The sequence below is a fragment of the Streptomyces sp. NBC_00207 genome (assembly GCF_045160965.1).
GTDB lineage: Bacteria > Actinomycetota > Actinomycetes > Streptomycetales > Streptomycetaceae > Streptomyces.
Genome location: NZ_CP130715.1, coordinates 5,872,095 through 5,925,936 on the forward strand (window position 1 = coordinate 5,872,095; position 53,842 = coordinate 5,925,936).

63 protein-coding genes (2 of these 63 only partly in view) are annotated in these 53,842 nt (G+C 71.2%); 37 read left to right on the forward strand and 26 right to left on the reverse strand.

Features of this window, described 5'->3' with window-relative positions:
- Positions 1–325, forward strand: the 3' portion of a protein-coding gene (locus OG472_RS27885; protein ID WP_383565500.1) for a hypothetical protein. It extends 116 nt beyond the left edge of the window; the window shows 325 of its 441 coding nt (coding positions 117–441); its start codon lies off the left edge, out of view; its stop codon occupies positions 323–325.
- A gap of 118 nt (positions 326–443) precedes the next feature.
- Here the strand turns inward: OG472_RS27885 and OG472_RS27890 are convergent, their stop codons facing one another.
- The 3 genes from OG472_RS27890 to OG472_RS27900 all read right to left on the reverse strand — a co-directional run bounded on the left by OG472_RS27890 (position 444) and on the right by OG472_RS27900 (position 3,028).
- A complete protein-coding gene (locus tag OG472_RS27890) occupies positions 444–1,088 on the reverse strand; it encodes an RDD family protein (protein ID WP_405831770.1) in 645 nt (214 codons plus the stop codon).
- Positions 1,089–1,332: 244 nt separating this feature from the next.
- A complete protein-coding gene (locus tag OG472_RS27895; RefSeq protein WP_401607003.1) occupies positions 1,333–1,725 on the reverse strand; it encodes a hypothetical protein in 393 nt (130 codons plus the stop codon).
- 91 nt (positions 1,726–1,816) lie between these two features.
- Positions 1,817–3,028 (reverse strand): pyridoxal phosphate-dependent aminotransferase, encoded by a 1,212-nt coding sequence (locus OG472_RS27900; RefSeq protein ID WP_383565505.1) that lies wholly within the window; start codon positions 3,026–3,028, stop codon positions 1,817–1,819.
- Positions 3,029–3,318: 290 nt separating this feature from the next.
- On the opposite strand from OG472_RS27900, the gene OG472_RS27905 reads away from it, so the two are divergent.
- The 6 genes from OG472_RS27905 to OG472_RS27930 all read left to right on the forward strand — a co-directional run bounded on the left by OG472_RS27905 (position 3,319) and on the right by OG472_RS27930 (position 5,936).
- Positions 3,319–3,468 carry a hypothetical protein gene (locus OG472_RS27905; RefSeq protein WP_401607000.1) on the forward strand — a complete coding sequence of 50 codons (150 nt, stop codon included), beginning with the start codon at positions 3,319–3,321 and terminating at the stop codon, positions 3,466–3,468.
- 12 nt (positions 3,469–3,480) lie between these two features.
- Complete coding sequence (locus tag OG472_RS27910) at positions 3,481–3,714, forward strand: hypothetical protein (protein WP_401606998.1); 234 nt, start codon at positions 3,481–3,483, stop codon at positions 3,712–3,714.
- A gap of 91 nt (positions 3,715–3,805) precedes the next feature.
- The gene (locus OG472_RS27915; protein ID WP_405831772.1) at positions 3,806–4,282 is read left to right on the forward strand and encodes a macro domain-containing protein; all 477 of its coding nucleotides are present in this window, start codon (positions 3,806–3,808) and stop codon (positions 4,280–4,282) included.
- Entirely contained in the window at positions 4,269–4,805 is a 537-nt protein-coding gene (locus OG472_RS27920; protein ID WP_401606995.1) for a MepB family protein, read from the forward strand. Before OG472_RS27915 ends, OG472_RS27920 begins: the two co-directional genes overlap by 14 nt.
- A gap of 105 nt (positions 4,806–4,910) precedes the next feature.
- The gene (locus OG472_RS27925; protein ID WP_401606994.1) at positions 4,911–5,462 is read left to right on the forward strand and encodes a GNAT family N-acetyltransferase; all 552 of its coding nucleotides are present in this window, start codon (positions 4,911–4,913) and stop codon (positions 5,460–5,462) included.
- Positions 5,463–5,582: 120 nt separating this feature from the next.
- Complete coding sequence (locus tag OG472_RS27930) at positions 5,583–5,936, forward strand: hypothetical protein (protein WP_401606992.1); 354 nt, start codon at positions 5,583–5,585, stop codon at positions 5,934–5,936.
- A gap of 59 nt (positions 5,937–5,995) precedes the next feature.
- Here OG472_RS27930 and OG472_RS27935 read toward each other — a convergent pair whose 3' ends face one another.
- On the reverse strand, positions 5,996–6,442 hold the full coding sequence (locus tag OG472_RS27935) for a nitroreductase/quinone reductase family protein (protein WP_401606990.1): 447 nt from the start codon (positions 6,440–6,442) through the stop codon (positions 5,996–5,998).
- A 106-nt stretch (positions 6,443–6,548) separates the two neighbouring features.
- On the opposite strand from OG472_RS27935, the gene OG472_RS27940 reads away from it, so the two are divergent.
- On the forward strand, positions 6,549–7,508 hold the full coding sequence (locus OG472_RS27940; protein WP_401606988.1) for a LysR family transcriptional regulator: 960 nt from the start codon (positions 6,549–6,551) through the stop codon (positions 7,506–7,508).
- 207 nt (positions 7,509–7,715) lie between these two features.
- Here OG472_RS27940 and OG472_RS27945 read toward each other — a convergent pair whose 3' ends face one another.
- Positions 7,716–7,901, reverse strand: coding sequence for a hypothetical protein (locus OG472_RS27945; RefSeq protein ID WP_030714122.1), 186 nt, complete (start codon positions 7,899–7,901; stop codon positions 7,716–7,718).
- A gap of 184 nt (positions 7,902–8,085) precedes the next feature.
- Here OG472_RS27945 and OG472_RS27950 point away from each other — a divergent pair, with 184 nt between their 5' ends.
- A complete protein-coding gene (locus OG472_RS27950; RefSeq protein ID WP_405831775.1) occupies positions 8,086–9,435 on the forward strand; it encodes a carbohydrate-binding protein in 1,350 nt (449 codons plus the stop codon).
- A 122-nt stretch (positions 9,436–9,557) separates the two neighbouring features.
- Here OG472_RS27950 and OG472_RS27955 read toward each other — a convergent pair whose 3' ends face one another.
- From OG472_RS27955 to OG472_RS27965, 3 genes are read right to left on the reverse strand one after another with little or no spacing between them, the layout of a single operon-like run.
- Positions 9,558–10,574: a YdcF family protein gene (locus OG472_RS27955; protein ID WP_401606985.1), complete on the reverse strand. Its 1,017-nt coding sequence runs from the start codon at positions 10,572–10,574 to the stop codon at positions 9,558–9,560.
- Positions 10,575–10,597: 23 nt separating this feature from the next.
- Complete coding sequence (locus tag OG472_RS27960) at positions 10,598–12,178, reverse strand: amidohydrolase family protein (RefSeq protein ID WP_401606983.1); 1,581 nt, start codon at positions 12,176–12,178, stop codon at positions 10,598–10,600.
- Positions 12,179–12,188: 10 nt separating this feature from the next.
- Entirely contained in the window at positions 12,189–13,475 is a 1,287-nt protein-coding gene (locus OG472_RS27965) for an alanine racemase (protein WP_405942179.1), read from the reverse strand.
- A 194-nt stretch (positions 13,476–13,669) separates the two neighbouring features.
- Here OG472_RS27965 and OG472_RS27970 point away from each other — a divergent pair, with 194 nt between their 5' ends.
- Both OG472_RS27970 and OG472_RS27975 read left to right on the forward strand, forming a co-directional pair.
- Positions 13,670–14,422 carry an IclR family transcriptional regulator gene (locus OG472_RS27970; protein WP_401606978.1) on the forward strand — a complete coding sequence of 251 codons (753 nt, stop codon included), beginning with the start codon at positions 13,670–13,672 and terminating at the stop codon, positions 14,420–14,422.
- On the forward strand, positions 14,419–14,856 hold the full coding sequence (locus tag OG472_RS27975) for a RidA family protein (protein ID WP_383565533.1): 438 nt from the start codon (positions 14,419–14,421) through the stop codon (positions 14,854–14,856). Before OG472_RS27970 ends, OG472_RS27975 begins: the two co-directional genes overlap by 4 nt.
- A gap of 91 nt (positions 14,857–14,947) precedes the next feature.
- Here OG472_RS27975 and OG472_RS27980 read toward each other — a convergent pair whose 3' ends face one another.
- Together OG472_RS27980 and OG472_RS27985 are read right to left on the reverse strand one after the other, a co-directional pair.
- Positions 14,948–16,279 carry a M14 family metallopeptidase gene (locus OG472_RS27980; protein WP_401606974.1) on the reverse strand — a complete coding sequence of 444 codons (1,332 nt, stop codon included), beginning with the start codon at positions 16,277–16,279 and terminating at the stop codon, positions 14,948–14,950.
- Between the two features lie 124 nt (positions 16,280–16,403).
- Positions 16,404–18,104 carry a chitinase gene (locus OG472_RS27985; RefSeq protein ID WP_405831783.1) on the reverse strand — a complete coding sequence of 567 codons (1,701 nt, stop codon included), beginning with the start codon at positions 18,102–18,104 and terminating at the stop codon, positions 16,404–16,406.
- A gap of 339 nt (positions 18,105–18,443) precedes the next feature.
- On the opposite strand from OG472_RS27985, the gene OG472_RS27990 reads away from it, so the two are divergent.
- From OG472_RS27990 to OG472_RS28050, 13 genes are all read left to right on the forward strand, one after another.
- Positions 18,444–19,364 (forward strand): hypothetical protein, encoded by a 921-nt coding sequence (locus OG472_RS27990; RefSeq protein ID WP_401606970.1) that lies wholly within the window; start codon positions 18,444–18,446, stop codon positions 19,362–19,364.
- Between the two features lie 48 nt (positions 19,365–19,412).
- Positions 19,413–20,114, forward strand: coding sequence for a Flp pilus assembly protein CpaB (gene cpaB, locus OG472_RS27995; RefSeq protein ID WP_383565541.1), 702 nt, complete (start codon positions 19,413–19,415; stop codon positions 20,112–20,114).
- Between the two features lie 7 nt (positions 20,115–20,121).
- Positions 20,122–21,402 (forward strand): CpaE family protein, encoded by a 1,281-nt coding sequence (locus OG472_RS28000; RefSeq protein ID WP_405831784.1) that lies wholly within the window; start codon positions 20,122–20,124, stop codon positions 21,400–21,402.
- Between the two features lie 3 nt (positions 21,403–21,405).
- Entirely contained in the window at positions 21,406–21,774 is a 369-nt protein-coding gene (locus tag OG472_RS28005; RefSeq protein ID WP_401606965.1) for a TadE/TadG family type IV pilus assembly protein, read from the forward strand.
- 1 nt (position 21,775) lies between these two features.
- Entirely contained in the window at positions 21,776–22,144 is a 369-nt protein-coding gene (locus tag OG472_RS28010; RefSeq protein ID WP_383565547.1) for a TadE/TadG family type IV pilus assembly protein, read from the forward strand.
- A complete protein-coding gene (locus OG472_RS28015; protein WP_383565549.1) occupies positions 22,141–23,490 on the forward strand; it encodes a CpaF family protein in 1,350 nt (449 codons plus the stop codon). Before OG472_RS28010 ends, OG472_RS28015 begins: the two co-directional genes overlap by 4 nt.
- Positions 23,487–24,425, forward strand: a complete 939-nt coding sequence (locus OG472_RS28020; protein WP_405831786.1) for a type II secretion system F family protein — start codon at positions 23,487–23,489, stop codon at positions 24,423–24,425. The genes OG472_RS28015 and OG472_RS28020 overlap by 4 nt, the downstream gene beginning before the upstream one ends.
- A gap of 13 nt (positions 24,426–24,438) precedes the next feature.
- On the forward strand, positions 24,439–25,329 hold the full coding sequence (locus tag OG472_RS28025) for a DUF5936 domain-containing protein (protein ID WP_383565656.1): 891 nt from the start codon (positions 24,439–24,441) through the stop codon (positions 25,327–25,329).
- A 3-nt stretch (positions 25,330–25,332) separates the two neighbouring features.
- Positions 25,333–26,019, forward strand: coding sequence for a response regulator (locus OG472_RS28030; RefSeq protein ID WP_401606960.1), 687 nt, complete (start codon positions 25,333–25,335; stop codon positions 26,017–26,019).
- Between the two features lie 110 nt (positions 26,020–26,129).
- Positions 26,130–26,375 carry a hypothetical protein gene (locus OG472_RS28035; protein ID WP_405831787.1) on the forward strand — a complete coding sequence of 82 codons (246 nt, stop codon included), beginning with the start codon at positions 26,130–26,132 and terminating at the stop codon, positions 26,373–26,375.
- The gene (locus tag OG472_RS28040; RefSeq protein WP_405831789.1) at positions 26,375–27,031 is read left to right on the forward strand and encodes a pilus assembly protein TadG-related protein; all 657 of its coding nucleotides are present in this window, start codon (positions 26,375–26,377) and stop codon (positions 27,029–27,031) included. Before OG472_RS28035 ends, OG472_RS28040 begins: the two co-directional genes overlap by 1 nt.
- Positions 27,032–27,062: 31 nt before the next feature.
- Positions 27,063–27,656 (forward strand): hypothetical protein, encoded by a 594-nt coding sequence (locus OG472_RS28045; protein ID WP_401606956.1) that lies wholly within the window; start codon positions 27,063–27,065, stop codon positions 27,654–27,656.
- Positions 27,657–27,660: 4 nt separating this feature from the next.
- A complete protein-coding gene (locus tag OG472_RS28050) occupies positions 27,661–28,296 on the forward strand; it encodes an OmpA family protein (RefSeq protein WP_383565560.1) in 636 nt (211 codons plus the stop codon).
- Positions 28,297–28,303: 7 nt separating this feature from the next.
- Here OG472_RS28050 and OG472_RS28055 read toward each other — a convergent pair whose 3' ends face one another.
- The 3 genes from OG472_RS28055 to OG472_RS28065 form a co-directional block, all read right to left on the reverse strand.
- A complete protein-coding gene (locus OG472_RS28055) occupies positions 28,304–28,636 on the reverse strand; it encodes an SCO4225 family membrane protein (RefSeq protein ID WP_401606953.1) in 333 nt (110 codons plus the stop codon).
- Positions 28,637–28,794: 158 nt separating this feature from the next.
- A complete protein-coding gene (locus OG472_RS28060; RefSeq protein ID WP_401606952.1) occupies positions 28,795–29,268 on the reverse strand; it encodes a carboxymuconolactone decarboxylase family protein in 474 nt (157 codons plus the stop codon).
- A gap of 94 nt (positions 29,269–29,362) precedes the next feature.
- The gene (locus tag OG472_RS28065) at positions 29,363–29,890 is read right to left on the reverse strand and encodes a TetR/AcrR family transcriptional regulator (protein ID WP_405831791.1); all 528 of its coding nucleotides are present in this window, start codon (positions 29,888–29,890) and stop codon (positions 29,363–29,365) included.
- A gap of 98 nt (positions 29,891–29,988) precedes the next feature.
- On the opposite strand from OG472_RS28065, the gene OG472_RS28070 reads away from it, so the two are divergent.
- A complete protein-coding gene (locus OG472_RS28070) occupies positions 29,989–30,399 on the forward strand; it encodes a DUF1348 family protein (RefSeq protein WP_405942180.1) in 411 nt (136 codons plus the stop codon).
- Positions 30,400–30,404: 5 nt separating this feature from the next.
- Here OG472_RS28070 and OG472_RS28075 read toward each other — a convergent pair whose 3' ends face one another.
- Both OG472_RS28075 and OG472_RS28080 read right to left on the reverse strand, forming a co-directional pair.
- Positions 30,405–31,178, reverse strand: a complete 774-nt coding sequence (locus OG472_RS28075) for a hypothetical protein (protein WP_405942181.1) — start codon at positions 31,176–31,178, stop codon at positions 30,405–30,407.
- A 128-nt stretch (positions 31,179–31,306) separates the two neighbouring features.
- Entirely contained in the window at positions 31,307–31,885 is a 579-nt protein-coding gene (locus OG472_RS28080) for a TetR/AcrR family transcriptional regulator (protein WP_401606946.1), read from the reverse strand.
- A 145-nt stretch (positions 31,886–32,030) separates the two neighbouring features.
- On the opposite strand from OG472_RS28080, the gene OG472_RS28085 reads away from it, so the two are divergent.
- The 4 genes from OG472_RS28085 (at position 32,031) to OG472_RS28100 (ending at position 36,078) form a co-directional block, all read left to right on the forward strand.
- Positions 32,031–33,632 carry an MDR family MFS transporter gene (locus tag OG472_RS28085; protein ID WP_401606944.1) on the forward strand — a complete coding sequence of 534 codons (1,602 nt, stop codon included), beginning with the start codon at positions 32,031–32,033 and terminating at the stop codon, positions 33,630–33,632.
- 440 nt (positions 33,633–34,072) lie between these two features.
- On the forward strand, positions 34,073–34,873 hold the full coding sequence (locus OG472_RS28090) for a polysaccharide deacetylase family protein (protein WP_401606943.1): 801 nt from the start codon (positions 34,073–34,075) through the stop codon (positions 34,871–34,873).
- A gap of 105 nt (positions 34,874–34,978) precedes the next feature.
- The gene (locus OG472_RS28095; protein WP_401606941.1) at positions 34,979–35,305 is read left to right on the forward strand and encodes a nuclear transport factor 2 family protein; all 327 of its coding nucleotides are present in this window, start codon (positions 34,979–34,981) and stop codon (positions 35,303–35,305) included.
- A 149-nt stretch (positions 35,306–35,454) separates the two neighbouring features.
- On the forward strand, positions 35,455–36,078 hold the full coding sequence (locus OG472_RS28100; RefSeq protein WP_405942182.1) for a hypothetical protein: 624 nt from the start codon (positions 35,455–35,457) through the stop codon (positions 36,076–36,078).
- 142 nt (positions 36,079–36,220) lie between these two features.
- On the opposite strand, the gene OG472_RS28105 is transcribed toward OG472_RS28100, so the two are convergent.
- The 3 genes from OG472_RS28105 to OG472_RS28115 form a co-directional block, all read right to left on the reverse strand.
- A complete protein-coding gene (locus OG472_RS28105; RefSeq protein WP_405943215.1) occupies positions 36,221–37,474 on the reverse strand; it encodes an extracellular solute-binding protein in 1,254 nt (417 codons plus the stop codon).
- 318 nt (positions 37,475–37,792) lie between these two features.
- Positions 37,793–38,410: an SMI1/KNR4 family protein gene (locus tag OG472_RS28110; protein WP_401606937.1), complete on the reverse strand. Its 618-nt coding sequence runs from the start codon at positions 38,408–38,410 to the stop codon at positions 37,793–37,795.
- Positions 38,411–38,469: 59 nt separating this feature from the next.
- A complete protein-coding gene (locus OG472_RS28115) occupies positions 38,470–38,838 on the reverse strand; it encodes a DUF192 domain-containing protein (RefSeq protein WP_401606935.1) in 369 nt (122 codons plus the stop codon).
- Between the two features lie 86 nt (positions 38,839–38,924).
- On the opposite strand from OG472_RS28115, the gene OG472_RS28120 reads away from it, so the two are divergent.
- Positions 38,925–39,698 carry a prepilin peptidase gene (locus OG472_RS28120; protein WP_405942183.1) on the forward strand — a complete coding sequence of 258 codons (774 nt, stop codon included), beginning with the start codon at positions 38,925–38,927 and terminating at the stop codon, positions 39,696–39,698.
- 142 nt (positions 39,699–39,840) lie between these two features.
- On the opposite strand, the gene mgrA is transcribed toward OG472_RS28120, so the two are convergent.
- On the reverse strand, positions 39,841–40,878 hold the full coding sequence (gene mgrA, locus OG472_RS28125) for an L-glyceraldehyde 3-phosphate reductase (protein WP_405831800.1): 1,038 nt from the start codon (positions 40,876–40,878) through the stop codon (positions 39,841–39,843).
- A gap of 127 nt (positions 40,879–41,005) precedes the next feature.
- Here mgrA and OG472_RS28130 point away from each other — a divergent pair, with 127 nt between their 5' ends.
- The 6 genes from OG472_RS28130 (at position 41,006) to OG472_RS28155 (ending at position 47,550) form a co-directional block, all read left to right on the forward strand.
- Positions 41,006–41,767, forward strand: a complete 762-nt coding sequence (locus tag OG472_RS28130) for an isoprenyl transferase (RefSeq protein WP_037919372.1) — start codon at positions 41,006–41,008, stop codon at positions 41,765–41,767.
- Between the two features lie 323 nt (positions 41,768–42,090).
- Positions 42,091–43,407 (forward strand): PhoH family protein, encoded by a 1,317-nt coding sequence (locus tag OG472_RS28135; protein WP_327416074.1) that lies wholly within the window; start codon positions 42,091–42,093, stop codon positions 43,405–43,407.
- Positions 43,408–43,844: 437 nt separating this feature from the next.
- Positions 43,845–44,540, forward strand: coding sequence for a transglycosylase SLT domain-containing protein (locus OG472_RS28140; RefSeq protein WP_383565593.1), 696 nt, complete (start codon positions 43,845–43,847; stop codon positions 44,538–44,540).
- Positions 44,541–44,647: 107 nt separating this feature from the next.
- Positions 44,648–46,030: an AI-2E family transporter gene (locus OG472_RS28145; RefSeq protein WP_401606928.1), complete on the forward strand. Its 1,383-nt coding sequence runs from the start codon at positions 44,648–44,650 to the stop codon at positions 46,028–46,030.
- Between the two features lie 116 nt (positions 46,031–46,146).
- Positions 46,147–46,833, forward strand: a complete 687-nt coding sequence (locus OG472_RS28150) for a hypothetical protein (protein ID WP_405942184.1) — start codon at positions 46,147–46,149, stop codon at positions 46,831–46,833.
- Between the two features lie 9 nt (positions 46,834–46,842).
- Complete coding sequence (locus OG472_RS28155) at positions 46,843–47,550, forward strand: hypothetical protein (protein WP_405831803.1); 708 nt, start codon at positions 46,843–46,845, stop codon at positions 47,548–47,550.
- A 59-nt stretch (positions 47,551–47,609) separates the two neighbouring features.
- Here the strand turns inward: OG472_RS28155 and OG472_RS28160 are convergent, their stop codons facing one another.
- Positions 47,610–48,146, reverse strand: a complete 537-nt coding sequence (locus OG472_RS28160; protein WP_383565601.1) for an alkyl hydroperoxide reductase — start codon at positions 48,144–48,146, stop codon at positions 47,610–47,612.
- Between the two features lie 3 nt (positions 48,147–48,149).
- Positions 48,150–48,704 carry a peroxiredoxin gene (locus tag OG472_RS28165; RefSeq protein ID WP_150259008.1) on the reverse strand — a complete coding sequence of 185 codons (555 nt, stop codon included), beginning with the start codon at positions 48,702–48,704 and terminating at the stop codon, positions 48,150–48,152.
- A gap of 136 nt (positions 48,705–48,840) precedes the next feature.
- Between OG472_RS28165 and OG472_RS28170 the strand changes: the two genes are divergently transcribed.
- Positions 48,841–49,788: a hydrogen peroxide-inducible genes activator gene (locus OG472_RS28170; RefSeq protein ID WP_401606919.1), complete on the forward strand. Its 948-nt coding sequence runs from the start codon at positions 48,841–48,843 to the stop codon at positions 49,786–49,788.
- Between the two features lie 86 nt (positions 49,789–49,874).
- Here the strand turns inward: OG472_RS28170 and OG472_RS28175 are convergent, their stop codons facing one another.
- The 5 genes from OG472_RS28175 to OG472_RS28195 all read right to left on the reverse strand — a co-directional run.
- Positions 49,875–52,226 (reverse strand): FtsX-like permease family protein, encoded by a 2,352-nt coding sequence (locus OG472_RS28175; RefSeq protein ID WP_405942185.1) that lies wholly within the window; start codon positions 52,224–52,226, stop codon positions 49,875–49,877.
- A complete protein-coding gene (locus OG472_RS28180) occupies positions 52,223–52,912 on the reverse strand; it encodes an ABC transporter ATP-binding protein (protein ID WP_405831806.1) in 690 nt (229 codons plus the stop codon). The genes OG472_RS28175 and OG472_RS28180 overlap by 4 nt, the downstream gene beginning before the upstream one ends.
- Complete coding sequence (locus OG472_RS28185) at positions 52,909–53,433, reverse strand: PadR family transcriptional regulator (RefSeq protein ID WP_361769738.1); 525 nt, start codon at positions 53,431–53,433, stop codon at positions 52,909–52,911. The genes OG472_RS28180 and OG472_RS28185 overlap by 4 nt, the downstream gene beginning before the upstream one ends.
- A gap of 96 nt (positions 53,434–53,529) precedes the next feature.
- On the reverse strand, positions 53,530–53,766 hold the full coding sequence (locus OG472_RS28190) for a hypothetical protein (protein WP_327416084.1): 237 nt from the start codon (positions 53,764–53,766) through the stop codon (positions 53,530–53,532).
- A protein-coding gene (locus tag OG472_RS28195) for an SPFH domain-containing protein (protein WP_405942186.1) crosses the window boundary here: on the reverse strand, positions 53,763–53,842 show its final stretch. The gene runs 829 nt beyond the window's last position; the window shows 80 of its 909 coding nt (coding positions 830–909); its start codon lies off the right edge, out of view — the gene reads right to left on this strand; it ends in the stop codon at positions 53,763–53,765. The genes OG472_RS28190 and OG472_RS28195 overlap by 4 nt, the downstream gene beginning before the upstream one ends.

The following is a 53,842-nucleotide window of genomic DNA, read 5'->3' on the forward strand; positions in this document are numbered from 1 at the left end:
GCCGCCCCGGGCGGCCCTGGAGGACGTACGGGTCACCGGGTGCCGAATCGATCCGGCGAGCCGGCGGGTGGTGGCCGCGGTGGAGGCGGCGGGGCGGGCCGAGGGCGCCGGCGCGTACGTCGTCACGGTCGAGTTCCGCGACGGCGCCGAACCGGACCCGGCGCGCCGGGCCGCACAGGCGCTGCTGAGGATCCCGGGCGTGGCCCCGGGGGCGACCGAGCACGGGGAGGCGGTCGGCCCGGTGTGGCCGGTGGCGACGGTGCCGTGGTGCGGGGTCGCGGGCGCCGAGTTCGCGCGGACGCCGGACACGCCTGACGGGCCGTGACACGCCCTGGCGGCGCCGCGAGCGGCCCGCGTCACCGGCGTGGGTAACCGGCGTTGGTCACTGGTGTGTGCCACCGGCCCGCGCCGGGCGGCGCGGGCCGGTGTGTGCGCTCAAGGGGTCACTTGACCTTGACGACGACGGTGCCGCACACCTTGTCGGCGAAGGTCTGCTTCTTGGCGTCCCACAGCGGCCACAGCCAGCCGATGTAGCAGGGGATGCCGTCCAGCATGTGCGCCAGCTTGCGCACGAAGGCCATGCCGAAGCCGAGGGTCGAGCCGTCGGCCTCCTTGTGCAGGCTGATCCCGACGACCTTCTTGCCCATCGTCTGGCCGGTGGTGCCCTCCTTGTGGAGCTGGAACAGGCCCATGCCGATGGCGTACAGGAAACCGACGAGGCTGAGCACACCGGGCGCCACGGCGTCGGAGTCGCCGCCGGCGATGGCCGCGCCGATGCCGATCAGCGCGTACATCGGGCCGGCGATGATCAGCACGTCGAGCAGGTACGCGCCGACGCGCAGACCCCAGTGGGCCAGCGGCGGCATGCCCGCGCCCGGCATGCCCGGCATCCCCGGCTGCTGCGGGTAGCCGTAGGCCGGCGGCGGCGGCGTCTGCTGCGGGTAGCCGTACTGCGGAGCCGCACCCTGCGGGGGCTGCTGCGGGTAGCCGTACTGCGGGGGGACGCCCTGCGGGGCCTGCTGCGGGTAGCCGGGCTGGCCCTGCGGGGGCTGCTGGCCGTAGGGGTTGTTCGGGTCGCCGAAGCTCATCGGTGAAGTCTCTCCAGGCTGCTGAAACGGGGACGAAGCGGCGTGGAGGAGATGGACTTTGTGAGCGGCCTCCCCCGTGCTGCCGCGAACTTTCAGCCCTCATCGTGTTCGGAGCACCGGATTCTGTCCAATTCCCGCCCTTGCGGCAGGCCGAGGAACGAGCCGCGCGCGTGCATCGCGGGGGCGGTCGGCACCGGGGTGTGGCACCCGGTCCGGAGCCTCCGCGGCCCCGGACCGGGGCCGTCTAGAGGGCGCCGGCCAAGTCCGCGGACTTCAGGGCGGCGGCGTGCGCGTCCATGCGCTCGGCGGCGAGGATCGCGACGGTGGTGTCGGCGCGCGAGGCGGCGACGAGGAGCGCGCGGGCGGCGAGGTCGTGTGCGCGCTGGTGCAGCGCGGCGACGTCCGCGGCGGGGCTCTGCTGCGCACGCGCGGGCTGGGACCCGCGCAGCCGGGCGACCTGGGCGGCGATCCCGGCGGCGGCCTCGTCGAGCCCGAGCTCGTCGGTGACGGCGAGCAGGGCCGAGAGGTGGCCGGCGAGCTGGATGTCCAGTGCCTCGCCGCGGCTGCTCTGCGGGTAGTCGGCCGGAGTGGCGCCCATGCGGCGGACGACCGGCTTCGTGCGGATCGGCTCGTACATGAGGTGGCCTCCTGCGTGGTCAGGAGACCATCCTACATTGGATTGGTTCTAAAGTTGAGCTGAATCCTGTTGTTGGTCTTCGCGTCCGCCGCTAGAGCTGGCTGTAGCCGTCGAGGAAGTTCCCGATCCGGGTCACGGCATCGGCCAGATCCGTGGCGTTCGGCAGGGTCACGATCCGGAAGTGGTCGGGCTCGGGCCAGTTGAAGCCCGTGCCGTGCACGACCATGATCTTCTCGGCCCGCAGCAGGTCGAGGACCATCTGCCGGTCGTCCTTGATCTTGTAGACGGACGGGTCCAGCCGCGGGAAGGCGTACAGCGCGCCCTTCGGCTTCACGCAGGTGACGCCCGGGATCTGGGTGAGCATCTCGTACGCGACGTTGCGCTGTTCCAGGATCCGCCCGCCGGGCAGGACCAGGTCCTGGATCGACTGCCGGCCGCCGAGCGCGGTGGCCACGGCGTGCTGAGAGGGCATGTTCGCGCACAGGCGCATGTTCGCCAGGATCGTCAGGCCCTCGATGTAGCAGGTGGCGTGCTTCTTCGGGCCGCAGACCGCCATCCAGCCGGCCCGGTACCCGGCGACGCGGTAGTTCTTCGAGAGGCCGTTGAAGGTCAGCGTCAGCAGGTCGGGGGCGATGGCGGCGGTGTTGTGGTGCACGGCGCCGTCGTAGAGGATCCGGTCGTAGATCTCGTCCGAGCAGACGACCAGGTTGTGGCGGCGGGCGATGTCCGTCAGCCCGCGCAGCATCTCCTCGTCGTAGACCGCGCCGGTCGGGTTGTTCGGGTTGATGATCACGATCGCCTTGGTGCGGTCGGTGACCTTGCGCTCGATGTCGGCGAGGTCCGGCATCCAGTCGGCCTGCTCGTCGCAGCGGTAGTGCACGGCCGTGCCGCCGGCGAGGGAGACGGACGCGGTCCACAGCGGGTAGTCCGGCGCGGGGACCAGCACCTCGTCACCGTCGTCGAGCAGTGCCTGCATCGACATCTGGATCAGCTCGGAGACGCCGTTGCCGAGGTAGATGTCCTCGACGTCCAGGTCGATGCCCTTGGTCTGGTAGTGCTGCATGACCGCGCGGCGCGCGGAGAGCAGCCCCTTCGCGTCTCCGTAGCCGTGGGCGTTGCCCAGGTTGCGGAGCATGTCCTCAAGGATCTCCGGCGGGCAGTCGAAGCCGAAGGCCGCGGGGTTGCCGGTGTTGAGCTTGAGGATGCGATGACCTGCTGCTTCGAGCCGCATGGCCTCTTCGAGCACGGGCCCGCGGATCTCGTAGCAGACATTGGCGAGTTTGGTTGACTGGATCACCTGCATGACGGGAGCTTACGGGCCCGGGAGCAGGCGTGACGCGCCTTTTCGAAGACAGACCCGAAGGGCGAAATGTCCTAATTTCGGGCAATGGGTGGGTGGTGCTGCGGTCCCCCCTTGGAATCCGGGGCCGCGCCCCTGCTCCGGCCTGCGGAATGAGTGGGTGCGGACCGCGCCGAAGTGACGGATGTTGCGCTCGTCACCTCGGGAAACGGCTGAGAACCGAGGGTGACTGAGTACGCCGCATGAGTACGCGCACTCATGTGGCGGGGCGCGGGTGCCGTGAGGCTGGGCGCATGAACCAGGGCGAGTGGAAGCCGGCGGACTACCGCCGGGGGGTGGAACGGGTGGGCACGGTGATCGTGGCCGCGGCGGGCGCCCTCATGGCGGCGGGGGCGATCTTGATGGCGCTGCTCTTCCTGGTGTACCTGAACAGCGGCTACTGAGGGGCGCGAGCAGTGGAGTTCGTAGTCGGTGACATGGCGATCACCACGGTCGGCACGGACGGCGACGACCGGGCGATCGAGTTCCTGGTCAGAGCGGAAGGGGCCGCGGAGGAAGGGCACTTCGCGATCTTCCGGGAACACGACGCGGGCTGGGAGTCCGCCCGGATCACCATCGCCGCGGAGTCGGCCGCGATCCCGGTGGCGGCGGTGGAGTGGGCGGTGGAATTCGCGCGCGAGTACCTGTGAGGGGTGGCGGGACGGCGGGACGGCCGGGCCGGGCGGGGGCTCCCGTCCGGTCCGGCCCGCGTTGTCAGTGGTGCCGCGTAGCGTTCGGGGGATGAAGCCGCTCAGGATCATCGCCGGGGACGCGACGAGCCCCCAGGCCAAGGGACCCAAGATCATCGCCCATGTCTGCAATGACCTCGGCGGGTGGGGGAAGGGCTTCGTGCTGGCCGTCTCGAAGCGGTGGCCCGAGCCCGAGGCGGCGTTCCGGGCCTGGCACCGGGGCCGCAGCGGGAACGACTTCGGGCTCGGCGCCGTGCAGGTGGTGCGGGTGAAGCCCGACGTGTGGGTGGCCAACATGGTCGGACAGCGCGGGATACGCACCGGGAGCGGGGGGCCGCCGATCCGCTACGACGCCGTTCGGCGCTGCCTCGGCGCGCTGGCCGAACACGCCGTCGAGCTGGGCGCCGGTGTCCACATGCCGCGCATCGGGTGCGGGCTCGCGGGCGGCACCTGGTCGCGCATCGAGCCGCTGATCACCGACGCGTTGTGCGCACGGGACGTGGAGGTGACCGTCTGTGACCACGGGTGAGTCGCAGGTGTGGGCGGGTGCGGTGCACGAGGACCTCCTCGTGGCGAAGACCCTGGTCTACGACCGGTGCGGGTTCACGTGTTCCCGGCCGGCCGCCGAGGCGGAGAGCGCCGAGTACGGGGCGTACGCGTTCACGCTGGACGGGCTGCGCGTGACCTTCCGCGCGGCCAGGACGACCCCGACGAAGGCCGGGCAGTTCGTCACGGTGTGGAAGAGGTCCGACGCCGGACCGATCCGGCCGTTCGACGTGGCGGACCCCGTCGACCTCGTCGTGGTCAGTGCCAGGGACGCGGACGGCTTCGGGCAGTTCGTGTTCCCCCGTGAGGTGCTCCGTGAGCGCGGCATCCTGTCCGTGAACGGGGCCGGCGGGAAGCGCGCCTTCCGGGTGTACCCGCCGTGGGTCGCGGTGGAGAGCCGGCAGGCCCGGGGAACGCAGGCGTGGCAGGCTGAATGCTTCCTGGACGTGGGTACGGGCGCCGCGATCGACCTCGCCCGGGCCCGGGCCCTGCACCACCCGGCCTAGGCCGTCTCTTCCGGATCTGGCCTGACCGGCAAGATCCAAAAGAGACGACCTAGGAGTCGGTGTCGGCGACGGGGCCGGGCGGGGCGCGCGTGGCACGATCGCCGCATGGAGTACCGGTACGCCACCGAGGCCGACGCGCCCGCCATGGCCGAGCTCTTCGCCGCCAACCACCACGACGCCCTGACGGAGCGGCAACGGGCGGAGCAGGGGTTCGTGCAGGGCCGCTTCGACGCGGGCGTCCTGCGCGCGATGGCCCGGGCCCGTGAGCTGCTGGTCGCGGACGACCGCGGCCGGGTCGCCGGCCTGCTCGCCCTGTCGGTCGCGGCGGATCTGGCCGATCCGTCGCCGCCGGTCGCGGGGCTGCTCCGGGCGCAGGACACCCTGGAGTGGGAAGGGCACCCGCTCGGCGAGGCGCGGTGGCTCCTCTACGGGCCGGTCGTCGTCGATGCCGCGTACCGGGGGCGGGGTGTGGCCCGGGCCCTGTTCACCATGGCCGTCGCGGCCGCCTCGGAACGGGCCGACGCGGTGGTGGCGTTCATCGAGGCCGGCAACGTGCCGTCCTGGAAGGTGCACGTCGACGGCTTCGGCATGACCCCGCTGGGCGACTACGTCGCGGGCGGGCGCACGTACAGCGCGGTCGCCGCGCCGACCACCTAGAGCGCGCCTCGCCCTGCGGGGCGCGCCACGCCGAGCGATCTTGGAGGATCGATTCGTCCCGTTCCGTCCTCCTAGGGTCGTGCCGGCACGCCCCCGTTCCCTCGGAAGGGATTCCTCCCCATGAAGCTCCGCAACGCCGCGGCCGCCGCCCTGGCCGCGTTCGCCCTGGCCCTGTCGCTGCCCGGATCGGCGCTGGCCGCCACCGGCCACTTCTCCTACAAGTACGTCGACGACCTGGGGCAGGAGCAGACCCTCGTGCTGACCGACCCGCACAGCGGCAAGTGCATCAACCTGCGGGCGGTCGGCTCCGACGCGCTGCTCCCCGGCTACGGCCCGCACAACCGGACCGACACCCCGGTGATCGTCTACAAGGGGGCGGACTGCACGGGCTCCGAGTACCGGCTGCGGGCGAACGGCAACCCGGCACGCGACGACCTCGAAGTGCGCTCGGTGAGGTTCGACGCCGCGGTCTAGCCGCGGTCCCGGGGCCGTCCGGTCCTCCCGGCGTCGCCGGACACCACGATCCGTACGCGCTACCCCTCCAGGATCACCAAGGGGATCTCGCGCGGCCGGGCGGCCCTCTGGTCGTCCTCGAACGGAGGCCAGAGGGCCGTCATCATGTCCCAGTACATCTCCCGCTCCTCCGGCGTGGCCGTGCGCGCCGTCGCCTTCACGGTGGCGGCCCCGACCTGCAGGCGGACCTCCGGGTGGGCCGTGAGGTTCCGGTACCAGTGGGGGTGGTCCCGGGCCCCGTCGCCGGCGGCCAGGACGATGAAGCGGCCCGCGTCCTCGCCGTAGATCAGCGGGGTGCGGACGGTGCGGCCGGTGGCGCGGTCCACCGTGGTGAGCAGCAGGGTGGGAACGCCGTGCCACAGGTGCCCGTCGGCGCCCGCGGTGCTCACGTAGGCGCGGACGTGGTCGAGCCGTGGTCCGGGGCGCGGGTCCGTGGGGTGTTCCCAGTCGACATCGAGTGCGTGCATTTACCTGTCCTTAGGGTTGCGGCCCTCTGGCGGCTAACGAGCATTAACGATTCTGGATGCGCACGACCCGTAGCGCACGCTTATAGGTCTGGACCAAGCTCGTGGCATGGATCTGGAGCTGAGACACCTCAAGATCGTCAGGGCCGTCGCCGACGCCGGGAGCCTGACCCGGGCCGCCACCGTCCTCGGCCTCGCGCAGCCCGCGCTCAGTACGCAGCTGAAGCGGATCGAGCGGGCACTGGGCGGGATGCTGTTCGTCCGCGGACGCGAGGGAGTACGGGCCACCGCGCTCGGGGAGCTCGTACTGGAGCGGGCGCGGGTGCTGCTGCCCGCGGTGTGCGAGCTGCAGGAGGAGGCCCAGCGGTTCGCCCGGCAGGGGGCGGCGCACGGCCACCGGCTCGGCGGGACGCACGGGCCGCTGCTCGGCGGGCTCGTGGACCGGCTCGCCCGCGAGGCGCCCGGGGTGCCGGTGACCACGTACACCTCCTGGTCCGAGCGCGAGGTCGCCGGGAGCGTCGCCGACGGGCGCCTGGACTTCGCGCTGGTCGGGGTCTGCGGGGAGAGCGCCCCGCCCGAACCGGGGCGCCTCGCCTGGATGGAGGTGGCGCGGGACCCGGTGCACGTGATGCTGGCCGAGGACCATCCGCTGGCCCTCGCCCCGCGCGGGGAGGTCGAGCTGGCCGAGCTGGCCGCCGAGGCCTGGGCGGACGTGCCGGGCGACGGGTGCTTCGGGGACTGTTTCGCCGCGGCCTGCGTACGGGCCGGGTTCACGCCCGCATGCGTCTACGAGACCGACACCGCGTCGTGCGTGCACCTGGTGCAGGTCGGGCGGGCGGTCGGGCTGTGCCGGGCGACCTTCCCGGCGACCCCGGGGGTGGTCACGCGGCCGCTGGCCGGGACTCCGCTGGTGTGGCGGCACCTGCTGGGCTGGCATCCCGCCGCGGGGGCTGCCGCCGGGGCTGCGGGGGTGCTGGCGCATGCGAGGGCTGCGCATGCGGAGGCCTTGGCCAGGGCGGGGGCGGGTGGCGGGGGGTTGCGGCACGCGGTGCCGTGGTCTGCCGCGTAGCCGGCCCGGCTGCGGCGCGGCCTCCCGGGGCTCCGCCCCAGACCCCGCGCCTCAAACGCCGGCGGGGCTGAAAGACCGGGGCTCCGCCCCACGCCCCGCGCCTCAAACGCCGGCGGGGCTGGATTGGCGCCCGGCGGGGCTGGAAGCGGGATCGGGGGACGCCCCCGGCGGGGCCGGGGGCGGTGGGCAGCCTTCGTGGCGGTCTGCTTACGGCAGGTAGCGCTCGATGACCTGCGGGCCCTCCTTCTCCATCAGCTCGCGTGCCTTCGCGACCCGCTCCGGAGTCGGGTCGTGGCCGGTCACCATCACGAGGTCCTCGGGGTCGTACGGCCGCTCCCCGCCCGTGAAGAGCCGGTCCGACCGTGTGGGCTGCTCGTCGGGTTCACTGACCATCGCGTACCTCCTACGGTTTCCCCTTCCCCTGGCCCCATGGTCCGGCCACCGGCCCATGAACGCACTTCGGCCGCCCCGGCGCCGCGGGCATAACACCGGGGGAGGGGCCAACCGGCAGCTCCCGCAGGCCGGTTCGGATTTCTACGGTTTCCGCAGACCCCACCGGAAACCGAGGAGATCCCCCATGCTCAAGCGACACGCCCGCCCGGCGTGTACCGCCCTGGCCGCCGCCGGGCTGCTGCTGGCCGGGACGAGCGGCGCCACCGCCGACTCCGGCCCCGCCGCCCCCTCGGCGGCGACCACCCTGCGCACCGCCGACGCCCCGCCCGAGCTGCTCGCCGCCATGCAGCGCGACCTCGGCCTGACCCCCACGCAGGCCAAGGCCCGCCTCGCGCACGAGGCCGAGGCGGGGGCCGCCGCCGCCCGGCTGCGGATGCGGCTCGGCGCCGCCTTCGCCGGGGCCTGGGTGGACGGGCCCGACGCGGCCACCCTCACCGTCGCCACCACCCGCGCCGCCGACACCGCCGCGATACGGGCCACCGGAGCCAGGGCGAAGGTCGTCACCCGCACGCTGGCCGACCTGGACTCCGCCAAGGCCGCCCTGGACGGGGCGGCCACCGCCGGGACCCCCGTGCGGTACGTCGACCCGCGCTCCAACACCCTGGTCGTCGAGGAGGCCGAGCCCGGGGCGGCCGCGCGGCTGCTGGCCGCCACCGGGACCGACGCGGCCCTGGTCACGGTGGTCCGTACGGTCGAGGCCCCGCGTCCCCTCTACGACCTGCGCGGCGGGGACGCGTACTACATGAACGGCAGCGGCCGCTGCTCCGTGGGCTTCCCGGTCACCAAGGGGAGCACCAGCGGCTTCGCCACCGCCGGGCACTGCGGGCGCGCCGGCACCACCACCAGCGGCTTCAACCAGGTCGCGCAGGGTTCCTTCCAGGCCTCGGTCTTCCCCGGCAACGACATGGCCTGGGTGGCCGCCAACTCCCAGTGGGCCCCGACCCCGTACGTGAAGGGCAGCGGGGGAGTGAACGTGCAGGTCACCGGCTCGGTGCTGCAGCCGGTCGGCGCCTCGGTGTGTCGTTCCGGCTCGACCACCGGCTGGCACTGCGGCACGATCCAGCAGCACGACACCAGCGTCACCTACCCCGAGGGCACCATCTCCGGCGTGACCCGCACGACGGTGTGCGCCGAGCCGGGCGATTCCGGCGGCTCCTACATCTCAGGGAGCCAGGCCCAGGGCGTGACCTCGGGCGGCTCCGGCAACTGCTCCAGCGGCGGGACCACCTTCTTCCAGCCGCTGAACCCGATCCTGTCGGCGTACGGACTGACCCTCAAGGTCACCGGCAGCGACCCGGGTCCCGGCCCCGGCCCCGGTGAGCCCGAGCCGGGCGGCAGCTGGAAGGCGGGCACCGTCTACGCGGCCGGCGCCACCGTCACCCACGGCGGCGCGAGCTACCGCTGCATCCAGGGGCACCAGGCGCAGACGGGCTGGGAGCCGCCGAACGTCCCGGCGCTCTGGCAGCGCCTGTAGCGAACGGGAGCGTGCCGGTGCCGTGGCTGCCAAGGGGGGAGTCGCGGCACCTCCGCGCGCCCGGGCACCCGCCCCCGCCCCCATGCCGAAAGGGGGCCTCGTCTTCGGCTGAGCGGACGGGGTCAGACGAGGACCGCGGCCAGTGTGCCGAGCGCGCCGAGCACGGTCAGCAGGCCGCAGATCGCGAGGTTCACCGTCCGGTGCTCCCAGAAGACCGCGACGAACTCCCGGATGGTGGCGCTCGGCCAGTAGTACTTCGCGGTGGGGGAGCCCAGTACCTGCCCGTTGACGCCGGTCTTGCGGGCCAGCATCGCGGCCCGGAAGGCATGGAAGTTGTTGGTGACCACCACGCACCGGTAGGCCGGATCGTGCGCCTCCATGATCTCCCGGCTGAAGCGCATGTTCTCCTCGGTCGTGGTGGACCTGTCCTCCAGCACGATGTGCTCCGCCGGCACGCCCTCCGCGATCAGCCAGTCGGCCATCGCCCGGGCCTCCGCGATCTTCTCGTCCGAGCCCTTGCCGCCCGAGACGAGCAGCACCGGCGGCCGGCCGGCCCGGGCCAGCTGGCCCTCGTAGATCTGCCGTCCCTTGCGCAGGCGCGAGGCCAGCAGCGGCGGCACGCGCTCCCCGCCGATCAGCCCCGACCCCAGCATGACCACGTGGTCGACGTCGCCGCGCACCTTGATCCGCCCGTACAGGAAGGCGTAGCCGAGGAAGCAGAAGAAGACGAAGGAGACGTAGCCGGCCACCACGGTGAGCGTTCCGGCGATGCCGCCCAGGACGGGGGAGCCGACCACGCCGACGAGGACCAGCAGCGCGATCAGCGCGAAGATCGCGAGGCCTGCGAGCATCGACAGCAGGTTGGCCGGCCGCAGGCCCTCCTTGCGGACCATGGTCATGCCGTTGCGGACGAGGAAGACGCCCAGCGCCAGGATTCCGAACGCGGGTGAGGCGAAGGCGAGTACGACGACCGTGACGGCCGCCCAGGTGGGCAGCTTGCCCACCTGGAGGAACAGGGCGGAGCAGGCACTGAGGAAGGTCAGCCCCAGGAGCACGGCGTTGCTGAAGCGGCGCCGGTCCTGCCGGACGCTTATGCAGAACGCGAGGAAGAGCAGGGCGGCGAGGGCGAAGGCGACCATGCCGCCCATCGTAGGTGCCGGATTCACCGAAGATCACGTGCGGTGCGGCGCACGGAACGCCCGGCCAGCACGTCCGTCCGGCGCCCGTCGCGGATGACGAACCGCCCGTCGATCAGGACGTGCGGGATGCCGGTCGGCAGCACCCGCGGCCGCTCGTACGTGGACCCGGCCGCGACCGTGCCGGGATCGAAGAGGACGAGGTCGGCGCGGTGGCCCACGCGGACCAGGCCCCGGTCGGGCAGGCGCAGGCGCGCCGCGGGGCGGCCGGCCAGGTGCGCCACGCATTCCTCCAGGGAGAGCAGGCCGAGTTCGCGGACGTAGTGGCCGAGGTAGTGCGGGAAGGTGCCGTAGGCGCGCGGGTGCGGTTTCGCGCCCTGGAGGATGCCGTCGGAGCCGCCGGTGTGGACGCGGTGGCGCATGATCGCCCGTACGTTCTCCTCGTGGCCGACGTGCTGGAGGACGGTCGGGGCGAGGCGGTCGTCCAGCAGCAGCCGGCGGGCGGTCTCCCAGCCGTCCAGGCGCGTGCCGACGTACGCGCCGAGGGCGGGATCGGCGACGCCCGAGATCTCGACCGTGGACCAGTCGACGGGAACGCCGTGGCAGCCGTCCGCTCCCTCCACTTCCAGCGCGTGGCGGATCCGCCCGGCCTGCGCGTCGTCGCGCAGGCGGGCCAGGACCGCCTCCGGGCCGCCCTCGTTCGCCCAACTGGGCAGGAGGGCGACGAGGGTGGTGCAGCCGGGGGTGTACGGGTAGCTGTCGAGGGTGATGTCGGCGCCCTCGGCCAGGGCCGCGTCGAGGAGGGCGAGCAGCTCGGGGGCGCGGCCCTCGTTCTCGCCGAAGTTCATGGTGGCGTGGGCCAGGTGCAGGGCGCAGCCGGCCTCCCGGGTCAGCGCGACCATCTCGGCGTAGGCGGCCAGCGCGCCGTGGCCGTACGAGCGGTGGTGCGGGCAGTAGTAGCCGCCGTACTCCGCCACCACCCGGCACAGTTCCGTCAGTTCGGCGCCGGAGGCGTACATGCCGGGGGTGTAGGTGAGGCCGGAGGACATGCCGACGGCGCCCTGCGCCAGGCCGTCGGCGACGAGCGATCGCATCCGGTCCAGCTCCGCCGCGGTCGCGGGGCGGTCGTCCCAGCCGAGGGCGTGGGCGCGGACGGTGCCCTGCGGGACGAGGTAGGCGGCGTTGACGGCGATGCCCTGGCCGCCGTGGGCCCGGTCCAGGCGGTCGAGGTAGCCGCCGACCGTGCGCCAGTCGAAGTCCACGTCGTCGCCAGGCCCGTTCCAGCCGGCGATGGCGGCCCGTACCCCGGCGAGCGTCCGGTCGTCGGCGGGCGCGTACGACAGGCCGTCCTGGCCGAGGACTTCGAGGGTGACGCCCTGGGCGGCCTTCGCGCTGTGGTCCGGGTCGCGGAGCAGGGCGAGGTCGCTGTGGGCGTGCATGTCGACGAAGCCGGGCGCGAGGGCGAGGCCGTGCGCGTCGAGGGTCCTGCGGCCCCCGGGGAGCGAGCCGATCTCGGCGATCCGGCCCTCGTGGACGCCGACGTCCGCGGTGTACGAAGGCCCGCCCGTGCCGTCGACGACGCGGGCCCCCCGGATGACCAGGTCCACCGGTCCGCTCCTAGAAGAAGGTGCGGACGTAGTCGGTGACGGTGCCGTCGGCCTCCACGACCGGGATCAGCTGCCACTTCTCGAAGATCGTGCAGGGGTGCGACATGCCGAGTGCCACCAGGTCGCCGACCTGGATGTCGTCGGCCGAGTCGGTCTCCAGCCAGGCGTGCTGGTCGGACAGTTTCACCACGCGGACGCCGGTGGCCGGGCGTTCGACGCCGGTGAGGGCGTCGCGGACCAGCTCGGCCTCGGGCAGCCCCAGGTCGTAGGCGATGTCTCGCTTGCCCGCGTTGACGAAGGCCTGGCCGGGGGAGGGCCGGGAGACGACCTGGGTCCACAGCCGGAACGCCGGGCGCAGGCCGCCCTCCTCGGGGTGGCGGTTGAAGGGGGTGAGGCGGGAGTACCAGCCGTGGTCGTGGGAGACGTACGCACCGGAACGGAGCAGCTTGAGCGTGGGGCGGGACAGCTCCGGCAGCTCGGCGAAGACGTCCGCGACGGCGTCGAACCAGGCGGAGCCGCCGGCGCTGACGACGATCTCCTCCAGGTCGGGGGCGAACCGGCCCGCCTTGTCGAACTCGACGGCCAGGGCGGTGAGCCGGCGCAGGTACGCGTGGACGCGGGCCGGGTCGGCGTCGGGCACCTCGGCCTCGTAGCCGCCCATGCCGACCAGCCGCAGGGTGGCGGTGGCGGCGACCGCGTCGGCGACGGCGCGGCAGTCCTCCTCGGTACGGGCCCCGGTGCGGGCGCCCTCGCCGGCGCCGAGCTCGACGACGACGTCGACGACGGCGGGCGCGTCGCGCAGGGCACGGTCCATGAGGTGGACCCCGCGCACGGAGTCGACGTAGCAGACGAAGCGGAAGTCGGGGTCGCCGGCGAGCTCGCCGGCGACCCAGCGCAGGGCGGCGGGATCGACGAGCTCGTTGGCGAGGAAGATCCGCTGGATGCCGAAGGCGCGGTAGACGCGGGCCTGGTGGGGGACGGCGGCGGTGATGCCCCATGCGCCGTGGTCCAGCTGACGGCGGAACAGCTGCGGGGACATGCAGGTCTTGCCGTGCGGGGCGAAGGCGAGGTCGTGGCGGGCGGCGTAGGCGCCGAGCGCCGCGAGGTTGTGCTCCAGTGCTTCGGCGTCGAGCGTCAGGACGGGCGTGGTGAAACCGCCGGTGTGGAGGTCCCGCCGCTGGGCGGCGAGCTGCCCGACGGTGAGGCCCTGCGTCTGGGCGTCCGGCGGGAGCCCCTTGAACCGGTGGTCGACGGGCTCGTCGGCGAGGTCCTTGACGGGGTCGCTGTCGCTGGCCATGCGGGTGCCTCCCGGGTGTTGCGTGGTATGCAACGGTCGTTGCGTATGCCGCTGCATGCTGTCTAACATCCCGGATGACGGCGGGTCAACGCGCGCCGCCGTCGCGGGGGCCAGCCCCCGCACCGCGGGTCCGGGCGGAGCCCGGGGCGCCGGCGGAGCCGGTGTTCGCAGTGACGGTCACGAAGGGACGCGGCATGAGTCAGTCGGTGGAGCGGGCGCTCCGGATCCTGCCGCTGCTCGCGACGGGCCCGGCCCCCCTCGGCGCGGTCGCCGACGAACTCGCCGTGCACAAGAGCACCGCCCTGCGCCTCCTGCGCACGCTGGACGAGCACGGCTTCGTCTACCGCCAGCCGGACGGCCGCTACCGGCTGGGGTCGAAGCTCTTCGCGCTCGCCGCCGAGGCCATGGAGAACCTCGACGTCCGGGAGATCGCGCACCCCCACCTCGTCGAGCTCAACCGGGCCACCGGGCACACCGTTCACCTCGCCCTCCACCAGGACGACGAGGTCGTGTACGTCGACAAGGTCGACAGCCGCTACCCCGTCCGCATGTACTCCCGCATCGGCAGGCCCGTGCCCCTCACGGTCGCCGCCGTCGCCAAGCTGCTCCTCGCCGACCTCCCCGAGGCCGAGCGCCGGGCCCTCGCCGAGCGGATCGAGTACCCCCGCTACACCCCCCGCTCCACCCCGGACGCCGCCGCCTTCCTCCGCGAGCTGGACCTCGTGCGCGAGCAGGGCTGGGCCACCGACCTCGGCGGGCACGAGGAGTCCGTCAACTGCCTCGGCGCGCCCGTGCACGGGCCGGACGGGCGGGTCGTCGCCGCGCTCTCCGTCTCCGCGCCCGGCGTGGTCGTCTCCGCGGACGGGCTCCTCGAGCTGCTGCCGCAGGTACTCCGTACCGCCGATGCCATCAGCCAGGACTATTCAGGAGCACAGGAGAGAACGTGACCGCGAGCACCGCAGGCACCGCAGGCACCGCGAAGACCGCCATCACCCCCGACACCCACACCGTCCCGCCCGCGAGGTTCTCGCACGGCGTGCGCAAGGGGAACATCCTCCAGGTCGCCGGCCAGGTCGGATTCCTCCCGCACGTCGACGGGCAGCCGCCCACCCCCGCCGGGCCGACGCTGCGCGAGCAGACCCTGCAGACGCTGGAGAACGTCCGCTCCGTGCTGGAGGCGGGCGGCGCGAGCTGGGACGACGTGATGATGATCCGCGTCTACCTCACGGACACCGCGCACTTCGCCGAGATGAACGGCATCTACAACACCTACTTCGAGGAGCAGGGCCTGAAGGAGGCCCCCGCCGCCCGCACCACCGTGTACGTGGGCCTGCCGGCCGGACTGCTCGTCGAGATCGACGCCCTCGCCGTCCTCGGCTGAGCCGCGGCCGGCCGGGCCATGCGGTGGGCGCGCCCCCTGACATGCGGGTGGGGCGCCCCCCTGGCGGCGGGGCGCCCCGTTCACGGGCCGGCTACGAGCAGTACTGGGCTTCCTTGCCGATCGAGCGGTACATGCAGTCCGCGTTCTCCAGCAGCTGGAGCACCGCGTCCTTGTTCCGCGCGGTCTCGCGGTCGATCACCTCGTCCGGCGGGTAGAAGCCGCCGCCGCCGCTCTCCGGGTACATCTCGAAGGTGTAGGCGAAGATCTTCTGGTTGCCCCACAGCCAGTCGTCGATCGTGCCGTCGGTGATGTAGAGGTCGCTCGACTGCTCGGGCGTGTAGCCGTTGCTCGCCGCCATGCTCGTGCCGATCTTCTTGTAGACGGCGAGGTCGTCGGCGGTCAGGCCCGGGGCGGTGTCGTTGTACGTGTAGCCGAAGGGCCACAGGACGAGCTCGCTGTACGTGTGGAAGTCGATCGCGGCCGTGATCTGCTGCTTGCCGCCGATGACGCGGCTGCGGACGAAGTCCGAGACGACCTTCACCTCGGGCGCCGACTCGGCGGCCGCGCCCCGGTAGGTCTCGGAGCTCTTGCTGCTGCTGGAGCCGCCGCAGCAGCCCCACTTGTAGTTCCAGTTCCGGTTCTCGTCCGTGCCGACGTACGAGGATCCGCTGTTGGGCTGGCGGTTCTTGCGCCAGGAGCGGTAGGAGCCGGTGGCGATGTCGTACTCGCCGCCGTCCGGGTTGAGGTCCGGGACGATCCAGATCTCGCGGCCGTTGACGGCGTTGGTGACCCGGGAGTCGGTGCCGTACTTGGAGCCGAACTCCTTGAGCAGGTAGAGCGCCATCTCGACGGTCAGGTGCTCGCGGGCGTGCTGGTGGTGGGTGAAGAGGACCTCGGGCTCGGCCTCGTCGGTCGCGACGTTGTCGCTGATCTTGATGGCGATGAGGTCGCGGCCCTGGTACGACTTCCCGATCACCCGCTTGCTCATGATGGCGGGGTACTGGGCGATGCGCTGGTCGATCTCCGTGTTCATCTCGGCGTAGTTGTGGTACTTCGAGTCCGCCGAGGGGAAGTCCATCGGGCTGGCCGCGATGCCGGGCAGGGAGCGGTCCGGCGGTCCGGGAAGCGCGGTGAGCCGGTAGCCGAGCGCGCGCAGCTTCTTGGCCTGCATGGTGTCCGCGCTGACCACGACCGTGTGGTCGTCCACCTCGTCGATCGAGACGCCCGTACGGAGCAGGGCGGTGCGGTCGGCGGGGGTGGAGGGGCCGTGGATCCGGTACTGGACGATGGCCTCGTCCTGGGTGGCGGTGGACGGGGTGGGCGGTGGCGATGCCGTCGCGCTCATGCCGTAGGCGGGTGCGCCCAGCGCGAGCGCCAGCAGGGCCGCCGTGACGGCGGCCCTCCGGCGGGTATGGAGCCGCATGCGTTCTCCTGGGTGGGAGTGTGGGGGTAGCCGTGCGGACGCGCACAGCGTGCTCTCATGGCATGTCCCGGTCAAGGACCCGCCGTGCGGGCCGAACCGATCCGGCCACCCCCACACGTACCGTCTACGGGAGCCCGTGGACCTTCGGACCCACCGAGTTCGACCAAGCACTACCCGCCTTGGCGTCCCAGTTGGTCGACCAGGTCATCGCACCGCGCAGTCCCGGGTAGGTCTTCGACGGCTTGAAGGATCCGCAGCCCGTGCCCCTGGTCAGGCAGTCCAGGGCGTTGTTGACGACGGTCGGGGAGACGTAGCCGCTGCCCGCGCCGCTCGGAGAGGCCGGGACGCCGATGCCCACCTGGGAGGGGTCGAGGCCGCCCTCCAGCTGGATGCAGGCGAGGGCGGTGAGGAAGTCCACCGAGCCCTGGGAGTAGACCTTGCCGTCGCAGCCGTTCATCGAGCCGCTGTTGTAGTACTGCATGTTGACGACGGTGAGGATGTCCTTGATGTTGAGGGCCGTCTTGAAGTAGCCACCTTGCGTGGACTGCATGTCGATCGTCTGCGGGGCCATGGTGATGACCAGCGACGCGCCGGCCTTGGCGGACAGCGCGCGCAGCGCCTGCGTCATGTAGGTGGGGTTGAGGCCGTTCTCCAGGTCGATGTCGATGCCGGTGAAGCCGTACTCCTGCATCAGGGCGTACGCGGAGTTCGCGAGGTTGTTCGCGGAGGCCGGGTCGTTGACGGAGATGGTCCCCTTCTCGCCGCCGATGGAGAGGATGACCGACTTCCCGGCTGCCTTCTTCGCGGCGATGTCTGCCTTGAACTGGGCGACCGTGTAGCCGCCGAGGCCGGCCGAGTCGAGGTTGAAGGTGATGGCGCCGGGCGTGGTGGTGGCGTCGGCGAAGGAGACGGCGATGATGTCGTACTGCGCCGAGACGTCGGAGATCTTCTGGACGGTCGCGCCGTTGTTGAAGTTCTGCCAGTAGCCGGTCAGGGCGTGCTTGGGGACGGCCGGGCCGGGGCCCGGACCGGGGCCGGTGCCGGTCGTGGTGCCGGTGACCGGAGCCGACTTGGCGCCCTCGCCCGCGGCGTTGTACGCGCTCACCTGGAAGGAGTACGAGGTCGAGGCGGCGAGCCCGGTGATCTGCGTGGAGGCGCCCGAGGTGACCGTCTGGACGCGGGCGCCGTCCTGATACACGTAATAGCCGGCGGCCCCGCCGACCGCGTTCCACGAAAGGGTGAGAGCGCTTGCGCTCTGGCCGGAAACGATGGTCCCGGCGGGGGCTCCGGGGATGCTCGGGCCGGGGTCGGTGCCGCCGCCGCCGTCCGGGCCGAAGACGCTGAACTCGTCGACGACGTAGGCCGGCTGGCCGTACCAGCCGTGCGTGTAGACCGTGACCTGGGTGGTGCTCGGGCCGGTGGTGAAGGTGGTGGAGAGCTTCTGCCAGCCGGCGCCCGAGCCGGGGCTCCAGGTGGACACGTCCTGGGTGCCGGTCCCGGTCGCGCCGAGGTAGACGTAGCTGCCCTGGACCTGCGTGCTGAGCGTGTAGGTCGAGTTCGGCTTGACTGTGACGGTCTGACTACAGCGGGCGTTGTCCTGCCCGGCCGGGGTGGCCCTGAGGGCGCCGGCTCCGGCATAGACGGGCGAGGAGACGGAGGCGCCGGTTCCGCCGGTGCACGACCAGTTGGCGAGGCCCGACTCGAAGCCGCCGTTGCGGGCGACGTTGACGTCCGCGGCCTGTGCGGTACCGGCGGCGAGGGCGGTCAGGGCGCCTGCGGTGAGGGTGGCGGCGAGGGGGAGGGCGAGGGAGCGTATGCGGTTCACGTGGGCTCCGGTGGGGGGAGGAAGGGGAACGTGGGGGCAAGTGGGGTGCCCCGGAGCCAAGTTGGTCCAGACCAATCTTCCTGTCAAGACTCTTTGCTGTGTGGCTTGAAATGGTCGACCGCGCGATCCCTGTTGTCCGGGTTTCCGATCAGCTGTGACAGGTGCCCACGGCACGGGAATCGGCAAGCGCCTGCCCTGCCAGGGGTGACGCGGATATGGTGCTGAGGCAAGGGGGAAGAGCGTCGATCGTTTGCGGTCGCGCAGTGTGCACGCGTACGCGGCGAGCGTGCGCCGGGCGCACGAACGTATGTGGCGCACGGGGTGAACGGGGGAATTCGCGTGCCGACCGCCATCGCTGTCACCAGCGCCGATCTGGTACTTCCGGCCCCTGATCGGCACACGCCCGGGGCCGCCGTGCTGCACCCGCCCGAGCAGCTCGACCTGGAGGGCGCGCTCGCCGAGACCGGCGCCCTGCTGGAGCGGCACGGCCACCTCGTGGCCCTCGTACCGCCCTGGCTCCCGCGCGCCACCGTCCAGCGGCTCCACACCGTACGGGCCATCCTGGAAACCGACCGGATCGCGCTCCTCGGCATCGATCTGCCGCCACTGGGCACGGCCCTGCTGGTCCGTCAGCTGCGCCAGCTCAGCGTCTGCGACTTCAGCCCCGGAATCATCGCCTCCGCGGCCCGGCTGCTGTCCCACTACATCTACGCGGGCGCCCTGCTGGGCTCGGTCGCCAAACTCGACCGGGTCCGCGTCCCGGTCGGGCTGAGAGCGCACGCCCGGTCCTGGTCGCCGAGCGCGCAGTTCGCCGTCATGGCCCACCCGAAACCGCACCTGGCGAAACTGGGCGGGGGCGGCAGCGGTGACGGAGGCGGAAGCCGCGGCGGCCAGGGCGCCCACGGCCCCCGCAGCGGGGTGCTGCCGGCCGGCCCCGAGTTCGCCACGCACCTCACCTTCGCCCGCGGCCAGCTCACCTCCGACTGGGTCACGGCCGAACTGGCCCCCGCCTGGCAGGTCCAGGGCGTCATGGAGAACCCGCTGCCCGGAGCGTCCCCCGGCTGGTGGGGCACCCCGAAGCTCGTCGAGTTCGCCGCCGGCATCCCGGACCTGTCCGTGCTCTACCAGCTGGTCGCCTCGGTCCGCCGGGAGGAGTGCCGCTGGTGCGGCCTCGAACTCATCGGCGACCGCTGCGGCTTCTGCGCGGCGCCGCTCACCGCAGCGCCGCCGCCCGCGAGTACCGCCCGTTCCAGACCCTGATCACTCGAACGCACGAATGAATGAAGAACGGCGAGGTAGGTAAGGCCCATGAACTCACGCCAGCGCCGCGGCGTCATCCTGCTGCTCCTGTCGGTCCTGTGCGCACTGGGGGCCTTCGCCGGAGTCCTCGTGGTGATCGGCGACGTCAACTCCAAGGTCGGCGCCGAGGTCGTCGCGTACCGCGCCAAGGGCGACATAGCACCGTACAGCCCGCTGGCGGCGGGGCAGTTCGAGGAGGTCAGGATCCCCAAGCGGTGGCTGTCCGACACCGCCGTCACCGACCTCGGCGCCCTCAAGGACAAGATCGCGCTCACCACGCTGAAGAAGGGCTCGCTGCTCCAGGCGGACATGTTCGTCGACCGGCCGCAGCTGCAGCCCGGTGAACAGGAGATCGCCATCATGATCGACGCGGCCACGGGCGTGGCCGGGAAGATCACCTCCGGCGCCAAGGTCAACATCATCGCCACCTTCAAGGGCGCCAAGGACACCGACCCCTCGCGGTCGGTGATCATCGTCGCCAACGCCCGGGTCCTGGGCGTCGGCAGGCTCACCGCCCTGGACAAGGACAGCGACCGCAAGGGCCCCGCCGAGGCCGTCCCGATCACCTTCGCCCTGAACACCAAGGACACCCAGCGCGTCGCGTACGCCGAGTCCTTCGCGGAGCACGTACGCCTGGCCCTGGTGGCCCCCGGCACCGACTCGGCGCCCAGCCCGGGCGACCGCACGTACACCCTCGACGGGGACAGGTGAGGCGCGCATGACCACCCGAATCCTCCCCGCGGTCGGCGACCCGGACGCCGCGCGCGCCATCGTCACACTGCTGAGCCAGCTCCCGGCCGCAGAGCCGGCCGCCCCCGTCCCCGACGCGACCACGCTCCTGGACACCCTCGCCCGCCTGGCCGCCGAGTCCATCGACGAACTCCCCGAGGTCGTCCTCGTCCACGAGCGGATCGGCCCGGTGCCCGCACTGGAGCTCATCCGGGAAGTGGCCCTGCGCTTCCCGGCGGTGGGCGTCGTCCTGGTCTCCTCGGACGCCGGCCCGGGGCTCTTCTCCGCCGCCATGGACTCCGGCGCGCGCGGCCTGATCGGCCTCCCGCTCTCCTACGAGGAACTCGCCGCCCGCGTCCAGGCCGCCGCCCAGTGGTCCGTGGGCGTACGCCGCCACCTGGGCGGGGGCGCCGCCGCCGACGTCTTCACGGGCCCGGGCGGCCGGGTCGTCACCGTCACCGGAGCCAAGGGCGGCGTGGGCACCACCTTCACCGCCGTGCAGTTCGCGCTGGCCGCGGCCGCCTCGGGCCGGCGCACCGCACTGGTCGACCTGGACCTCCAGGCGGGCGATGTCGGCTCGTACCTCGACGTGCAGTTCCGGCGCTCGGTCGCCGACCTCGCCGGGATCCAGGACATCTCGCCGCGCGTCCTCCAGGACGCGGTCTACGACGACGCCTCGGGCCTCGCCCTGCTGCTCGCCCCGGCGGACGGGGAACGCGGCGAGGAGGTGGACGACCGGGCGGCCCGGCACATCGTCGGAGCCCTGCGCAGCCGCTACGAGCTCGTCGTCATCGACTGCGGGACCCAGGTGACGGGCGCGAACGCCGCCGCCGTGGAGATGGCGGACGTGGCGGTCCTGGTCACCACCCCGGACGTGGTCTCGGTACGGGCGGCCAAGCGGATGGTCCGGATGTGGGAACGCCTCCAGGTGCGCAAGGCCGAGGACACCTCCATGGTCGTCAACCGCTGGAGCAAGCACACGGAGATCCAGCCCGCCCTGATCGAGAAGATCACCAAGACCCGCGCCACCCGCACCCCGGTCCCGGCCGCCTTCAAGGAACTCCAGGCGGTGGTGGACGCGGGCCGGGTCCAGGACCTCGACAACCGCTCGACCGTGAAGCAGGCCCTGTGGACGCTGGCCGGAGAACTCGGCCTCCTGTCCACCCCGGACACCGCGCCGTCCGCGTCGGCGTCCGCGGCGCCCGGCGCCTCCCTGGCGGTCCGCGCGGCGGGCCCGGTGGCACGCCTGCGCCGCGGCCGGGAGGGCTGACGGATGCCCGCCCGCAGACCGGGGCGCGGGGACCGGGGCCAGGTGGCGATCGAGTTCGTCGGCATGGTCCCGCTGATCCTGCTGCTCGTGGCGGCGGTGTGGGAGTGCGTGCTGATCGGCTACGCGTTCTCGCTGGCGGGCAACGCGGCGGACGAGGCGGCGCGGGCGGGGGCGGTGCACGGGCCCGAGGCCTGCCAGGCGGCGGCGGAGGAGCACATCGGGGCCGCCTGGGGCCCCAAGGCGGTCTGCGTGAGGTCCGGCGACATCATCCGGGCCAGGGTCACCCTCGGCATCCCGGTCTTCTTCCCGGGCCTCGACTTCGGCGAGATCGACGGCACCGGCGGCGCGGCGCTGGAGAAGGAGGCCGAGTGACATGGGACGGCGCATCCGCTCCGACCGGGGCCAAGTGGCCCTGGAGTACATCGGCTTCGTACCGATCCTGCTGTTCGTCGCCCTCTGCGGGATCCAGCTGGGCTGGGTGGCGTACGTGCACGAGCAGGCGGACTCGGCCGCCCGTACCGCCGCGCGCGTGGAGGCCCAGCACCGGGGCCGGGGGGAGGCTGCCGGGCGGGCAGCCATACGGGAGGGGCTCGACGCGGATGTCTCCGTGCCGCCCGGAGGTGACGCGGTGACAGCAACGGTGACCATCAAGATCAACTCCATCATCCCCGGACTCGACATAGACGACGCCGTGGCAACGGCGATCATGCCCAACGACGACCCGAAGGTGACCGGACCATGAGCCTGCGTTCCCGGGTCAACACCCCCGACGACCGCCACAGCCCCCGCGAGGACGGCCGACTGGTCTCCTCCTACCGGGCCAAGCTGCTGGAGGAGATCGACCTCGCCGAGATGTCCGCGCTCGCGCCCGCCGAGCGCCGGGCGCGCCTGGAGCGCGTACTCGGCCACATCATCAGCCGCGAAGGCCCCGTACTCTCCACCGTCGAGCGCGCGCAGCTGATCCGCCGGGTCGTCGACGAGGCCCTCGGGCTCGGCGTGCTCGAACCGCTCCTCGAAGACGCCTCGATCTCCGAGATCATGGTCAACGGCCCCGACCAGATCTTCGTCGAGCGCGCCGGCCGCGTCGAGCAGCTCCCCCTGCGCTTCGCCTCGCACGAGCAGCTGATGCAGACCATCGAGCGCATCGTCTCCACCGTCAACCGCCGTGTGGACGAGGCCAATCCGATGGTGGACGCCCGCCTGCCCAGCGGCGAACGCGTCAACGTCATCATCCCGCCGCTCTCCCTGACGGGCGCGACCCTCACGATCCGCCGCTTCCCGCGGGCCTTCACCCTGCACGAGATGATCGCGCTCGGCTCCCTCGACGAGCAGATGCTGCTCCTGCTGTCCGGCCTCGTCGCGGCGAAGATGAACGTGATCGTCTCCGGCGCCACCGGTACCGGCAAGACGACCCTGCTCAACGCACTCTCCGGGCTGATCCCGGAGGGCGAACGCATCATCACCATCGAGGACTCGGCGGAACTCCAGCTCCAGCAGGCCCACGTCATCCGCCTCGAATCCCGCCCGCCGAACGTGGAGGGCAAGGGCCAGATCACCATCCGCGACCTCGTGCGCAACTCGCTGCGCATGCGCCCCGACCGCATCATCGTCGGCGAGGTCCGCGGCGGCGAGACCCTCGACATGCTCCAGGCGATGTCCACGGGCCACGACGGTTCCCTCGCCACCGTCCACGCCAACAGCTCCTCCGACGCGCTCATGCGCCTGCAGACCCTGGCCTCCATGTCGGAGGTCGAGATCCCCTTCGAGGCCCTGCAGGACCAGATCAACAGCGCCGTCAACGTCATCGTCCAGCTGACCCGCTTCGGCGACGGCTCACGCCGCATCACGGAGATCTCCATCCTGGAATCCCACGGCCGCGAACCCTTCCGGATCACGACGGTCTGCCGCTTCGCCGCCCAGCCGATCGGGGCGGACGGGCGCGTACACGGCTACTTCGAGTACTACCCGCTGCCGCGCCGGATCGCCGAGCGCCTCTACATGAACAACCAGCCCATCCCGCAGGCCTTCGGGGTCGCCCTGCCGGACGACCCCCTCACCACCCCGCACATCACCCGGACCGCCCTGTGAACCCACTGATCCTCCTCACCCTCGGCGCCACGCTGCTCGCGTGCGTGCTCGTCGTCGCGGGCCTCCAGGCGTACGTCGCCGGGCGCGCCCAGCGCGCCGCACTGATCGAGCGCCTCTCGTCGAGCGGAATGCCGGAGCCCCTCGGGCGGCGGCGCCGCTTCCGGGGCGTCGACCGGCGGCTGCGCAAGACCAGGCTGGGCCGGCTCATCGAGCTGAAGCTGGCCACCACCGGCCTCGACCTCACCCCGGGCGAGTTCTTCGTCTACATGCTGGGTTCGATCGCGGGCGTCTGGCTCGTCGCGGCCTCCCTCCTCGCGCCGTTCTTCGGTCCGGTGGCGGGCCTGATCGGCATCTGGGCGGCGAACGCCTTCCTGAACTGGCAGCGGGCGCGGCGTACGGAACGGTTCATCAACCAGCTCCCCGACCTCGCCCGCATCCTCGCCAACGCCACCCAGGCCGGGCTGGCCCTCCGTACGGCCATCGGCATCGCGGCCGAGGAGCTGGAGGCCCCGGCGGGCGAGGAACTCGCGCGCGTCGCCGACCGCCTCGCCGTCGGCCACTCGATCGAGGAGTCCCTCGGCGAACTCACCGAGCGCCTGCCCTCCCGCGAACTGGTCGTCCTCGTCTCCACCCTCGTCCTGTCGGCCCGCGCGGGCGGTGCCATCGTGGACAGCCTGCGCAACCTGACGGTGACGCTGGAGCAGCGCAAGGAGACCCGTCGCGAGATCCGTACCCAGCTGTCCCAGGTGACGGTGACGGCGTACCTCGTCCCGTCGATCGGACTCGGCTCGCTGCTGCTGGTCGACATGATGATGCCGGGCGCGCTGGACCGGATGACGGGCGCGTTCCTCGGCCAGACGGCCGTCCTCGTCGCGCTCGGCCTCTTCGCCCTGGGGTTCATCCTCATCCGCCGCCTGTCCAAGATCGACGTGTGAGGGGGCACGCATGATCGCGCTTCTCCTGGCCGTGCTCGTGGCGGCCTCCGTCCTCGGCGCCTTCCACGGCATCCGCCTCTACCGGGCCGACGTCAAGCTGCCGACCGACCTGGCACTCGCCCTGGAGGTCGGTGCCACCCGTACGACGGCCGTGGGCTCCCTGGTGGACCGGATGGGCATCCGCTGGGCCCCGGCGGTGCTGCGCCTGATGGGCCCGGCCCGGGTGGCCCGCAAGCGCCGCCAGATCGACATGGCGGGCAACCCGGCCGGCCTCACGATCGACCGCTACGCGGCCCGGCGGGCGGTGTACGGCGCCCTGGGCGCGCTCGGCGCCTTCTCGATGCTGATCAACGGCCAACTGGTCGCCGCCCTCCTCATGGTGGCCTTCGGGCTCTTCTGGATCGAGGCCGGCCTGTGGTCGGCCATCAGGGTCCGCCGCGACCACATCGAGCGGACCCTGCCCGACTTCCTCGACGTACTCGCCGTGGTGGTGAGCGCTGGGCTGGGCTTCCGGCAGGCGCTGGCCCGGGTGGCGGACAAGTACGAGGGCCCGTGGGCGGACGAAATCCGCATCACGCTCCAGCAGATGGACATGGGCGTCAGCCGCCGCCAGGCCTTCGACGAACTGCGCCGCCGCAACGACAGCGAACAGGTCGCGCAGTTCGTGACGGCGCTGCAGCAGGGCGAGGAGCTGGGCTCCCCGATCGTCGACACCCTGATCGCGATCGCCGAGGACATGCGCCGTACGGATGCCCAGAACGCCCGCCGCCGCGCGGCCCGGGCCGTCCCGAAGGCGACGTTCGCGGTGACCATGTTCATGCTCCCGGGCACGCTGATCCTCCTCGTCTGCGGCTTCGTCTACGGCGCGAACGTCGACTTCGGCGCGCTGTTCGGGGGTGGCTGAGCCATGGCCCGACTGAGCGTGCTCATCGCCGACGGCAACCCGGTCATCAGGGCGGGCCTGGCGGCCATCCTGTGCGCGGCCGAGGACCTCGACGTGACGGCCCAGGCGGAGGACGGCCGCGAGGCGCTGAGCCTGACCCGCCGGCACGCCCCGGACGTCATCCTGCTGGACGTCCGCATGCCGGGCGTGGACGGGATATCCGCGCTGCCGCACCTGGTGCAGCTGGCTCCCGTACTGATGCTGACGTACAGCAGGGAAGCCGAAATCATCTGCGAGGCGCTGTCGTTGGGCGCGGGGGGCTACCTCGTGCACGGCGAGTTCACGACGGACGAGCTGCTGAGGGCGGTACGGGACGCCCCACTGGGCCGCCCCCACTTCACCCCGACCGCCGCGAGCGCCCTGCTCGCGGAACTCCGGGCCTCTTCGCATCCGCAACGAGCTGTGGCACAGTCTTCTGAGCGGATGCACAACTCTGTTGTCTTCGGGCTGAGTTCGCGGGAGGTGGAGATCATGGATCTGATCGCGTCCGGGATGAACAACCAGCAGATCGCAGCCGCCTGCTTCATCAGTGAGAAGACGGTCAAGAACCACATCAACCGCATCTTCGCGAAGCTCCAGAGCGCGACGCGCAGCGAGGCGATAGCCCGCTGGCTGGGAACCGCCCGTCCAGGAGTGACCGGTCATGGGTAGACAGAGTGCGCAGTGGGTCCGTAATTGGGTCCCGGGACCCTTGGTGACGACTGGTGACTCGCCGTACCGTCCGCAGATCGACACCGGTACCGGCCCGGGAGGGAACCCCCATGTCACAGAACACGCTGCTGAAGGCCGCCGTGGAGGCACGGATCAGGGTGAACGGCTGGACGGACACGGCCGTGACGAGGCTCCGCAAGCGCCACACAAACCTCGACCGCGGCCAGACCGCCTTCGAATACCTGGGCATCATCCTGGTCGTCATCGTGATCGTTGGAGCGATCGTCGGTTCCGGAGTCGGATCGGAGATCACGAAGCGGATCAAGCAGGCGGTGACCGACATCAAAGCCGGCTAGTGGATGCCAGCGGGAAGCCTGGGCGTGACGGGGGGCAGGCGTTTCCCATCTATGTGGTGGTAGTGGCGGGCTTGCTCTTCGCTGCGCTCGCCTTCTTCGTCATCGGGCAGGCGTCGGTCACGCGAAGCGATGCCCAGGGGGCCGCGGACGCTGCGGCCTTGGCTGTTGGGCGTGAGGCCAGGGACACGGTGCTGCTCGGTCTCGACCTGGCCGCATTGAAGCCTGCGGACTGGCAGAAGATCGTCGATGGGGACTTCTTCAAAGCTGGTCAAGCCTGTGCGGCGGCGGAGGTCTTCGCGGCGAAGAACGACGCAAAGGCGACGGGGTGCGATTCCTCCCTCCTCCCGAAAGTAACCGTCACGGTGGAGACGAACGGGACGGTCGGAGAGTCGGTGATTCCTGGGACCGGCAGCATGCATGGGACTGCAACGGCCACGGCCTTGATCGAGCCTAGGTGTCGACTCGGCGCGGTTGCCACCCCAACCCCGACGCCTACCCCCACCTCGACGGCTGGGGGCGAGTCGCAGGCCCCTACGCCTACCCCGCCGACGGTGACCTTCACCTGCAACGGGGAGCCGGTTGAACTGGATCCGTTGAAGCCGGGCTCGCTCAGGGCATTGACCAAAAAACTGTTCAGCGTGCGACTCGTCGGCTGACAAGGATCGAGAGACAAGGAAGCGTTCATAGATGAGCATTCGGCGCATGGTGAAGGTCCGTGGGGGAATGACCGTTGTGACTGCGGCGGTCATGGTCCTCACGCTGGCCGGGTGTGGTGGCGATGGCGACAGCAACAAGCCGAAGGACCTGCAGAAGTCCTCGACGCCGCAGTCCCAGGGATCCGGATCTCAGAACCCGGCACCGAGTGCCAGCCAGGGCTCGGAGCCGACCGAGGTCATCGCCACGCTGAACGGACAGGAGGGGATGACCCTGCTGATCAACTCCGCGCGTCGCGATCCCGGCGGCTTTCTCACCGTGACCGGGCAGATCAAGAACACGGGTAGCCAGTCGTACAAGGACACCGTCGCCTGGCGTGGGATCGAACTCAAGGGAACCGGAGAGTCGGTCGCCGGCGCAACGTTGGTCGACAAGGCCGGCAAGAAGCGCTACTACGTGCTTCGAGACACGGAGTCCAGGTGTTTGTGCACAACTGGGGTCTCCAGCGTCGATGCCGGCCAGATGATCCCCTTCTTTGCCCAGTTCCCAGCACCGCCGGCTTCTACCACCGAGGTGGAATTCAGCCTCCCGACCTTCGCCACGGCCGCTGTCAAAATCTCTGGGTGACCCCATGACTACACGTCATCAAGTAGCTGCAACTGTCATAGTCTCTGCACTCGTTATCGCCGGAGGGCATCTCATCGGGGCCACGGCTGCCTATGCCGATGACGTGAAGCCTTCTGTGCCCCCTGGCACCGAGCCTTCCGCCTCTGCGCCCGTGGCGATCGACTCCAACTCGCCCGGCCTGAAGATCCCGCAGGGCGGCACGCTCGCCCCCGTCAAGGTGCTGGACATCGCCGAGGTCGTCGAGGACCTCGGTGGGGAGCAGCGGCGGCAGGAGACGAATCAGACCGTCATGATGGCGCTGCAGTCCGAGGTGCTGTTCCCGGAGAACAGCGCCGTCTTCAACGCGCAGGCCGCCGCCCGCATCCAGGCCATCGCCACCGAGATCAACACGCAGAAGGCCACCCGCGTGAGGGTCTTCGGTTTCACCGACGACCAGGGCAGCTACGAGCACGGCAAGGAGCTGTCCAAGCAGCGCGCCGACGCCGTGCAGGCCGAGCTGGCCAAGACGGTGACCAACCCCGGCGTCGTCTTCGACGTCCGCGGGTACAGCGAGGACTACCCGATCGCCGACAACGGCACCGAGGAAGGCCGCAAGAAGAACCGCCGCGTCGAGATCACCTTCCCCCGGAGCGCCGGCTAGCCGCCGGCTAGCCGCCGGCCCGCGGCCGCCCGCGGAGGCGGCCGCGGGAGGCCTCCACCATCGTTCCGAGCGCGAGCGACTGGGCCAGTACGCAGAGGACGAGTTCGGTGACGAAGAGCCACGTCTCGGGCTGCCCTTCCCCGCGGACCGCTCCGTCGATCAGTGCCACGAAGAGGAACAGCGGGAAGGCGAACATGGCGGGCAGCACCCATATCAACCCGGGGTCCGGGGCGAACAGCGTGAGGGCCGTCGCGATCGCCACGGCGACGCCGACGAGGCCCAGGTAGATCATCGAAGCGGGGTTCGCGAAGGTCAGGCGGACGAGCGTGCGAGCGGTCATCAGGTTCCCCCCCCGGGGCGTGCGGACTTCCTCCATGGTCGGGAACGTCCGGAGCCTTGTCGTGAGTACCCGTACCCAGGATGTGCACAGAGCGGGAGCCGCCCCTGTCCGGCCCCTCCCCTGTGGGGGCCGGACAGGAGTGGCTCCCCTGCGCGGGATCAGCCGAACTGGCCGGGCTGGTAGTCGCCCGCCGGCTGCTGGACGATCACGTTCATGCGGTTGTACGCGTTGATCAGCGCGATGAGGGAGACCAGCGCGGCCAGCTGGTCCTCGTCGTAGTGCTTGGCGGCCTCGGCCCAGGCCTCGTCCGTGACGCCGCCGGCCGCGTCGGCGATGCGGGTGCCCTGCTCGGTCAGTTCGAGGGCCGCCCGCTCGGCGTCGGTGAACACCTTCGCCTCGCGCCAGGCCGCGACCAGGTTGAGCCGCACCGGGTCCTCTCCGGCGTGCGAGGCGTCCTTGAAGTGCATGTCGGTGCAGAATCCACAGCCGTTGACCTGGCTGGCCCGGAGCTTCACCAGCTCCTGCGTGGTGTGCGGCAGGGTCGAGTCCGAGATGACCTTGCCCGCGGAGTTGATGTACCGGCCGAACTTGGTCGCGACCGCGTTGCCGTAGAAGTTGAGACGCGCTTCCATCGTGAGCTCCCTGCCGTGTGGACGGTTACACAGCTCTGACGGAAAACGCGGCCCGGATGTGACAGCCCGGCGGGCCGGGCGGGCGTGACGTGCGTCACTCTCCCAGGAGGAGCTCCGCGATCTCCCGGGCCCGGTGGGCCGGCTCCGGGCCGGGGGTGAGGGCCGCCACCGTCGTCGCCCCCTCGGTCAGGATCAGGAGCCGGTCGGCGAGGGCGGGATCGGCGGTGAGGCCGGCCAGCAGGGCGTGGAGTTCCGCCTTGTGGACGCGGACGATCTCCGGGGCCGCCGCGCCCAGTTCCCCGTACGCGTTGAGGAAGGCGCAGCCCCGGAAGTCGGGCTCGGTGAACCAGTCCGCCAGCCAGTCGAAGACCGCGAGGACCCGGGCCCGCGGCTTCGCCGGGGCGAGGGCCGCGGTGCGCAGGGAGTCCAGCCAGCGCCGGTCACGGCGTTCCAGATAGGCCGTTACCAGGGATTCCTTCGCGGGGAAGAGTCGGTACAAGCGCTTGAGGGGGACCCCGGAGGCGGTGCGGATGCGGTCCATGCCGACGGCCTGGATGCCGTGCCGGTAGAACAGCTCCTCCGCCGCGTCCAGCAGTCGGGTCCGTGCCTCTTCGTCGTCCATGAGGGCAGGGTAGCCCGTTTCCGCTTGCGGCGAGAACGCTCGTTCTCGTACGGTGGAGAACGATCGTTCTCGCCCTTCTTCGCTTCGGAGGATCCGCCGTGACACGTCCGCCCCTGCCCCCCTTCACCGAAGAGTCCGCCCGCGCCAAGGTCCAGGCCGCCGAGGACGCCTGGAACAGCCGGGATCCCGAGCGCGTCGCCCTCGCGTACACGGAGGACTCGGTCTGGCGCAACCGCGACCGGTTCCTCACCGGCCGCGCCGAGATCCGCGAGTTCCTCGCCGCGAAGTGGGAGCGCGAGCTCGACTACCGCCTCCGCAAGGAGCTTTGGGCCTTCACCGGCAACCGCATCTCGGTCCGTTTCGAGTACGAGTGGCACGACGCCGACGGCCAGTGGTTCCGCAGCCACGGCAACGAACAGTGGGAGTTCGACGGCGACGGCCTGATGAGGCGGCGCGAGGCGAGCATCAACGACGTGCCCATCGCGGCCGAGGACCGCCGCCTCGTCTGATGCCTTCAGGGCGAGTTCCGGTCCGCCACTGTGCCGGTGCCCGCAGGCGGTCGGTCCTCCTCGGGTGACTCCCCGCGTGACTCCCCGCGCAGCTCGGCGGGTACCGACGGAGCCGGCAGGCGCGGGTCCCCGTGAGCGTCCAGGGGGGTACCCGCCGGGTAGCGGGCGCACTCGGCGTGCGCGGCGACCTCGAGGCGGTCGCCGGGGTACGTCGTGAGCGAGAGGGTCCGGCCGGTGCCCGGGAGTTCGAGGCGCAACTCGGCCTGGTGGCGGTCGGGGGAGTTCTCGTAGTCCGTGACCTTCCAGCCCTGCTGTGTCATGGCCTGCCGTACCCGCTCGAGCGCGGGCTCCGCCTCGGCGCGCGGGACGCCCCCCAGTCCCCACGTGTCGCTCACCGCGACGACGCCGGGGGCTTCCGGCGGGTAGGCGATCCCGCGCTCGGACCAGTGGCGCATGCCCCGGAGGTGGCAGTCGGAGCCCTCGGCCACCAGGCCGGCGCGGGGCCAGTCGGCCGGTTCGGCGCGTGGCAGGCCGAGCGCGGTGTAGGCGGACCGCGTGTGGTCCTCCAGCTCCCGGGCCGTGGCGGCGGGGTCGGCGACCGGATACGGAGTTCCGTCCCAGATCGGCGCGAACCACAGGGCGAACCCCAGCGTGCCGCCCATCACCGCGGCCAGGGCCAGGTCGGCAGCCGCCGCCGCGCGGATCTTCCGGCGCCGTGCGGAGGCGGAGGCGGGGGCGGGGGCAGGGGCAGGGATGAGGTCGTGGGGTTGCCGGTTCATGCCGACAGCTTCCGCCGGGCATCGGGAGGCGGGCATGAGTAGCCGTACTCAACCGCCACGTCGACCGTACGCAGGTGCTCGCCGCGCGGCGCGGAGTGCGCGGCTCGGAGTGCGCGCCGCGGCGCCCGCTACGCCTGGTGGTGGGCCTGCGTGATGAGGTCGGTGGCGACCGCCAGGGCTGCCAGACGGGTCTCCTCCGGGTCGCCCTCCACGTGCTGGAGGAACATCATCCCGGCGTGCAGGGTGAACAGTGCGCTGACGCAGCGGACCTGGTCCTCCAGCGGGCCGTCCTGCGTGCGGAGCAGTTCCACCAGCGCGAAGAGCCGCTTCTTGACCGTCTCGCCGATGCTCAGCTCGCGCGTGGTCGCCTGGTTCTCCTGCATGAACCGGTACAGCGCCGCGCCCGCCGCCATCGCCTCGCTGTAGCGCCGCAGCACCTCGCGCTTGGTCTCCAGGGTGCGCGGCTGTCCCTCCGCCCACGTGATCAGCTCGTCGATGGGCCGCGTCAGGTCCTCGAAGAGGCTGATGATGATGTCTTCCTTGGTCTTGAAGTGGTAGTACAGCGCCGCCTTCGTGACCTCCAGCCGTTCCGCGATCTCGCGCAGCGACGTCTTCTCGTACCCCTGCTCGACGAAGAGCTCCAGTGCGACGTCCTGGATGCGCTGACGTGTGTCGCCACGGCGGCGCTGCGGACTGCTGCTGGACATGGCTCTCCCCAATTACTTACTTGACGCCCGGCTAGTTACGGGTCTACCGTCCCCAAGTGTAATGAACTAGCCGGGCGGCAAGTAAGTACCGGTGTGGGACGAAGACCAAGTGCCAAGTATGCGAAGTAGGGCCAGGGGAGTGGACATGGTGGACTCAGTCAAGCCTGCGGGGACCTCGGAGGAGGTGAAGCCGCGCAGCGTAAGGGTCGTCCTCATGGCGCTTATGATCGCGATGCTGCTCGCGATGCTCGACAACATGATCATCGGCACCGCGATGCCCACGATCGTCGGCGAGCTGGGCGGCCTGGAGCACCTCTCGTGGGTGGTCACCGCGTACACCCTCGCCACCGCGGCCTCCACTCCCATCTGGGGCAAGATCGGCGACATGTACGGGCGGAAGGGTTCCTTCCTCACCTCGATCGTCATCTTCCTGATCGGCTCCGCGCTCAGCGGCATGGCCCAGGACATGGGCCAGCTGATCGGCTTCCGCGCGATCCAGGGCCTCGGTGCCGGCGGTCTGATGGTCGGTGTCATGGCGATCATCGGCGACCTGATCCCGCCCCGTGAGCGCGGCAAGTACCAGGGCATGATGGCCGGCGTGATGGCCCTCGCCATGATCGGCGGCCCGCTCGTCGGCGGCACCATCACCGACCACATGGGCTGGCGCTGGTCCTTCTACATCAACCTCCCGCTCGGCGCGGTGGCGCTCGCCATGGTGACGGCGGTGCTGCACCTGCCCAAGAAGACGGAGCCGGGGGTCCGCCCGAGGATCGACTACCTCGGCGCGGCGCTGCTGACCATCGCCATCACCTCCACCGTCCTCGTCACGACGTGGGGCGGCAACGAGTACGCCTGGGGCTCCGGCCAGATCATCGGCCTGATCGCCGTCGGCGTGCTGTCGACCGCCGCCTTCCTCTACGCCGAGACCAAGGCCGAAGAGCCCGTCATGCCGCTGCACATCTTCCGCAGCCGCAACTTCACCCTCATGTCCGTGATCGGCTTCCTCGTCGGCTTCGCGATGTTCGGCGGCGTGCTGTACCTGCCGCTGTTCCAGCAGTCGGTGCAGGGTGCCTCCGCCACCAACTCGGGCCTGCTCCTGCTGCCGATGCTGCTCTCGATGATGGTCGTCTCGCTGATCGCGGGCCGCGTCACCACCAGCAGCGGCAAGTACAAGGTCTTCCCGATCGCCGGCGGCGCGCTCATGGTCGTCGGGATGTTCCTCCTCGCGACGATGGACACCGACACCACCCGCCTGGTGTCGGGGCTCTACATGGCCGTCCTCGGCGCCGGGCTCGGCTTCCTGATGCAGATCACCATGCTGGTCGCACAGAACAGCGTCGAGATGAAGGACATGGGCGTCGCGTCGTCCTCGACGACCCTGTTCCGTACGCTCGGCGGCTCCTTCGGTGTCGCGCTGATGGGGTCCCTCTTCACCAGCCGGGTCACGGACACCATGTCCGAACGGCTGGGGCCGGAGGCGGCCGGGGCCGCGGGGTCCGCGCAGTTGGACGCGGCGAGCCTGGCCAAGCTGCCGGAGGTCGTGCGGGACGCCTACCAGCACGCGGTGGCCGCGGGCACGCACTCGGCCTTCCTGCTCGGCGCGGCCATCGCCGTACTGGGGTTCGCGGCGGCCTGGTTCGTGAAGGAGGTTCCGCTCCGCGGGGCGGGGCCGGCGCCGGCGGCCGACGCGGAGCCCAAGGGCGGCGAAGTCACCGCCCCCGCGCCGCAGGAGTCCGTCGCTCGCTGATCGCACGACCGACAGGCGGTACCACCGGAAGGTTCGGTGGTACCGCCTGTCGGCGTGTCCGGACCCTGTGGCCGGGGACGGCTTCACCGGGGCGGTCGCAGAGGTGGGGCCGGGCGCGCGCCGGGACGTCACCTCGGACGCCGAACGTGACGGGGGGTCGGCGGGCCGAGGGAATTGCGTTCGGCGCCCTGCGGGGAGCGCCCCGGCACACACCCGACCCCGCCGTGGTGTGTCCTGGCAGTTGTTGGTGCCCAGCCTCCTGCCGAGCCGGAGTGTCATCGTGGCCGCATCCGGCGGGAGTTGGGATTCGGGCTAAAGTCCCATCAGTCACTTTGGTGTCATTACATGGAATTTAAGGCCCAATTGACTGGAACTCCTCGGTGGCGACGGACGTCCTGATCCACGGAACGCTCACACAGCGGATGGGGAGTGGACACTTCATGAGGTTGACGGGAGAGAACAAGCGGGGCATTCGAACCGGTGCCGTCGTCGTGGCCTCGGCCGCCGCCGTCGCGGCGACCGTGTGGGGGGTGGCGATCCTGGTGGAGCCGGGGAAGGCCGCCACGCAGCAGAACGTGTCCCGGCCGGCGGACTCCGGCGGGGCCGCCGGGTCGCAGCCGCAGGCGATACCCGAGGACATAGCCCACGCGTCGGAGGCCGGTGGGAACGCCGTCAACATCACCATCGACGACGGCCCCGACCCCCGATGGACCCCGAAGGTGCTGGAGGTCCTCCAGCGGCACGACGTCAAGGCGACCTTCTGCATGGTCGGGCCGCAGGCCAAGGCCCACCCCGACCTCGTCAAGAAGGTGGTCGCGGCCGGTCACCGGCTCTGCGACCACACGATGGACCACGACACCGCCATGGACAAGAAGCCCGTCGCCTACCAGGAGCACCAGATCCTGGACGCGAAGAAGCTGATAGAGGAAGCCGCGGGCGGCGGCGCGAAGGTGGAGTACTACCGGGCCCCCGGCGGCGCGTTCACCCCGGACAGCCGGCGCATCGCCGCCGCGCACGGCATGCGGCCGCTCGGCTGGAACGTCGACACGAAGGACTTCGGCAAGCCCGGCACGGCCGCCATCGTCGATGCCGTGAAGCGCGAGATCGGCAACGGTCCGACCGTGCTCTTCCACGACGGCGGCGGCAACCGCGCGCAGACCGTCGACGCCCTCGACCAGGTGCTGGACTGGCTGGGGGAGCAGGGCCGGCCGACCGGTTTCCCGGTCCGCACCGCCCCCTGACACGCCGTCCGCCCGGCGAACGGGTGAGGGTCGCCCGCGTTGACCCGCCCGCGTTGTTCCCTGGTCGGACGCACGTACGCACGTACGCACCATCAGGAGGCTCATGTGGCCATCGCCCCCGGCAAACTGTCCGACCCCGCGGTCGGCGCCCTCGTCGCCGCCGTCAACGCGCACGACAAGGACGCCTTCCTCGCGCTCCTGACCCCCGACGCGACCATGTCCGACGACGGCTCCGACCGCGACCTCCAGGAGTGGATCGACCGGGAGATCTTCGACTCCGGCGGCCACATGGACGTCCAGTCCGAGTCCGACGGCGGCCGCTCCCTCCTCGTCAGCTACCGCAACGACACCTGGGGCGAGATGCGCACCGCCTGGCGCTTCACCGTCACCCAGGGCGGCATGATCAGCCGTTTCGAGACCGGTCAGGCGTGAGGTCCGGCCGGCCGCCGCGCCGCCGGCCGCCGGGCCACCGCGCCGCTGCGCCGAACCGGAGTCGACGATCCGGCGCGCGGGCGCTCCCGTACGGGTGAAAGCGGGCCCGGCGTCGTTCCGGCCCGCCGCAGGGCCCCGTTGGTCCGGGCATGAAGCGCACCCGCATCGCCGCTCTCGTCCTCGCCGCCTCCGCGGCGGCCCTCGCCCCCGTCCTCGGCCAGCCGGCCACCGCCGCGGAGACCCCGTACCTCCAGGACCCGGCGGGCGGCGAGAAGGGCATGAAGTCGATGTGGACCAAGGACGAGATGCACAAGGTGGAAGGGCAGTTCCGCCTCTACCCGGGGGTCCAGTACAAGACGGTCACCCGCCCCGGTCCCCCGGCCGCGCCGGACTACGAGCGCCAGGCCCCCGACCCCAAGACGCTGGCGTGGCTGCCCTCCTACGAGTTCGCCTGGTCGGTGTCGGACTCGACGGTGCTGAAGAAGGCGGTGACGGTCAAGGAGGGCTCGCACCCGATCGTCGTGCGCGCCGTGCTGCGGACGGCCAAGGGCACCGAAGTGGCGCAGGTGCGCCGGGAGCTGACGGGGAAACCGGCGACCGGGCGGGAGAAGGTCGCGGGAGCCAAGCGGATCGCGTGCGACACCGGTGAGTACGCGGTGGAGTGGTCGGTCACGCGCTCGGGCTACGGGACGCTCACGGGCACGCTGCGCTGGAACTCCAGCTGCGAGCAGTACCGGACGGCGTTCGCTTCGAACCACGGACAGCAACGCTGACGGGTGGGGGCCGGCCGCCCCGCGCACCTTGTGGGTGCTCGGCGGGCGACTGGGCCGCGGCCTTGGATCAAGTGCCGTAGTGGCCATGGTGCCGCACGGGGTGCTCTGCGGCAGGGGGCGAAAGTCCCGTGTCGGGAATCTTTCAGTGCTTTTTGGCGGCCTGGTTCGCCTGGGCGGCGATGTCCTCGAGGACGGCCTTCGGGTCGCCGGTCGGTTCCACGGCGCGGCCGATGTTGCGCTTGATGGTGTCGCTGACCGTCAGCCAGGCCGGGTCGTTGACCGGGTAGAGCTGGGCGCCGCGCAGCGCGTCCAGGAACTGCTGGTCGTTCTTGTCCAGACCGCCGCCGGCCGGGGTGCGCGATGCGGTGATGGTGGACGGCAGCAGGTGGTAGCGGTTGGCGAATTCCGACAGGTTCTTGTCCTGGTAGATGAAGTCCAGGAACTTGGAGATCTCCGCGCGCTTCCCGTTCTGCTTGAAGGCCATCATCCAGTCGGCCACGCCGACGGCCGGCGGTTTCTCCCCGACGCCGAGGTCGTCCGAGACGGGCATGGCGGTGGTGGTGACGACGATGCCCTTGGCGCGCGCCTCGTGGGCGAGCGACGGGTAGCCGTTGAGCATGCCGACCTCGCCGCGCAGGAAGGCGCCGAAGGCGTCGGCACGGTTGAGCTGGGAGGGCGGGGTCGGGCCGGTGTAGCCGTTGGCGACCAGGTTCTGCTTGACCCAGCTCCACGTCTTGATGTTCTGCTCGGAGGCCAGGGCGTAGTTGCCGGCGCTGTCGGCGTAGCCGCCGCCGTTGCTCAGCTCCCAGATCATCGCCTCGGCGTGCGCCTCTTCCGGGCCGAGGGGCAGGGCGTACGGGTACGTCACGCCCTTGTCCTTGAGCGCCTTCGCGGCGGCCTTGAGGTCGGACCAGGTCTTCGGGGCGTCCTTGATGCCGGCCTTGGTGAAAAGCGCCTGGTTGTAGAAGAGGAGGCGGCTGCTCGCCACGAAGGGCAGGCCGTAGAGGGTGTTGCCGATGGAGCCGGCGTCTGCGAGCGGCTGGAGGAAATTCGCCTCGGCGGTGACCGAGAGGAGTTCGTCCGCGGGATAGAGCTGGCCCTGGGCGGCGAAGTCGGAGTAAGAGCCCATGAGCGCGACATCCGGCGCCTTGTCGGCCTTGACCATACGGGAGACTTCGCGGTCGATGTCGGCCCACGGCAGAAGCTTGACGTCGACCTTGATTCCGGGGTTGGCCTCGGTGAAATCAGCCGTCATCTTGTCCCAGTAGGGCTTGGAACTGGTGGCCGGGCTGTCGCCGTATTCGGCGGCCACGAGATGCAGCGTACTGGCGTCACCTGCACTGTCTCCGGAGCCACCACATCCGGACAGAGGTATCAACAGGCCGAGCACGACCATGGTGGCGGTCGTGCCGAAGATTCTTCGTCGCACGGGTGTATTCCCCTGATTTTCTTTTGAATCGCGTTGTTACTTATGAGTTGCTCCGGGCGGAGGTGTATCTGGATGTGCCCGTTGGCCGGAATTCTCTCCCGACGAAGGGGTGGTTGATTGCATTGGGGGCGCAGTTGTGGTCAATGCTCCAAGTGCGGCTTTTCCGGCTGGTGTTTTCCGATATGTGATCCACAAAACGGACGCGCGTAGACCTGCCGAAAAGCCCGTTTCCGGTCGTGGAAACGGGCTGCGGATGGGTGAGGGCCCGAAGGGCTCCGGGGTGCTTTAGTCGGCGAACTCGCCGGCGTACGGGTCGGGCTCGCCCGTCTCCGGGTTGCGGCCCTCCTGCCAGCGCCGCTGGGCCTTGCGCCAGTGCACGAAGCTGAGGTGGCCGCCGTCCCAGAAGGTGATGCTGACGGGGCTCACGTCGAACTCGTCGGAGCAGAGCCGGTACAGGAATTCGGCCATGCCGTACGGATACACCGCGAAGGAGTCGGCGGTGTGCCGCCCGCAGACCAGGACCGGCCACCGGTCCGGGTCGGGGTCGGAGGTGAGCCAGCACAGGATGTCCGAGCCGCCGGTGACGCCCCAGGCGATGATCGCCTCCGGGTCCACGTCGAAGGCGGCGCGGCCGCCCCCCGCCTCCCAGGCGTGCCGGGCGTTCGCGGTCTCCTCGGCCATCTCGGCCGGGTCCCACTGGAGTCCGGGCTTGGGCAGCGGCAGCAGGATGCTCGCCTCGCCGTTGATGGAGCCCGCGCCGAAACGGCCCATGAAGGCAATGAAATCGGCCGGGAACCGGGTCCCCCAGGCGGCCTCCGCCGCCGGCCAGTCGATGTCCTCGTCGGCGCCGTGCGTCGCCGGCATGATCTGCTCCAGCGCCTTGATTTGCGCGTTCTCCGTCATGCCGCTCCCCTGATGCCCCAGCTCAACCGCCCCAACCTACTGCCGCGAAGGGGCGCCGCCTAGCCGCGCGTGAGACGCCCCGGTACGTCCACCTTGACGGTGGTGCCGGCCCGCAGCCCCCAGCCGGCCATGGCGCCGGCCGCCGTCTCCAGGACGTGCCGGGAGCGGAGGCGGGGCAGGCCGAGGCGGCCGGGGGGCATGGTGACCACCGCGAGGACGCGGAGGTTCCGGTCGAGGTACGCCACGTCGATCGCGAACCGCATCCGGAAGGTGTGCACGCTCCCGGCGGGGGTCAGCAGCAGCGCGCCCTCGATCCCGTCCCGGCCGAGCAGCCCCCGGGTGCGGGCCCGGTAGGAGGCGGCGACCTCCAGGGGGATGCGGGCTGCGCCGATGTGCAGGGTGCCGGTGCCGTCCTGCCAGTTCGCCATGCCGGCCAGCCTAGGGGCCGGTGTGCCGCTGCGCGGAGCTGCTCCCCGCCCCGCGCCGCCGCACCCGACGGCGCTACCGTCGCCGCATGGGTGTCGCCCTGATCGTCCTCGCCGCCGGATACGGCTCCGCCGCGGGCTGGCTGCTGCCGCGTGCCGTGTACCGGTTCTCCGTGGAGCCGGGGGAGCCCTGGCGCGACCGCTGCCCGCAGGGGCACCGGGTGCGCGGCTGGCTCGGACCGGCCCGCTGCCGGGTTCCCGCGGGGGCCGTCGTGCCCGGCCCGGGCGGCCGGCCCCCCGAGTCCACGGCGCCGCACGCCTACGGGAGGCGCGCCGTCCCCCTCGCCGCCCTCGCCGGGGCGCTCTGCGCCGTGCTCGCGGCTGCCGTCGGGGCGCGGCCCGAAGGGGTGCCCTACGTGGGGCTCGCCCCGGTGGTCGTGCTGCTCGCGCTCGTGGACCGCGCCGTGCACCGGCTGCCCGACGTGCTCACCCTGCCGCTCGCCGCCGCGGTCGCCGCCGGGCTCGGTGCGGCCGCCCTCCTGCCCCGCGCCGGGGGCGACTGGCGGCTGGCGCTGTCCGGCGGCGGCGCGCTCGGAGCCGCGTACCTGTTGCTCCACCTGATCAACCCGGCCGGCATGGGCTTCGGCGACGTCAAGCTGGCGCTCCCGCTGGGGGTCGCTCTTGGGTGGTACGGGTGGGGGGTATGGGCGACGGGGGGCTTCCTGGGCCTCTTCTACGGGGCCCTCTACGGGCTCACCCTGCTGTTGCGCGGCTCCGGGACCCGTGACCAGGGCTTCGCCTTCGGCCCCTTCATGGCGGCCGGAGCACTCACCGGAGTGCTGCTGGGTGGTTTCGGAGAGTAATCGTGGCGCGCCAATGCACGCAGCATGCTTTACGAAGGGTTATGGTGGAACCCCCCCCTCGGGCCGGTCCGTATCCCCCCCACGGACCGGCCCGTTTTTCGTTTCTCCGCCGCAAAACCGGGCGGTGAGACGAATGCGCAGGTCAGCCGCGCTGGGCCCAGATGTTGGTGCCGGGGGTGGACACCGCGAAGGAGTCGATCTCCTTCAACTCGGCCTCGGAGAGCGGCGCGGACGCCAGCGCGGCCACGTTCTCCTCCAGCTGCCTCACGCTGGAAGCGCCGATCAGCGCCGAGGTCATCCGGTCGTCGCGCAGCACCCACTTCAGTGCCAGCTGGGCCAGGGACTGGCCGCGGCGGGCCGCGATCTCGTTCAGGCCGGCCAGCCGGCGCAGCACCTCGTCCGACAGCAGGTCCGGGTTGAGGGACTTGCCCTGCGCGGCGCGCGAGTCCGCCGGGATGCCCTTCAGGTACTTGGCGGTCAGCATCCCCTGCGCGAGCGGCGCGAAGGAGATGCACCCCATCCCGGCGTCCTCCAGGGTGTCCAGCAGCCCGTCCTCCTCCGTCCAGCGGTTGATCATGGAGTACGAGGGCTGGTGGATGAGGGGGCGCACGCCCATGCCGCGCAGGATCCGCACGGCCTCCGCCGTCTGCTCCGCCGTGTAGGAGGAGACGCCCACGTACAGCGCCTTGCCCTGCTGGACCGCGGACGCGAGGGCGCCCATGGTCTCCTCCAGCGGGGTCTCCGGGTCGAAGCGGTGCGAGTAGAAGATGTCGACGTAGTCCACGCCCATCCGCTTCAGCGAGGCGTCGAGCGAGCTGAGCAGGTACTTCCGGCTGCCCCACTCCCCGTACGGGCCCTCGTGCATGAAGTAGCCGGCCTTGGTGGAGAGGATCAGCTGGTCCCGGTAGGACGCGAAGTCCTGCGCGAAGATCTTGCCGAAGTTCAGCTCGGCCGAGCCGGGCGGCGGTCCGTAGTTGTTCGCCAGGTCGAAGTGGGTGACGCCGAGGTCGAAGGCGCGGCGCAGGATCGCCCGCTGGGACTCCAGCGACTTGTCGTCGCCGAAGTTGTGCCAGAGGCCGAGGGAGATCGCGGGGAGCTTGAGGCCGCTGTGGCCGGTGCGCCGGTACTCCATGGAGTCGTAGCGCGAGGGCTCTGCCCGATAGGGATTGGTATCAGTCACGTTGTCCTCCCTATCACGGACTTGTGACAGACCGAGTTGGGTACCCCATCCCGCCGCGCAGTAATGTGGCCGCCTCGGGGGAGACCGCAATTGGCACGGGGGCATTGCACGGAGGGGCTGGAAGATCGTGAAGCTGCGCGACCTGGTGTACAGGCTTTACGCACGCCGGGTGGAAGGCCGCCTCGACCATGACGCGGCGCCCAAGCACATCGGCGTCATCCTGGACGGCAACCGTCGCTGGGCGAAGGCGTCCGGAGGTACGACGGAGCAGGGCCACCAGGCCGGAGCCGACAAGATCTCCGAGATGCTCGGCTGGTGCACCGAGACGGACGTCGAGGTCGTCACCCTGTGGATGCTGTCCACCGACAACCTGGACCGGCCCGAGGTCGAGCTCCGCCCGCTGCTCAACATCATCGAGAACACCGTGCGGGGCCTGGCCGCGGACGGCCGCTGGCGCGTCCACCACGTCGGCAACCTCGACATCCTGCCCGCAGGGACGCAGACGGTGCTCAAGGAGGCCGAGCAGGCCACGCACGACATCGACGGGATACTCGTCAACGTCGCCGTCGGCTACGGCGGCCGGCAGGAGATCGCGGACGCGGTCCGCTCGCTGCTCCTGGAGCACGCGCGGAAGGGCACCTCGTTCGAGGAGCTCGCCGAGATCCTCGACATCGACCACATCGCCGAGCACCTCTACACGCGCGGCCAGCCCGACCCGGACCTCGTGATCCGCACCAGCGGTGAGCAGCGACTGTCCGGATTCATGCTGTGGCAGAGCGCGCACTCCGAGTACTACTTCTGCGAAGTCTTCTGGCCGGCCTTCCGCAAGGTCGACTTCCTGCGGGCCCTGCGCGACTACGCCGCCCGCCACCGGCGTTACGGCACCTGAGGCCCGCGGGCCCCCGCGGGCCGTCGCAGGTCCCCCTCGACCCCCTCCCGGAACCCTTCACCAGGGATTCACCGAGCGTCCGTCATATGCCATGGCATGGCCTGGCCTGATCGGGGAATATCCCTTTCAGGTCGATGCCCGATCCACGGGTGTCGAGTCTCAGCGGACGGCATGGGGTCGTCCGCCCGGGAGGCCCTTTGCACCAGGACGCACGTGCGGTTCGCACGGACGGAGTGGGAGGGCCGGAAATCGGCCCCGGCATGGGTGCCGATGACCGGTCCGGTCTTCATGGCCCGACCTCTTCCGAGGGGGTACGTCCTTCCGTGGTGACCAGCACAAAGCGCCGCCTGCCCGACAGGCGGACCTACGTCCTCGACACCAGCGTCCTGCTGGCAGACCCCAATGCGATCTCCCGCTTCGACGAGCACGAGGTCGTGCTCCCGATCGTGGTGATCACCGAGCTGGAGGCAAAGAGGCACCATCCCGAACTCGGCTACTTCGCGCGCCAGGCCCTGCGCCTGCTCGACGACTTCCGGGTTCGCAACGGTCGCCTCGACGCCCCCATCCCGCTGGGCGATCTGGGCGGCACCCTGCGTGTCGAGCTCAACCACTCCGACCCGGGTGTCCTGCCCGCCGGCTTCCGACTGGGGGACAACGACTCGCGGATCCTCGCCGTCGCCCGCAATCTGCAGGCCGAGGGCTACGACGTCACGGTGGTCTCGAAGGATCTCCCGCTGCGCATCAAGGCCTCCTCCGTGGGGCTGATCGCGGAGGAGTACCGGGCGGAGCTCGCGATCACCGATGCCGGCTGGACGGGCATGAGCGAGGTCGCCCTCTCCGGAGAGCAGGTGGACCTCCTCTACTCGGAGGAGCGCCTCTACGTGCCGGAGGTCGCCGAACTGCCCGTGCACACCGGCCTGGTCCTGCAGTCCGAGCGCGGCAAGGCGCTCGGCCGGGTCACCGCGGACGGCAACGTGAAGCTCGTACGGGGCGACCGCGAGGCCTTCGGGCTGCACGGCCGCAGCGCCGAGCAGCGCATCGCACTGGACCTCCTCCTCGACCCCGAGATCGGGATCATCTCGATGGGCGGCCGGGCCGGTACCGGAAAGTCGGCGCTGGCCCTGTGCGCCGGCCTGGAGGCGGTGCTGGAGCGGAGGCAGCACCAGAAGGTGATGGTCTTCCGGCCGCTGTACGCGGTGGGCGGCCAGGACCTCGGCTACCTGCCCGGGGACGCCTCCGAGAAGATGAGCCCCTGGGCGCAGGCGGTCTTCGACACCCTCTCGGCGGTCGCCGGGCGCGAGGTCATCGAGGAGGTGCTGAACCGCGGGATGCTGGAGGTCCTGCCGCTCACGCACATCCGCGGCCGTTCGCTGCACGACGCCTTCGTGATCGTGGACGAGGCGCAGTCGCTGGAGCGCAACGTCCTGCTGACCGTTCTGTCCCGGATCGGGGCGAATTCGCGGGTCGTTCTGACCCACGACGTGGCCCAGCGGGACAACCTGCGGGTCGGCCGGTACGACGGAGTCGTCGCCGTGGTCGAGAAGTTGAAGGGACATCCGCTCTTCGCACACGTCACGCTCACGCGGTCCGAGCGCTCCCCGATCGCCGCACTGGTCACCGAGATGCTCGAAAGCCTCTGACCCCGACGGCCCCCTTCCGGGGAGTCGAAACGGTCAAAAACCTCATAGCGGGAAGGTGAGTTGGCGCCGCCCGGCAAAGGCCCGAGAGCCTAGCCGGGCGGCGTCGTGCTGCACAGTCCTTTGGCGAAATCGACGGCGACATGCCAGGTGTGACCTTTCCCACGCAACGGAGAATTGCCTTGCGGTGTCGCGTTCGGGCAGAGTCTGGTTTCCGTCAGGCCCCGCATACGGCACATCTGTACCTCCCGTGAGGTACAACGCAGCACCACAACTCCACAGTCGAATGCCGTATGCCGCCCGGAGTTTCACGGAGCAGCCCCCGCGAGGGAGTTGCCCACGGGCCCGCGCCTCCAGTGACCGTAGAACCACGGAGGCCAGTGTCGAGGGGCACTTTTGCGCCCGCGCGGTCACTGCGGACGCTGCTGGAAGGACACCGTGTGAGCCGGATCTCGGTCCGGGGGTTCGCCGTGGCTTCGGCCACCGCGGTCACCACCGTCGGCGCAGTCGTGGGCGTTGCCACCGGCGACCCCACGAACGATCTCGAGACGACCGCTTCCGGCGCGACTCTCCTTGCCGAAATCCCGGTCGGCGATCAGGCGCAGGTCCAGAGCGCGTCCCTGACGCAGCAGGCCGACACCATCGCCCACGCCGCCGACGCCGACGCCAAGCGCTCGGCCGAGGAGGCCGCACGCCTGCAGGCCGCCGAGGACGCCAAGGCGAAGAAGGCCGAAGCGCAGAAGGCCGCTGACGAGAAGGCGAAGAAGGAGCGCGACGCGAAGGAAGAGGTCGCCAGCCGCTCCGCCGCCCGCGACGCCGGCGACTTCGCCCCCCAGAGCTCCTACACGGTCGCCCAGGTCAAGGCCATCGCCCAGCAGATGGTCCCGGCCGGCCAGTTCCAGTGCTTCTCGAACATCATCAACCAGGAATCCACCTGGAACTACAAGGCCGTGAACTCGTCCTCGGGCGCCTACGGTCTGGTCCAGGCGCTGCCCGGTTCGAAGATGGCCTCGGCCGGCGCGGACTGGCGCACCAACCCCGCGACGCAGATCAAGTGGGGCCTGAACTACATGAACGTCCGCTACGGCAGCCCCTGTGGCGCGTGGAGCTTCCACCAGGCCAACGGCTGGTACTAGAAGCACGCTCAACCTCGAGGAGCCCCGCACCGTCCTACGGTGCGGGGCTCCTCGCGTGTACGGTCTTCGGGGTGTGCCCGTAGACGGGGGCGGGGGAAGGAAGCGACATGGCGAAGCGGGAAGGCTGGCTCGGCCGGCTCGGGAACAAGCTGAACCGGATGGAGGCACGGCTGGCCGAGCGGCGCGCCGAGGTCGAGGCCGAGACCACCGGGGACCTGCGGGGTGCCGCCGCGCCCGCGACGGCGCTCCCGGAACCGCCCGCCACCGCGACGGCCGCCCCCGTGCCGCCCGTTGCCGCCCCGCCGGCCCCCGCGCCGCACCCGGCCGCGCCGGCCGTCCCCGAGCGCCCCGACCCGGCGAGCGTGGTCCCGTGGGGGATGCGCGTCGCCGCCGAGGCCAGCTGGCGGCTGCTGCTGCTCGCCGGGATGCTCTGGGTGCTGATGAAGGTGATCAGCGAAGTCCGCCTGGTCGTCCTCGCCTTCGCCGCCGCCATGCTCGTCACCGCGATGCTCCAGCCCTTCGTCGTCCGGCTGCGCAGACTGGGCCTGCCGCGGGGGCTGGCCACGGCCGTCACGGCGATCCTCGGCTTCGTGGTCATCGGGCTCGTCGGCTGGTTCGTGGTCTGGCAGGTCATGGAGAACCTCGACGACCTCTCCGACCGGGTCCGCGACGGCATCAACGAGCTCAAGCTCTGGGCACTGGACAGTCCGTTCCACGTGACCGAGAAGCAGATCAACGACATCGCGAAGAACCTCAGCGAGACCATCGGCACCAACACCGAGCAGATCACCTCCGCCGGCCTCCAGGGCGTGACGGTCCTCGTCGAGGTCCTCACGGGCATACTGCTCGCGATGTTCTCGACGCTCTTCCTGCTCTACGACGGCAAGCGCATCTGGAACTGGGCCCTGGGCCTCGTCCCGTCCGCCGCCCGGGCCGGTGTCGCCGGGGCCGGTCCGCGGGCCTGGCGCACGCTGACCGCGTACGTGCGCGGCACGGTCATCGTCGCCCTCATCGACGCCATCTTCATCGGCCTCGGCATCTACTTCCTGGACGTGCCGATGGCGGTGCCGCTGGCCGTCTTCATCTTCCTCTTCGCCTTCATCCCGCTGGTCGGCGCGGTGGTCTCGGGGGCCCTCGCGGTGGTCGTGGCACTCGTGACCCAGGGCGTGTTCACCGCCCTGATGGTGCTGCTCGTGGTGCTGGCGGTGCAGCAGATCGAGGGGCACGTGCTGCAGCCCTTCATCCTCGGCCGGGCGGTCCGCGTGCACCCGCTCGCGGTGGTGCTCGCGGTGGCCGCCGGCGGCATGATCGCGGGCATCGGCGGTGCGGTCGTCGCCGTTCCGCTGGTGGCGGTCACCAACACGGTGGTCGGCTACCTGAGGGCGTACTCGCGGGAGCAGCTCCACCACGGAGCCGGCATGGTCGGTCCGGCCCCGCACGGCTCGACGGCCCTGGGGGTCGTACCCGACAGCGAGGACCGCAGGTCCTAGCCCGAACCGATCGAACCGCCCCCGGCCCTGACGCGGAGGGGACCGGGACTGCGATGATCTAGGACGCGCGCACGCCGACGGCGGCGCTCAGGACTTGGGACTGCAGGGGGCGGGACATGATCACCGATCCGGAGCTCGACGCGGACTGGGACACGGCGGAGTCGGCGGAGTCGGCGGAGCCGCTCGCGTCGGGCGAGCGGGCGGCGGCGGCCACTTCGCGGCCGTGGCTGTGGGCGCTGGGCGGGGTGGTGGTGGCCTCGGCGGTGTGGGCCGGCGGGCTGTACTTCTTCGGGGACCGGCTGGCCGCGCCGACAGTCTCGTACCGGGCGACGAAGAACGTGTGCGAGGACTTCAAGGCCCGGACGCTGGGCGGGCTGGTCGGAGACCTGCACAAGAAGAGACCGATGAACCAGGAGAGCAACCACCCGGCCGTGTACGGGGCGGTGTGCGTGCTGAACAACGTCGAGGGCACGCCGGACTTCATCGTGACTGCGCAGGTCGACCTGCACAAGAAGGTCGACCCGTCGACCGAGTTCGACGTACTGCCGCTCGGGCAGATGGCCAACACCGGCGACGTGCGCAGGGAAGCGGTGCCGGACCTCGGGGAGGACGCGGTGATGACCATGTCCGCCGCTGGTCAGCTGCAGAGGCTCACGGTGCTGGACGGCGGTGCGGTGTTCACCGTCGAAGTGTGGGCCAGCACCTTCGCGGAGAAGAACGACCGCCCCGCCACGGACGCCACCGCGGTCCAGGCGGCGATGATCGAGGACATGCGCGAGCTGGTGACGGCGCTCAGGAACTAGGGGGGCGGGATGATCACAGAGCCCGAGTTAGACGGGGAGTGGGAGTCGGCGCGACCGGCCGAGGCCGCGCAGGACACCGTGGTGCGCGAGGCGCGGGGACCGCGCCGTCCGTGGTGGTGGGTGCTGGTGGCCGTGGTGGCCACTTCCGCGCTGTGGGCGGGCGGCCTGTACGCCTACGGGGACCGGCTGAAGGAGCCGGAGATCCGCTACCGGGTCACGGAGAACCTGTGCGACCAGTTCAAGGCGCCGGCACTGGCGGGCGGGCTGGGCGGGTTCACGAACTCCGAGCCGCGGAAGGGCGGCCGGCATCCGGCCATGGACTGGGCCTCCTGCAGCCACGACGGTGACCGTTCGGCCGCCGCCGGGGGGTTCTTCGTCGTCTCCGTGGTCGAGCTGCACAAGAAGACGGATCCGGCGCCCGAGTTCGAGCTCGGCTCCCGGTACGACCGGAGCATCGACGGCACCGGTGCCGACCAGTGGGAGGCGGTCCCCGGTCTGGGGGAGCAGGCTCTCCTCAGCACCCCCGGGGCCGGCGAGGGCCTCCAGCTGCGGGTCCGTGACGGCGGCGCGGTGTTCATCGTCGAGGTGATGTTCTTCGACCAGCTCGAGGACGGTCCGGACTCGCAGGCGAGGCCCTCGGTACGGCCCGACCGGGACGTGCTGGCAGCGGCGGCGGTCGAGGACGCGCGGGCGCTGATGACCGCGCTGCGGAAGTGAACGGGCAGGGCCCCCGCGGCCGGAGACGGCTGCGGGGGCCCTGAGGGTCGTACGGGTCCCTACTCGGCCGCGAGAGCGGCCTCGGCGTCGAGGGTGACCGCGACGGCCTGGATCACCGAGGCGATCTTGAAGGCCTCCTGGATCGTCTCGCGGTCGACGCCGGCCTTGCGCAGGACCTGCTCGTGCGAGTCCAGGCACTGGCCGCAGCCGTTGACCGCGGAGACCGCGAGCGACCACAGCTCGAAGTCGACCTTGTCCACGCCCGGGTTGCCGATGACGTTCATCCGCAGGCCCGCGCGCAGCGTGCCGTACTCCGGGTCGGAGAGCAGGTGCCGCGTGCGGTAGAAGACGTTGTTCATCGCCATGATCGCGGCGGCGGACTTGGCGGCGGTGTACGCCTCCGGCGAGAGGTTCGCCTTCGCCTCGGGCTCCAGCTCACGCAGGACGCGCGGGGAGCGGGCGGCGATCGCGCAGGACAGGACGGTGCCCCACAGCTGCTGCTGCGGGAGGTCGCTGTTGCCGATGACCGAACCGAGGTTCAGCTTCAGGTCCTTGGCGAAGTCCGGTATGGCCGACTTCAGGGAGTCCAGGGACATCCGTCACTCACCGGCCAGCAGCGCGCCGGCGTCGATGGTGGCCTCGCCCTTGTTCCAGTTGCAGGGGCACAGCTCGTCGGTCTGCAGGGCGTCCAGGACCCGCAGGACCTCCTTGGGGTTACGGCCCACGGAACCGGCGGTCACCATCGAGAACTGGATCTCGTTGTTCGGGTCCACGATGAAGACGGCGCGCATCGGGAGGCCGTCCTCGCCGAGGATGCCCAGCTCGGCCGACAGCTCGCGCTTGATGTCGGACATCATCGGGAAGGGCAGGTCACGCAGGTCGGCGTGGTCCTTGCGCCAGGCGTGGTGGACGTACTCGGAGTCCAGCGAGAAGCCGAGGACCTGCGCGTCGCGGTCGGCGAACTCCTCGTTCAGCTTGCCGAAGGCGGCGATCTCGGTCGGGCACACGAAGGTGAAGTCCAGCGGCCAGGCGAAGACGACCTTCCACTTGCCCTCGTAGGTCTTGTGGTCGATCTGCGCGAACTCGGAGCCGGCCTCGAGCGAGACACAGGCGGTCAGGTCGAAGGCGGGGAACTTGTCACCAACAGTGAGCACGCGCTCTCCTTGAAACATGGAAAATAGCCCCTTTTGGGGGTTTTCCGTTGGGGTTGGACGTATCTCACATGCTGACACACCTGCATTGATTGCGGAAATAGCTAGTCTTGTGGCGGGTGATCGGAGGTACCTATCAGTGGCCGTGGGTAACAGGGGAGCGAAGCAGCCGACCCTCGCACAGTTGCGCGCCTTCGCGGCCGTCGCCGAACACCTGCACTTCCGGGACGCCGCCGCGGCCATCGGGATGAGCCAGCCGGCGCTCTCCGGGGCCGTCTCCGCGCTGGAGGAGGCCCTCGGCGTGCAGCTGCTGGAGCGCACCACCCGCAAGGTGCTGCTCTCCCCGGCGGGCGAGCGGATCGCGGCCCGGGCGCAGGTGGTGCTCGATGCGATGGGCGGACTGCTGGAGGAGGCCGAGGCGGTACGGGCCCCCTTCACCGGGATCCTGCGCTTCGGGGTGATCCCGACGGTGGCCCCGTACCTGCTGCCGACCGTGCTCGGGCTCTTCCACCGGCGCTACCCCCGGATGGACCTCCAGGTGCACGAGGAGCAGACCGCGACCCTGCTGGAGGGGCTGGCCACCGGACGCCTGGACCTGCTCCTGCTGGCGGTGCCGCTGGGCGTCCCCGGGGTCACCGAACTGCCTGTGTTCGACGAGGACTTCGTCCTGCTCGCACCCAGGGAGCACGCGCTGGCGGGGCGCCGGGACATCCCCCTGGAGGAACTGCGGGGACTGCAGCTGCTGTTGCTGGACGAAGGGCACTGCCTGCGGGACCAGGCCCTCGACATCTGCCGGGAGGCGGGGCGCACCACCGGGGCGGACGTGACGACGACCGCAGCGGGGCTCTCCACCCTCGTCCAGCTGGTCGCCGGGGGGCTCGGAGTGACGCTGCTGCCGCGCACCGCGCTGCGCCTGGAGACCGCCCGCAACGAGTACCTGTCCACCGGGTACTTCGCCGAGCCCGCGCCCTCGCGGCGGATCGCCCTGGCGATGCGCACCGGGACCGCCCGCCAGGAGGAGTTCCGGACGATCGCCGCCGCGCTGCGCGAAGCCGTACGCCCGCTCCCGGTGTGGCCCACCGACTAGGGGGAGCCGCGGGCGTCACCGGGAACGGGCGTACGGGGTCAGGGCGTACGGCATCGGGGGCGTACGGCGTCAGGGGCGTGCGGGGGTCACTCCGTGCGCAGGCCGTCCGGGCGCATCAGCCGCAGCAGCGGCGGCAGGCTGAGCAGGGTCACCACGACCACCACGCCCGCGCCGGCCGCCGTCATCCCGAGCACCGACGCCCAGTCGATCCGGACGGGCTGGGCGGCCATGCTCATCAGGACCGCGCCCAGCCCCACGCCCGCCCCGGCCGCCAGCACCAGCCCCAGCACGAAGGGCACGGCCGTCTGCCACAGCACCGACAGGCCCAGGGTGGAGCGCTTGGTGCCGAAGGCGACCAGGGAGGAGAGCAGCCGCCGGCGCTCGCGCAACTGCTCCAGCTGGGAGACGAGCAGGCTTCCGCCGATCATGACCAGGACGGCGGTGGCGCCGAAGAACAGCCCCGTGCGGATCGAGGAGTAGCCGGCGGCCTCCCGGCTGTGCCGCAGCGTCATCGCCGTGACGAACGGGTCCGCCTTGAAGACGGCGGTGCGCGCCCGGTCCAGGGCGTCCGGACCGGACTCGTCGACCTGGACGAAGATCCGCGCGTCCGGGAATGCGCCGATCTCCTTCGGTGCGGCCGACGGGGTCACCAGCAGGCCGCTGCGCAGCTGCCCGGTGGGGTCCTCCCGGCTGGGGACCGTGCGGGCTCCCGCCGGGACCTTCCACTTCGCCGGACCGGGCCTGTCGGCCGTCCCGGACCCGTACCCCCTGACGTTGCCGACGAACAGCTCGTCGCCGGGCTTCGCCGTGGCCCCGTAGACGTCCTGCGTGGGGGAGCCGGTCAGGACGAAGGCGTCGCCGTCCTTGCAGGAGTCGAGCTTCGCGACCTCGCCGAGCGCGTCGCAGGTGCCGATGGTCACCCGGACCGTCTCCTCCGCCGCGGGCACCTGGTGGGCGGCCTGCGTGGAGGTCAGCGCGACGGCGCGGGTGACGCCCTGCACGGCGGAGATCCGCTGCGCGAGGTCGTCCAGGCGCGTCTGCGCTTCGCGGTTCACCAGGACCGCGACGGCGGCCCTGCCGGGATCCTCGCCGGTCGGCTTGGTGTAGTCGCCCTCGACGCCCGCGAAGAGCATCTGGAGGGCGATGGCGCCCGCGACGGCCACGGCGATGCCGTTGACGAGGCGGGCGGCGGCGCCGCTGTTGACCTGGAGCCTGCGCACGGCCAGCTGCCAGGAGACCGGGCCGGCGGACATCCTCGCGACGAAACGTTCCAGCAGCCAGGGGAGCAGCACGGTGATCCCGACCAGCAGCAGCACCACTCCTCCGGAGACCTGCCACTGGTTGAACCTGCCGTGGTCGTTGCCGCGGCCGCCCATGGGTATCAGCAGGCCGAGCCCGACCAGCGGGAGCAGCAGCCGCCACCAGATGCGGCGGCGGGAGGGCTTGGCCGTACGGACGACGCCCAGCGGCTCGATGACCACACCGCGCAGCGCGAACAGGGTCACGGCCACGGCCGCCGCGGGCACCGCGAGGGCGACCAGGACGGCGAGCCAGGGCGCCGGGTCGAGGTCGGCGGGGAAGACGCTGCGCTGCTGGAGGCTGATGCTGCCGACCAGGGAGCGGCCGACGGCGAAGAAGCCGGTGCCCAGCACCAGTCCGACCAGGGAGCCGGCCAGCGCCTCGCCGGCCGCGATCCGGCGCACCATCCTGCTGTCGGCACCGACCAGCCGCAGTGCGGCGAGCCGCCGGTCGCGCCGCTCCCCGCCGAAGCGGACGGCCGTGGCGATGAACACGACGACGGGCATCAGCAGGGCGACGAACGTCAGGACGACCATCAGCATGAGCACGGGGTCGAGGCCCTCGCGCTCCGCGTCGTAGCCGAAGCCGGTGACGCGCTCGACGCGGTAGTCCTCGGGGCCGTTCTTGCGGAGGGTGTCGCTGCCCAGGTAGAAGAGCAGTTCCCCGGGGCCGACCAGCCCCGGGTCGCCGACGATCCCACTCACCCGCGCGTCGAGCCGTTCGCGCAGCAGGGCGCCGTCGGGAGACTTCAGCAGCGCGTCGAGCGCCGGGGAGAGGGCCATCTCGCCCGGGCCGGGGATCCGCTTCAGACCGGGTGGCAGCGGGGCGTCCGGGCCCTCGGCCCGCACCATGTGCCCCTCGATGTCCTTCCGGTGGTACGTCTGGCGGAGACTGGCGATCAGCAGGGTGTCGGGGCCGGGGGCGTCGGCCCGGTCGGAGCTCATCGTCGACCGCGCGTCGCCGCGCTCGTACCGCGCCGAGAGGGCGCCCGGGATGGCGGTGCTGATCAGCAGCAGTGCGACGCCGAGACCGACGCCGACGCCGGTGAGCAGGGTGCGGATCCATCCTTCGCGGCCGCCGCCGAAGGCGAAGCGGGCGCCCATGCCGAGGTCGCGGGTCCAGACCCGGAGCCGGCTCATACGATCCGCTCCATGTCGCGGGACTTCCCGTCGCGCACGACGATCTCACGGTCGGAGTAGGCGGCCACGCGCGTCTCGTGCGTGACGAGCACGACGGCGGCGTTCGCGGACCGGGCGGTCTCCGTGAGCAGCTGCATGACGAGTTCGCCGTTGAGGGAGTCGAGGGCTCCGGTCGGCTCGTCCGCGAAGATCACCCGGGGGCGGGTGACCAGGGCGCGGGCGACGGCCACGCGCTGCCCCTGCCCGCCGGATATCTCGCCGGGCCGCTTGCCCCCCAGGTCCTCCACCTGGAGCTGTTCCATCCAGTGCAGGGCGGTGCGTTCGGCCTCCTTGCGCTTGACGCCGGTCAGACGCAGCGGGAGGGCGACGTTCTCCACGCAGGTCAACTCCGGTACGAGCTGGCCGAACTGGAAGACGAAGCCGAACTCGGTGCGGCGCAGCTCGCTGCGCTCGGCATCGCTCATGGAGGTGAGCTCGCGTCCGGCGTAGGCGATGGAGCCGGAGTCGGGAGGGACGATGCCCGCGAGGCAGTGCAGCAGCGTCGACTTGCCGGAGCCCGAGGGGCCCATGACGGCGACGACCTCGCCGGGGTGGATGGAGAACTCGGCGCCGTCGAGGGCCTTGGTGGTTCCGAACGCCTTGCGCAGGTCCGTCGCGGCGAGGAGGGAGCCGGCCGGGGCGATCATCGGCGGACCTCCCGCGCGAGCTGGTCGAGGCGGGCCGCGGTGAGCTCCAGCCACCGCAGGTCCGCCTCCAGGTGGAAGAGGGCGTGGTCGCAGACGAGCTGGTCGGCTATGTCGCCCTTGCGCTTGCGCTGGGTGAGGATGCGCATGAGGCGCAGGTGCTCGGCACGCTGGGTGTCCAGCAGCTCGTCGGCGCGGCGGCCGGTGAGCAGGGCCAGGACGACCTTGGTGTAGAGGGTCGAGTGGAGGTAGGGCTCGGGCTTCTCGGGCTGGGAGAGCCAGGCCTCGACGTCGGTGATCCCGGCGTCGGTGATCGCGTACCGCTTGCGTTCGGGCCCGCCGCCGCTCTCTATGCCGTCGACCTCGACGAGGCCGTTCTTCAGCAGGCGGGACATGGTCGAGTAGACCTGCCCGTAGGCGAGGGGGCGGTCGTGACCGAATTTCTCGTCGAAGGCCCGCTTGAGGTCGTAACCGTGGCGCGGGCCGGCCTCGAGGAGGCCCAGGAGCGTGTGACCGATGGACATGCCGGCGACTCTACACCGTGTGTATACGCACAGTGTATAGAGGGAGGGGAAGCAGGGGCCGGACCGCGACGAGCGCGGTCGGGCCCCTGGACGTGGTCAGTCCGCGGACTTCGGGGGGCGGCCCCTGCGGGGGATGGGGCCGGGGCTGGAGGGGAGGCGGCCGGCCTCGGCGAGGGCGCGGCGGAGCAGGAACTCGATCTGCGCGTTCGCGCTGCGCAGCTCCTCGCCGGCCCAGCGGGCCAGCGCCTCGTACACCTGCGGATCGAGCCGCAGCAGTACCTGCTTGCGCGCCTGCCGGCCCGCCGACGGGCTCTGCTCGCCGCCGGGGGTCACTGGTAGAGGGTTCCCGTGTTGACCACCGGCTGGGCCGCGCGGTCGCCGCACAGGACGACCATCAGGTTCGAGACCA

What these genes read in the sequence shown, in the direction of transcription:
- OG472_RS28080 (WP_401606946.1), bottom strand. Translation starts at nt 31,885, where the DNA reads ATGTCCAGCAGCAGTCCGCAGCGCCGCCGTGGCGACACACGTCAGCGC.
- OG472_RS27935 (WP_401606990.1), bottom strand. Translation starts at nt 6,442, where the DNA reads ATGCACGCACTCGATGTCGACTGGGAACACCCCACGGACCCGCGCCCC.
- OG472_RS28085 (WP_401606944.1), top strand. Translation starts at nt 32,031, where the DNA reads ATGGTGGACTCAGTCAAGCCTGCGGGGACCTCGGAGGAGGTGAAGCCG.
- OG472_RS27930 (WP_401606992.1), top strand. Translation starts at nt 5,583, where the DNA reads ATGAAGCTCCGCAACGCCGCGGCCGCCGCCCTGGCCGCGTTCGCCCTG.
- OG472_RS28075 (WP_405942181.1), bottom strand. Translation starts at nt 31,178, where the DNA reads ATGAACCGGCAACCCCACGACCTCATCCCTGCCCCTGCCCCCGCCCCC.
- OG472_RS28005 (WP_401606965.1), top strand. Translation starts at nt 21,406, where the DNA reads ATGCCCGCCCGCAGACCGGGGCGCGGGGACCGGGGCCAGGTGGCGATC.
- OG472_RS27980 (WP_401606974.1), bottom strand. Translation starts at nt 16,279, where the DNA reads ATGCGGCTCCATACCCGCCGGAGGGCCGCCGTCACGGCGGCCCTGCTG.
- OG472_RS28150 (WP_405942184.1), top strand. Translation starts at nt 46,147, where the DNA reads ATGATCACCGATCCGGAGCTCGACGCGGACTGGGACACGGCGGAGTCG.
- OG472_RS27915 (WP_405831772.1), top strand. Translation starts at nt 3,806, where the DNA reads ATGAAGCCGCTCAGGATCATCGCCGGGGACGCGACGAGCCCCCAGGCC.
- OG472_RS28100 (WP_405942182.1), top strand. Translation starts at nt 35,455, where the DNA reads ATGAAGCGCACCCGCATCGCCGCTCTCGTCCTCGCCGCCTCCGCGGCG.
- OG472_RS28115 (WP_401606935.1), bottom strand. Translation starts at nt 38,838, where the DNA reads ATGGCGAACTGGCAGGACGGCACCGGCACCCTGCACATCGGCGCAGCC.
- OG472_RS28155 (WP_405831803.1), top strand. Translation starts at nt 46,843, where the DNA reads ATGATCACAGAGCCCGAGTTAGACGGGGAGTGGGAGTCGGCGCGACCG.
- OG472_RS28160 (WP_383565601.1), bottom strand. Translation starts at nt 48,146, where the DNA reads ATGTCCCTGGACTCCCTGAAGTCGGCCATACCGGACTTCGCCAAGGAC.
- OG472_RS27890 (WP_405831770.1), bottom strand. Translation starts at nt 1,088, where the DNA reads ATGAGCTTCGGCGACCCGAACAACCCCTACGGCCAGCAGCCCCCGCAG.
- OG472_RS28180 (WP_405831806.1), bottom strand. Translation starts at nt 52,912, where the DNA reads ATGATCGCCCCGGCCGGCTCCCTCCTCGCCGCGACGGACCTGCGCAAG.
- OG472_RS27955 (WP_401606985.1), bottom strand. Translation starts at nt 10,574, where the DNA reads ATGGTCGCCTTCGCCCTCGCCGCCCTGCTCTTCCTCGCGTTCTGCATA.
- OG472_RS28010 (WP_383565547.1), top strand. Translation starts at nt 21,776, where the DNA reads ATGGGACGGCGCATCCGCTCCGACCGGGGCCAAGTGGCCCTGGAGTAC.
- OG472_RS28105 (WP_405943215.1), bottom strand. Translation starts at nt 37,474, where the DNA reads ATGGTCGTGCTCGGCCTGTTGATACCTCTGTCCGGATGTGGTGGCTCC.
- cpaB (WP_383565541.1), top strand. Translation starts at nt 19,413, where the DNA reads ATGAACTCACGCCAGCGCCGCGGCGTCATCCTGCTGCTCCTGTCGGTC.
- OG472_RS28145 (WP_401606928.1), top strand. Translation starts at nt 44,648, where the DNA reads ATGGCGAAGCGGGAAGGCTGGCTCGGCCGGCTCGGGAACAAGCTGAAC.
- OG472_RS28055 (WP_401606953.1), bottom strand. Translation starts at nt 28,636, where the DNA reads ATGACCGCTCGCACGCTCGTCCGCCTGACCTTCGCGAACCCCGCTTCG.
- OG472_RS27905 (WP_401607000.1), top strand. Translation starts at nt 3,319, where the DNA reads ATGAACCAGGGCGAGTGGAAGCCGGCGGACTACCGCCGGGGGGTGGAA.
- OG472_RS27895 (WP_401607003.1), bottom strand. Translation starts at nt 1,725, where the DNA reads ATGTACGAGCCGATCCGCACGAAGCCGGTCGTCCGCCGCATGGGCGCC.
- OG472_RS27965 (WP_405942179.1), bottom strand. Translation starts at nt 13,475, where the DNA reads ATGGCCAGCGACAGCGACCCCGTCAAGGACCTCGCCGACGAGCCCGTC.
- OG472_RS28035 (WP_405831787.1), top strand. Translation starts at nt 26,130, where the DNA reads ATGTCACAGAACACGCTGCTGAAGGCCGCCGTGGAGGCACGGATCAGG.
- OG472_RS28045 (WP_401606956.1), top strand. Translation starts at nt 27,063, where the DNA reads ATGAGCATTCGGCGCATGGTGAAGGTCCGTGGGGGAATGACCGTTGTG.
- OG472_RS28065 (WP_405831791.1), bottom strand. Translation starts at nt 29,890, where the DNA reads ATGGACGACGAAGAGGCACGGACCCGACTGCTGGACGCGGCGGAGGAG.
- OG472_RS28175 (WP_405942185.1), bottom strand. Translation starts at nt 52,226, where the DNA reads ATGAGCCGGCTCCGGGTCTGGACCCGCGACCTCGGCATGGGCGCCCGC.
- OG472_RS28030 (WP_401606960.1), top strand. Translation starts at nt 25,333, where the DNA reads ATGGCCCGACTGAGCGTGCTCATCGCCGACGGCAACCCGGTCATCAGG.
- OG472_RS27940 (WP_401606988.1), top strand. Translation starts at nt 6,549, where the DNA reads ATGGATCTGGAGCTGAGACACCTCAAGATCGTCAGGGCCGTCGCCGAC.
- OG472_RS28090 (WP_401606943.1), top strand. Translation starts at nt 34,073, where the DNA reads ATGAGGTTGACGGGAGAGAACAAGCGGGGCATTCGAACCGGTGCCGTC.
- OG472_RS27900 (WP_383565505.1), bottom strand. Translation starts at nt 3,028, where the DNA reads ATGCAGGTGATCCAGTCAACCAAACTCGCCAATGTCTGCTACGAGATC.
- OG472_RS27945 (WP_030714122.1), bottom strand. Translation starts at nt 7,901, where the DNA reads ATGGTCAGTGAACCCGACGAGCAGCCCACACGGTCGGACCGGCTCTTC.
- OG472_RS28060 (WP_401606952.1), bottom strand. Translation starts at nt 29,268, where the DNA reads ATGGAAGCGCGTCTCAACTTCTACGGCAACGCGGTCGCGACCAAGTTC.
- OG472_RS28120 (WP_405942183.1), top strand. Translation starts at nt 38,925, where the DNA reads ATGGGTGTCGCCCTGATCGTCCTCGCCGCCGGATACGGCTCCGCCGCG.
- OG472_RS27950 (WP_405831775.1), top strand. Translation starts at nt 8,086, where the DNA reads ATGCTCAAGCGACACGCCCGCCCGGCGTGTACCGCCCTGGCCGCCGCC.
- OG472_RS28015 (WP_383565549.1), top strand. Translation starts at nt 22,141, where the DNA reads ATGAGCCTGCGTTCCCGGGTCAACACCCCCGACGACCGCCACAGCCCC.
- OG472_RS28000 (WP_405831784.1), top strand. Translation starts at nt 20,122, where the DNA reads ATGACCACCCGAATCCTCCCCGCGGTCGGCGACCCGGACGCCGCGCGC.
- OG472_RS27970 (WP_401606978.1), top strand. Translation starts at nt 13,670, where the DNA reads ATGAGTCAGTCGGTGGAGCGGGCGCTCCGGATCCTGCCGCTGCTCGCG.
- OG472_RS28185 (WP_361769738.1), bottom strand. Translation starts at nt 53,433, where the DNA reads ATGTCCATCGGTCACACGCTCCTGGGCCTCCTCGAGGCCGGCCCGCGC.
- OG472_RS28050 (WP_383565560.1), top strand. Translation starts at nt 27,661, where the DNA reads ATGACTACACGTCATCAAGTAGCTGCAACTGTCATAGTCTCTGCACTC.
- OG472_RS28110 (WP_401606937.1), bottom strand. Translation starts at nt 38,410, where the DNA reads ATGACGGAGAACGCGCAAATCAAGGCGCTGGAGCAGATCATGCCGGCG.
- OG472_RS27925 (WP_401606994.1), top strand. Translation starts at nt 4,911, where the DNA reads ATGGAGTACCGGTACGCCACCGAGGCCGACGCGCCCGCCATGGCCGAG.